Raw genomic sequence first — 57021 nt, 5'->3', positions numbered from 1 at the left:
GAGTACACGCCGGGTGAGAGCGAGAGGCCGTTCAGCTCGGTGAGACCGGTCTGGGTCGGGGAGAGCGACGCGGCGACGTTGTACGCGGTGGTGGTGTCGCGCTGGGCCTGTGCGGCCGCGGCGTCGGTCTGGTGCGTGGTGCCGTTGACGACGCCGTTCGGTGCGCCGCCGAAGCCGGTGATGGACGTGCCCGGCGACAACCCGAGGTCGCCGTTGATCACGGAGGGGCCGGTGTTCGTGACCGCGCTCGCGCCGAGGACGCCGTAGGTCGACGCCGTGCCGAGGTTGACCGGACCGTCGATGACCGTGGCGGCGGATGCTCCGCCCCCGGTCCCGAGGGTGATCAGTGCGGCGACGGCAGCCGCGGACACGACCAGGAGGGAACTGCGTCTGGGATGGCGAGCCTGCATGGTCCGACCGCTTCCTGCAAGGAGAGGCGGGGTGACGTCGGCGACGAGCGCGCATTCTCGGAGACTCGAAGTATGCGCTTCTCCACAGCCAGAACCTAGGAATGTCTGCACATCCGGTCAAAGCCTGGCAAACGGCCTGGCTCGTGAGCGGAACGGGGGCTGCAGGCGCATGCTCAGCACAGGTTGACCGGTCGCTCGCACCAGCGGTGGCCGGGAGGGAGTTCGGGTCTCCCGTCAGCCGGTGCGGCGTCTGTCCTCGGGTTGGCCAGACGTCCACCCCCGCACCACGGCGAAGGGCCCCGCGATCGAGATCGCGGGGCCCTTGCTGGTGCCGGGTGCTACTTGACGACGACCTTGACGGTCGGGCTGGTGCTCGTGGTGAGCTCCGAGGTCCCGGCGAAGACGGCGTGCAGGTTGTGCGTGCCCTTCTTCAGCGGGAGCTTCGAGGTGACCACGCCGTTCTCCACCGTGACGGTGGCGAGGCGCTTCGAGCCCTGGTAGATCCGGGCGGTGCCGTCGACGCTGAAGCCGGTGGCCTTCACCTGGACGGTCGCCTTGCCACCGCTGTACTTGATGGCGGTGCGCGACGGGGCCTTCTCGACGGTGACCGTCGTGGCCTTCGCCGTCTTCGAGTTCGTCCCCGAGTAGACCGGGTCCGCGTTGACGAAGGAGGCCGTGACCGCGTGCTTGCCGATGGCGAGCGTGCTCGGCAGCGTCATGCTGGCCGCGCCGTCCTTCACCGGGGCGGTGCCGAGGACCTTGCTGCCGTCCTTGAAGGTCACCGTGCCCTGCTGGGTACCGATGCCACCGGCGATGGTCGCGGTGACCTTGGCCGGCTTCGCGGTGCGGTAGGTCTGCTCGGTGGCCGACGCGGTGAGCGTGGTGGTGGTCGCCGGGAGCGTGGCGTGCAGGTCGAACGCGTCGACGTTCGAGCCGATCGGCGCCGGGTCGGCCGTGGCCGTCGGCTGGAGCGTCACGCCGCAGCTGTCGACCCTGCCGTGTTGGACCGCCGAGTTGAGCGTGGTGCAGTCACTGGCGCGGACGTTCGTCACAGCGAGGTTGCCGTCCGTGACCCCGACCTTCACGTACGTGCGGACGTGCTCCTGGTTCTCGACGGAGTTGGCGAAGTGACGCTGACCGGTGGGGTCGAGCGGGTCGGGCCCGTAGCCCTGGGAGGCATCCGGCGTCGTCAGGTCGTAGTACTTCGAGCCGGAGGCCGAGTTCGCGGTGACGTAGATCACGCCACCCGGACCGGCGAACACCTCGTCCGCACCGGGCTGCTCGTTGACGTTGGCCTTCTTGCCGTTCTTGATCGCGTAACTGCGGGTGTACGCGTGGTCGTGGCCCTGCAGGACGAGGTCGACACCCATGTCCGAGAACGAACGCGTGAAGTCGAACCGGCGCTGCTGGTTGTCACGGTCGTTCGCGTGCGCCGCCGGCGAGTAGATGGCGTGGTGGTAGACCAGCGCGGTCCACTTCGCGTCGTCGCCGTGGCGGGTGATGACGTCGCGCACGTAGTTCACGTGGGCCGCGTCCGAACCGGCGGTGTAGGCGTTCGAGTTGATGTCGATGAACAGGACGCCCTTGTACATGTACCAGTAGTCGCCACCCGAGTTCGCGGTGGAGTTGCCGCCCGGGTAGAAGTCCGGGACCTTGAGGGAGTTCGGCACCTGGTTGTGCTGCTCGTAGGCCTTGCCGCCCACGTCGTGGTTGCCGATGGTCGAGGCCCACGGGTAGCGCTTCAGCACGTCGCTGCTGTCGGCGAAGGACGCCCACTCGTACTCGTTGTTGGCGTGCTCGACCTGGTCGCCACCGGAGACCAGGAGCTCGGCGTCCTGTTCCTTCGTGGTCGCGTACTTCAGCGTGTCCGCCCAGCCCGCACCGTCGTCGTCGGTGAAGCCCGACGACCCGATCTGCGGGTCACCGAAGAACAGGAAGTCGAAGTCGCCGGAGAAGCTCTTCGTGGTGAATGTGTACGACGCGGACCAGGCCGAGCCGTCCGCCGCACCGACGTGGTACGTGTACGACGTGTTCGGCTCGAGGTCCGAGATCGTCGCGTGGGCGTTGATGTAACCCGACTCGGCGGCGATGCCCTCGATGTTCCGGGTGTTCGAGTCGGTCGTGCTCGTGTCGGCGGCGGTGTTCGCGGCCTTCGACGCGGCGATCGTCTGCTTGGCGTCCGTGAAGACGCCGTCGGTCATCGACGCGGTCTTCTGGATCTCGAGCGACTGCGCGACGTTCGTGGGGAAGTACCACGAGGCGATGCGCTGGCTCTCGGTCGCGCCGACGCCGAGCAGGATGTGGATCGGGCCACCGGTCGAGATGTTCGTGGTGGGGGTGTTCGTCGCCGCGGTGGCGGCGCTCGTGCCGACCATCGAGGCACCGGCGATGAGCGCGGCCCCGAGGACGGCTCCGCAGACGCGGAGGGTGGTGGTTCTGCGCCGGGTAGGGGCGCCGGACAGGAGACTCATGTGGGTCCGTTTCTCAGACGTGGGATGGTGCAGCACGGGAGACTCTGCATGCACTGCAAAACTTCTTGGTAAACGCTGAGTGACAACTCGTCGCTGTTCAGGAACGGACGCCGGATGTCAGCCGTCCCACGGGGATCGTCAGCCCGCGGCTATCCGCTCCACGAACCAGATCATCCCCATCACGAACACCCCGGCGGTCACCGCTCCCGTCACCCAGAGCGACACCCGGTGCGCCTTCCGCCGCAGCAGCGAGAGCGGCGGGAACACGATGACGATGATCGCGAGCTGCACGGCCTCGATGCCGACGTTGAAGATGAGCAGCGACACGAGCAGCTGCCACGAGAACGCCTCGTGGATACCGAGCGCCCCGGCGAACCCGAGCCCGTGGATGAGTCCGAAGGCGAAGACGACGGCCAGGCGGGTCCAACCGGCTTGGTCGAGCGAGAAGTGCCCGTGCTCGGCGACCACCAGCTCGTCAGCCCGCGACCGACGACGCCAGAGCCGCCACAGGTACCAGCCGGCGACCGCGGCGATCGACAGCGCGATGAGCGGCTCGACGACGATCGCCGGCGGGCTCACGACCCCGAGTGCGGCGAGGATGAACGTGATCGAGTGCGCGATCGTGAAGGCGGACGCGGTGTACACGACCTCGCGCAGGCGCCGGGACCCGGCGATGAGCGCGACGAGGAACAGGATGTGGTCGATCCCGAACAGCAGGTGCTCGGCGCCGAGGCGGAAGAACTCCCAGAAGCGCTCGCCCGCCGACTGCTCGGTGGAGAACGACCGCTGCGAGGCGTCGAGGGTGGCCGACCCCTCCCGGTCGTCGACGTCGTACGTGACGATCGTCTTCGTGTCGCGCACGAAGGTCTCGTCGTCGGGGAACAGCTCCGACGACACCACGTGTCCGGACTGCGTCTCCGACGGTTCCGGGCAGGTGAAGTCCGCGGTCACCTGGGCGTAGGGCACCTCGTCCTGCATGTCGACCGTGACGGTGTCGTCGAGCGTGCCCGTGCAGGCCTGTCCGCCGGCGCCGGTCACCCGGAACCGGTCGAAGACGTACTTCCCGATCGCGTCGGTGTGCGCTTCGGCAGCCGAGACCATGCCGGGGAAGTCCCCGTCGTCCCAGGCCTTCTGTCCCTGCTCGTGCAGCGCGTCGTCGTCCTCACTCGTCGCGACGGAGACGAGCATCAGGTCGTACTCGAGCCCGAGCTTCGCCTGCACGGTGGTCGGCTCGGTCGAGGTGACGTCCGCGTAGACGACCGAGCTGAAGCCGTGCGCGGACGCCGGCGACGCTCCCGCCAGCACGCCGATCACGACCACCGCGAGCAGCGCGAGGGCGGCGACGGCCCGTGCGACGAACGCGAACAGGAGGGAGGAGCGGGCAGGGCGGGCGCGCAGGAGCGCGGCGGTGGTTCCGGAGGGCACGCGCAGACGATCCGGCTCGCATGCGACCGGCAGGTGAACAACCGGTGACCGGCAACGGGACGGGTGTTGGACAGGTCCCCCGACCGGCCCGGAGCGGCCCTCGGGCGTGCTTGCATGGTCCCGATCGTCGCGGCAGTGTGCCGCACCCGCTCGCCCCAGGAGACCCCGTGACCCGCCTCGCAACCCGGACGACCGTCCTGTTGACCACCGTCGCCCTGGTCGGCGCCGGTGCGACCCTGCTGGCCGGGTGCTCCGCGGCGTCCGTCGGCACCACCGGCCCGACGGCGACCGCTTCGGCGCACGCCTCGGCCGGCGTCCTGGGCACCGGGTTCTCCGACCCGGACCAGCCGCCGGCGCCCGAGGCCACGATCCACCCGGAACCCGGTTCGTGGTCGGGCGTCCACGCCCCGTCGGACTACGAGGTCGTGCTCCTCTCCGACGCAGCCGACGCCGGGGATACCCCGACCCGGACCCTGCTCGAGGCCGTCGAGTCGTGGGCCGCGGACGAGGACGTCACCGTCACCCCGGTCTCGGCGAAGGACGCCGACGACCGGATCGCCGCGGTGCTCCGCGCCGTCGACGCCGAGCCCGACCTGGTCATCACCGTCGGCAACCACATGGTCGATCCGCTCGCGGCCGTCTCGCCGACCGCGCTCCACCAGCAGTTCCTGGTCGTCGGTGCCGAGATCGCGGAGCCGACGTCGAACGTCACGGCGGCGGACTGGACGGGCGGCGGGTTCCGCGGCGAGGGCCTCGGTCCGTCGAGCCACTACGACCCGGAGACCTTCACCGAGGACCGCGCGGCTCGCGGTCTGCGCGCCGGGCTCGCCGCCGTGCTCCACGACCTGCGCGGCATCGTCGTCTGGGTGCCCTGACCGGGCGCTCCCTCGCTACGCGGTCTCTGGCTCCAGGACGCGCGCCCGCACCTGCGCAGCGGCGCCGAGTGCCACGGCGTCGGACCCGAGCGTCGACTGCGCGAGCCGGATCGTCGCCCCGCTGACGGGCGGTTCCGCGTCGATGGCCGCCGTGATGGCGGGTTCGAGTAGGTCCCAGGACCGTGCGATCCCGCCGCCGATCAGGACGGTGGTGACGTCGAGGATCCCCGCGGTCAGCAGTGCGGCCCGCGCCAGGCCCCACCCCGCGGTGGCGAAGACGGCGGCCGCGTCGGCGTCCCCGCCGCGTGCGGCGACGGCGACGTCCCGTGCCGAGAGCATCCGCCCGGAGCGTTCGGCGTAGCGGTCGGCGATGCCGCGCGCGCCCGCGATGGTCTCCAGGTGTCCGGTCTGCCCGCAGGTGCACCGGGCGTCGCCGAAGCCGGGAACGTGGCCGATCTCGCCGGCGGCTCCGCGCGGGCCGGCGAAGAGCCGTCCGTCGAGCACGAGCGCGCCGCCGACGCCGGTGCCGAGGGTCATCCCGAGCACGTCGGACTCCCCCACGACCGCGCCGGTGGCGATCTCGCCGAGCAGGAACGCGTTCACGTCGTTGTCCAGGGTCGCGGGGACGCCGAGGGCGTCCGTCACCGCCCGGGTCACGCCGTAGCCGGCCCAACCGGTGAACGAGTTGCCGGTGACCAGGACGGTCCCCGTGGTCCGGTCGACGACGCCGGCCGCGCCCACCCCGACACCCGCCAAGGAGGCCCGGTGCGTCTCGAGCAGACCCGTCACGGCCCCGAGTGCGGCCGTCACGATCGCCGCCCCGCCCGCGTGGGCGGGCGTCGGCAGGTCGAGGCGGTCGATGACCTCGAGGTCGGGCGTCGTCAGGACGACCTTCGTGTTGGTGCCGCCGACGTCCACCCCGGCCAGGACCCGGGTCACGCGGTCACCGCCGCGAGTGAGGCGAGGCGCTCCGTCCGACGCTGCCGTTGCAGCACGGGGTCGGGCACCGGTACCGCGGCGAGCAGGCGACGGGTGTAGTCGGTGGTGGGGTGCAGCAGCGTCGTGCCGGTCGTGCCCTGCTCCTCGACGACGCCCTGGCGCATCACGACGACGCGCTCGGCGAAGTGCTGCACGACGGCCAGGTCGTGCGAGACGAACAGGCACGCGAAGCCGAGGTCGTCCTGCAGCTCGCCGAGGACCTCGAGCACGGTCTCCTGCACGCTGACGTCGAGCGCCGAGGTGGGTTCGTCGGCGACGAGCAACCGCGGTTCGAGCACCAGCGCCCGGGCGAGCGAGACCCGCTGGCGCTGCCCTCCGGACAGCTCGCGGGGGGCACGGGACGCCAGGGTCCGCGGCAGCCGGACGGCGTCGAGCACCTCGTCGATGCGACGACGACGATCGGCCGAGGACATCCCGCGACGGTGCACGGCGAGGGGCTCCGCGATGCACTCGGCCACCGACATCCGGGCGTCGAGGGACGCCACCGGGTCCTGCAGCACGACGCCGATGCCGGAGCGGAGTGCACGTCGGTCACGGCCCTTTGCGGTCCGCAGGTCCTGCCCGAACAGCGACACCGTGCCGGACGTCGGCTTGATGAGCCCGAGCGCCACCCGGGCCGCGGTCGACTTGCCGGAGCCGGACTCGCCGACCAGGCCGACGGTCTCACCGGCGTGCACCGCGATGTCGATGCCCGCGAGCGCGTGGACGGCGCGCGCCCCGCGCCCGAACGTCACCGAGACGTCCCGCAGGTCGACCACCGGGGCCGCACCGGGCCTCCCGGCCGTCTCGGTCTCCGTGTCGGCGACGGGAGCCGGCGGACGGTCACCGGCCACGTCGAGCCGCGGTACCGCGGCGAGCAGCCGCTTGGTGTACTCGTGCTCGGGGCGGAGCAGGACGTCCTCGACGCCCCCGGTCTCGACGATCTCGCCCTGCAGCATGACCGCCACCCGGTCGGCGAAGTCCGCGACGACGCCCATGTTGTGCGTGACGAGCAGCACGCCGGTGCCGGTCTCGACGGCGAGCGCACGGAGGAGCTCGAGGATCTCGGCCTGCACGGTCACGTCGAGGGCCGTGGTCGGCTCGTCCGCGATGAGCAGCTTCGGCGCGTTCGCGATCGCCATCGCGATGACCACGCGCTGGCGCTGCCCGCCCGACAGCTGGAACGGGAACGACCGGGTGCGCGACTCGGGGTCGGGGATGCCGACGCGACGGAGCAGGTCGACGGCCTCGGCCGCGGCGGCGGACGCGGAGACGTCACGGTGGTTCCGGATCACCTCGGCGATCTGGGCACCGACGCGGGTGAGCGGGTCGAGCGCGGTCGCGGGCTCCTGGAAGACCATCGAGACGGTCGAGCCGCGCAGGGCCCGCAGCGCGGGTTCGGGGGCGCCGACGATCTCGTGGCCGGCGACGACGGCGCTGCCCGAGGCCGTCGCGTTGCCGGAGAGCAGCCCCATCGCGGCGAGGGCGACGGTGGACTTGCCGGAGCCGGACTCGCCGACCAGGGCGAGGGTCTCGCCGGGGGCGACCGACAGGGACACCCCCCGCACGGCGTCGACGGTGCCGGACTCGGTGCTGAAGGAGACGCCGAGGTCGGTCGTCCGCAGGATCGGTTCGTTGGTCATCAGCGGCCCCGCACGTCGAAGGCGTCCCGCAGTCCGTCGCCCACCGCGTTGAACGCGCAGACGACCAGGATCACGGCCAGACCCGGCGGCACGATGAGCCACCAGCGTCCGGAGTAGGCGGCGGTGAGACCCGCCGAGAGCATGCCGCCCCAGTCCGTCGCGGGCGGCTGCACGCCGAGCCCGAGGTACGAGACGTAGGCGACCAGCAGGATCGCGTCGGCGACCTGGAACGTCGCCGCGACGACGATCGTCGACACCGAGTTCGGCAGCAGGTGCTTGCCGATGGCGCGGGCGTGCGAGCCGCCGATCGCGCGCAGGGTCAGGACGTAGTCGCGGTTCTTGAGCGTCAGGGTCTCGGCGCGGATCAGGCGGGACGGCACGAGCCACGACACCAGGCCGAGGATGACGATGAGCCCGCCGACGCCGGGGTTCGTGATCGCCGAGATGACGAGCAGGATGAACAGGGCCGGGATCGCGATGCCGGCGTCGACGACGCGCATCATCAGGGCGTCGACCCAGCCGCCGACGTACCCGGCGACGGAACCCCACAGGGTTCCGACGACGGTGGCCAGGACCCCGGCGGCGATGCCCACCATCAGGGAGACCTTGCCGCCGTACATCAGGCGGCCGAGGACGTCGTGGCCGACGGCGTCGGTGCCGAGCCAGTGCGCGGCGCTCGGGCCCTGGTTGGCCTGCTCGAGCAGCGTGTGGGTCTGGTCGGTCGGGTACACGAACGGGCCGACGAAGCAGAACAGCACGATGACGACGATCAGGGCGAGGCCGATCACGGCGAGGGTGTTGCTCCGGAACCGGCGGGCGGCGAGCCGGAACCCGGTGGCCGCGACGGTCACGGGGGCACCCGGGGCTTCGGGGGCCATCTGGACGGCGGTCATGCGCGGCTCGCCTTCACGTCATGGGTGGACGCAGTGTCGATGACGGACGTGGCGGTCATGCGCGGCTCGCCTTCACGTCATGGGTGGACGCAGTGTCGATGACTGACGTGGCGGTCATGCGCGGCTCGCCTTCACTCTGGGATCGATGAGGGACTGTGCGACGTCGGCGAGCAGGGTGCCGATGACGGTCGCGATGGAGATGACGAGCACGCAGCCGAGCAACGTCGGGTAGTCGGAGGACTGCGCGGCGTTCCAGAACAGCAGCCCCATGCCGGGGTAGTTGAACAGCTGCTCGGTCACCAGGGCGCCACCGAACAGCACCGGCAGGTAGTACCCGAGCATCGCGACGACCGGGGTCAGCGAGTTGCGGAACACGTGCCGCCGCAGGATCGTCGCGGTCGAGGCGCCGCCGGCACGGGCCGTGCGGACGTAGTCCTCCTGCAGGTTCTCGAGCGTCGAGGCGCGCATGTACCGACTGAACACCGCGATCATCGCGAGGGCTCCGGTCACCACGGGCAGCACGAGTCCGGCGGGGTCCTGGAACACCTCGGCCAGGGTGGTGCCGCTCGGCGCCTGGGACGGCAGCCACGGCAGCTGCTGACTGAAGACGATGATCAGGACGAGGCCGAGGAAGAACGCGGGCGTCGAGTAGAAGACGAACGCCAGGGCAGTCGCGGCGTAGTCGACCGCACCGTTGCGGCGGGCCGCCTGGAGCATGCCGACCGGGATCGCGACGACGAGTCCGAGCACCGCGGAGATGCCGGTGAGCACGAGGGTCTTCGGCAGGCGCTCGGCGATGAGCTGCGAGACCGGCTCGTTGAGCGTGTACGAGGTGCCGAGGTCGCCGGTGAGCAGACGACCGAGGAACCGCAGGTACTGGACGGGCAGCGGCTGGTCGAGCCCCTGCGCCTGGTTGAACTGGGCGATCTGCGTGGGGGTCGCGGAGACGCCGAGCACGCCGCGGGCGGGGCCGCCGGGCAGCGCGTGCAGCAGGCAGAACACCACGACGGTGACGATGAGGATCACCGCGAGCGCCTGCAGGACGCGCCTGGTGAGGTAGAGAGCTGTGGTCATGCGGGTTCCGATGGTCGGTTCTTGCGTGAGCCGGGGCGGAGGCGCGGTGCGGGTCGGGCCCGCACCGCGCCTCCAGGCCGTGGTCGCGTCAGCGACCTACTTGGTCCACTTCCACTGGGCCGGGTGGAAGTTGGCGAGCGAGTCCTGGTCGAACCCGGACAGGCCCTTCTTGACGACCGAGATCTGGTAGTCGGGGCTCGGCAGCCAGATCACCGGCAGGTCCTTCGCGACCGCGGCGCTGTAGTCCTGCACGGCGGTGGCGTCGGTCGAGGTGGTGGTCGCGTCGATCAGGGAGTCGACCTCCTTGTTCGAGTAGCTGCCGAAGTTCGCCGAACCGCCGGTCTGGAACAGCGACTCACCGGTCGGGTAGGCCGGGAAGTACCAGCTGCCCGCGGTGCCGAAGAACGACAGGTCCCAGTCGCAGCTGGCCTCGTCCGAGGTGCAGGTCGGGGTCTGCGACAGCACGCTCGACACCGGTGCGGTCTTGATGGTGAAGTCGATGCCGGTCTTCGCGAGCGAGGACTGGATCGCGCTCATCATGTTGTCGGTCACGGTCGAACCGGACTGCGACAGCACCTGCATCGAGAACTTCGTGCCCTCCTTGACACCCTCGCCGCACTGGCTGGCGGACGTGCCCGGGTCGGTGCAGACCATCGTGCCGCCCTGCTCCTCCCAGCCGTGGCTGGTCAGCAGGTCCTTGGCCTTCGAGGTGCTGAACGGGTACGGGTTCGACTTCTGCACGTCGGAGACGTAGTCGGACTCCTGTGCCTGCGGGATCGGACCGTAGGTCGAGGTGGCGGTGCCGTTGAAGACCACCTTCGACAGCGACGTCTGGTCGATCGACATCTGGACGGCCTGACGGGCGTACAGCTGCTTGAAGACCGCGCCCATGTCGGGGTTGTTGAAGTTGTACGGCATGTACGTGATCGCCCAGCCGGTCCACGGCTCGACCTCGTAGCCCTTCCCGGTGAAGGACGCCTTCTGGTCCATGTCGGTGGCGTTGATGTAGCCGTAGTCGACCTCGCCCGAGCGGACGGCGTTCACCTCGGCGTCGGCCGTGGTGAAGGGCAGCAGGTTCACCGTGGTGATCGACGGCTTCTCACCACCGTCGTACTTCTTGTTGGCCGTCAGGGTGACCTTGCCGGCCGTGGTGAAGGTCTTGACGCCGTACGGGCCGGAGAGGGTCTTCCACAGGTCGTCGGTGGCGTAGTCGGAGATCTTGCCGGCGGCGGTGTTGAGGTACTTCCACACCTGCTTCGCGCCGGCGGTGGTCTCGTCGGCGTCGGTCACCTTCGCGGTCGCGCTGGTCTTGTCCCAGGCGTGCTGGGGCAGCGGGATGATGTGGCTCAGCTGGTTGGCGAGCATCCAGTCCGAGTTGTAGGCCTTGTCGAACGTGATGGTGAAGTGCGTGTCGTCGACGGCCTTGAACGACGTCCAGTTGTCCGGCGCCTTGCCCTTGGAGTACGAACCCCACTGGTCCTTGTTCGCCTTGATCAGGTTGAACCAGAACCCGACGTCACGGCTCGTGATCGCCTCGCCGTCCGACCAGTGCCGGTCGCCGAGCGTCATGGTCACGCTCTTGCCGTCGTCGGCGAACTTCGCGTCGGTGGCGACGGAGCCGGCCTTGTTCCACGCGATCTTGCCGGTGGAGCCGTCGTAGGCGACGAGCGGCTCGTACAGCGACTGGGCGATGGAGCCGTTGTTCGTGTTGAGGTGCGCGGCGGTGCCGATCGGCAGGATCCAGTTCGGCGTGAAGTTGGCGGGGAGCGCGTAGTCGATCTCGTCGGTCGATCCCTGCGAGGCGTTGCCGCCTCCGGAACAGCCGGCGAGCAGCGCGCTCACGGCGATCGCAGCTCCGGTGAGGAGCGCCCAGCGACGGGGCTTGGACATGCGGTGTCTCCTTGTGCGAGGGACTTCGGGGAGGTGGAGCACGGGTGCCGAGCGGCACGAGGACAGTCAAGGACCAAAGCGATTGGAAAAACAAACATCTCGATGTAAAAACTGCGTTACTGCGGAACGGACGAAAGGGTGGACCGCTCGATCCGCCCCGTAGGCTCGCGGCAGAACGGACCACCGACCGGTGTTCCGCTCCCGTTCCGCCCGGATTGGAGAAAGTCGTGGCCGATCTCAGCGCCCGCGTCCTCGAGCTCGTCGCATCGGGGCAGGCCGCCAGCCGGACCGAGATCGCGAAGGTGCTCGGAGCCGCCCCGTCGACCGTCTCGCACGTCGTCGGCCAGCTCCTGGAGCACGGGATCCTCGCCGAGGAAGGTACGGACGTCTCGACCGGCGGTCGCCCCCGCAAGGTGCTCCGCATCGGCGGCGTCGACGAGTACGCGGTCGCCGCGGACGTCGGTGGCGGGCACGCGCGCATCGGCGTGGTCCTGCCTGGAGGCGCGCTCGAGTCGGTCGCGAACGTCCCGTTCGCGCTCTCCGACGGTCCGACCGCCGGGCTCCAGCGCCTGGCCGCGCTGCTCGAGCGGCTCGCCGACGACCGTGGTCGCGAAGGGCTGCGGGGCGTCGGGCTCAGCCTGCCCGGGCCCGTCGACGTCGTCGCCGGGGTCGTGGACCTGCCGAGCCGGATGCCGGGGTGGAACGGGTTCCCCGTGGCTGCGTGGCTGAGCGACCGGTTCGGCCTGCCGGCGATCGTCGACAACGACGCGAACTGCATGGCGGCGGGTGAGCAGACCGTCCAGGATCCCGCTCGACGCCAGACCATCACGATCAAGGCCGGCTCGGCGATCGGCGCGGGCATCGTCATCGACGGTCGGCTCTACCGGGGGTCGACCGGTGCGGCCGGGGACATCACGCACGTGCGGATCGACGCCGCCGGGGACACCCCGTGCTCGTGCGGCAACACCGGATGCCTGGAGACGGTGGCGTCCGGAGCCGCCCTGGTCCGGATCCTGTCGAACGCCGGGGTCGACGTCGCCTCGACCGCCGACGTCGTCCGGCTCGCCTCGGACGCGCACCCCGAGGCCACCCGTGCCGTGCGGATGGCGGGCAAGTACCTGGGCGAGGTGCTCGCCGCCAACGTGAACTTCTTCAACCCGGACGCCGTCTACCTGGGCGGCATCCTGTCGACCCTCGACCCGTTCATCGCCGCCGTGCGCAGCCAGCTCTACGAGAGCTGCCACCCGCTGATGACCCAGCACCTGGCCATCGAGCCGGTGTCGCTCGGTGCCGATGCCGGGCTCGTCGGCGCCGGGCAGTTCGCCCTGCAGCGGGGCCTCGCCGCCTCCCTCGAGGAGCTCTCCGCGCCCATCCCCCAGTCCACCACCAGGAACAGGAGCGTCCGTGTCTGAGACCGGTCCCGTCACCCCCGCCGTCCCCGCCAGCACCGCTGGTGCCCGTCGCCCGGTCATCGCCATCGCCGGGCTCGCCATCGAGACGTCGACGTTCACGCCGACCCGGACCCACGCCCCCGCGTTCCACCCGGACCGCGGCGACGAGGCCGTCGCCCGGTACCCGTTCCTGGCGACCATGGCCGACCGGGCGGACTTCCGCGGGGCGCTCATCGGGCACGCGCTGCCCGGCGGGATCGTCGACCGGGCGTCGTACGAAGCCCTGGCCGACGAGATCGTCGAGCGGCTGCGTGCGATGGGTGCGGTCGACGGGCTCTGGTACGACATCCACGGTGCGATGGTGGTCGAGGGGCTCGACGACGCCGAGACGGACCTGCTCGGTCGCATCCGCGCGGTCGTCGGCCCCCACGTCATCGTGTCCGCGTCGATGGACCTGCACGGCAACGTCACGCGCGAGCTCGCCCACCAGGTCGACCTCGTCACGTGCTACCGGATGGCCCCGCACGAGGACACCCTCGAGACGAAGGAGCGTGCCGTCCGGAACCTCGTCGACGTGCTCACCGAACGACCCGTCGGTGCGCAGCGACCCGTGAAGGCCTGGATCCCGATCCCCGTCCTGCTGCCCGGCGAGCAGACCTCGACCCGTCTCGAGCCGGCGAAGTCCCTGTACGCGCAGGTCCCGCTCGTCGAGCAGACCGAGGGCGTGCTCGACGCCGCGATCTGGGTCGGGTACGCCTGGGCCGACCAGCCCCGCGACCAGGCCGTCACCGTCGTCACCGGGTGGGACGAGGCCGCCGTCGCCGCCGGTGCCGAACGGCTCGCCCGCGCGTTCTGGGACGTCCGCGAGGACTTCGTCTTCGTCGCCCCCACCGGCACGTTCGAGGAGTGCCTCGACGCCGCGCTCGCCCCGGGCGCCGCGAAGCCGTACTTCGTCTCGGACTCCGGCGACAACCCCACGGCCGGCGGCTCCGGGGACATGACCTGGGGGCTGACGCAGGTGCTCGCCCGCCCGGAGTTCCAGGACCCGTCCGGCCCGACCGTCATCTACGCGAGCGTGCCCGGACCGGCCGCGGTCGCCGCGGCGGTGGACGCCGGCGTCGGTGCGACGATCACCGTGACCGCCGGTGCGTCGGTGGACCACGTGCATGCCGGCCCGATCACGATGACCGGGCGGGTGCACGCGATCAAGCACGGCGACCGAGACGCGGAGACCGAGGTCGTGCTGCAGGTCGGCAGCGTCTTCGCGATCCTGACGAAGCTGCGGAAGCCGTACCACCACGAGCACGACTTCACCGACCTCGACCTGGCGCCGCGGCAGGCGGACGTCGTCATCGTGAAGATCGGGTACCTCGAACCGGAGCTGTTCGACATGTCCGCCGACTGGATGCTCGCGCTCACCCCGGGCGGTGTCGACCAGGACCTGCTGCGCCTCGGGCACCACAGGATCGAGCGGCCGATGTTCCCCTACGATCGAGTGTTCCCGACGGCACCGGACCTCCGCGCCCGCATCGTCCCCGCCTCCAACGAACCGCTCGGAGCCCCTGCATGAGCACCACCGCCGCACTCGAGATCGCCGTGACCTCTCCGGCTGGTGCGATCACCGCGCGGGACGGCGGCGCCGACCGCGTCGAACTCTGCGTCGGGCTCGAGCTCGGCGGGCTCACCCCCTCGCAGGCCCTGGTCGAAACGACCCACGAGACCGGGATCCCGGCGCACGCGCTGGTCCGCTGCCGTCCGGGCGGGTTCGTGCACTCCCCCGACGAGGTCGAGCTCATGGTGCGCGAGGTCCGCACGGTCCTGCGGTCCGGGGCCGCCGGTGTCGTGGTCGGTGCCCTGCGCCCCGACCGGACCCTGGACGAGGACGCCCTCCGCCGCTTCGTGGACGCCGCCCGGTCGGTCAGCGCCACCGCCGAGGTCACCCTGCACCGCGCGATCGACCACGCGACCGACCCCGTCGCCGCCGCCGGGTCGCTCGCGGCGCTCGGGTTCACCCGCGTCCTGACCTCGGGCGCCGCCCCCACCGCGGTCGCCGGTGCCGAGACGATCGCCCGCATGGTCGAGGCCGCCGGGCCCGTGCAGGTGATGGCCGGCGCCGGGGTCACCCCCGCCGACGTCCGCGCACTGCTCGCCACCGGTGCCGCCGCCGTGCACCTGTCGGCCAAGCGTCCGGCCGCGGACAGCACGCACGCCGGAGTGCCGATGGGCGCCGGGGACGACGGCTCGGCGCACTTCGTCACCGACGCCGAGGTCGTCGCGGCCGCGCGGCGCGCGCTCGACGCCTGAGTCGTTCCAGACCCGCACCGAGTCCCGGACCCACACCGGGCTCCGGACCCGCACCGGGTCCGAGGTGCGGCGCGTAGCGGACGCACACCGCGCCTCCAGGCCAATCCGGGACCACCCGGAGGGACCCGCTCCTACGGTCGGCACCACCTGACCGAACGGAGAACCGTGTCCGCTCCCGTGACCGACAGCACCGAACCCGACACCCGTCGCGCCGAGGTCGCGCGGTTCCTCGAGGAGCACCGCGAACACCTGGTGCGGCAACTCAGCGAGTGGGTGCGGATCCCGTCCGTCGCATCGCAACCCGAGCGCGCGATCGACGTCGACCGGTCCGCGCACTGGCTGGCCGGAGCGATGCGCGAGCTCGGCCTCGAGACCGAGATCCTGCAGGCCGGTCCCGCACCGGCCATGTACGCCGAGCTGCTCGTCGACCCGGCGCTGCCGACCGTGCTCGTCTACAGCCACCACGACGTGCGGCACGCGAAGCCCGAGGAGTGGCACGAGACCTCGCCGTGGGAACCCGTGTTCCGTGACGGACGCCTGTACGGGCGCGGGGCGTCCGACGCGAAGGGGCAGGTGCTCGCCCACCTGTGGGGGCTGCGCGCGCACCTCGCCACCCGACCGGACGGCACCCCGGCCGTGAACCTCAAGTTCCTCGTCGAAGGAGAAGAGGAGCTCGGCTCCAGCCACTTCGCCGACCTGCTCGACGCCGAGCAGGAACGGCTGGCGTGCGACGTCGTCGTGTTCTCGGACACGCTGCAGTGGAAGGCCGGCAACCCCGCCGTCGTCACGTCGATGCGTGGCATGACGGGCGCGACCCTCACCGTCACCGGGCCAGCGCGCGACGTCCACAGCGGCGCCGTGTCCGGCCCCGCGCCGAACCCGGTGCACGCGCTCGTCACCGTGCTCGCGGCCCTGCACGACGACCAGGGCCGCATCACGATCCGCGGGTTCCTGGACGACGTCGACGCGCTCACGGACGAACGCCGTGCCGAGCTGCAGGCACTCGACTTCGACCCCGACGTCTGGGTCGAGCGAACCGAGACCCGGGCGATGACCGGCGAGGCGGGGTACTCGGTCGAGGAGCGGCTCTGGGCACGACCGTCGATCGAGGTGCTGACCCTGCTCGCAGGCGACCCCACCGGGTTCCCACGAGCCGTGGTCCCGCGTGAGGCAACGGCCGAGATCAGCATCCGGACCGTGCCGGGGCAGCGGGTGCAGGCCGTCGCCGAGCAGCTGCGCCGGTTCGTCCGGGACACGATGCCCGACGGAGTGACCTACGAGCTCACGATCCCCGAGGAGACCGGGCAGGACCCGTACGTGACCCCGTCGGGCCCCGAACTCGACGCGCTCGTGCGGGCGATGGAGCTCGGGCACGGCACCGAGACCGCCGGGCGGATGGGCAACGCCGGGGGCGGTCCCGCGGAGCTGCTCGGCCGGGTGTTCGACGCCCCCGTCCTGTTCGTCGGCACGGGGCTGCCGGAGGACCACTGGCACGCCAGCGACGAGAGCGTCGACCTGCGCACCCTGCTCGACGGTGCGGCGACGATCGCGCACCTGTGGAGCGGACTCGGCGAGGCCGGGAATGGATCGTCGCACTCCGGGGCTTGATGCCCCCATGACATCGTCAGCAGCGCGCCGCGGGTGGCTCAGCGTCACGTCCGTCGCACTCGGGTCGTTCGTGCTCGTCCTGTCCGAGTTCCTGCCCATCGGGCTGCTCCCCGCCATCGCCGACGACCTGGACGTCGGCATCGGCACCGCCGGCCTGATGGTCGTCGCCACCGGACTCGTCGGCGCCGTCGCGGCACCGGTCGTCACCGTCCTGACCTCGCGACTCGACCGCCGGGTGGTGCTCGTGTCCCTGACCGTGCTGCTCGTCGTCGCCGACGGCCTCGCCGCGATCGCGCCCTCGTTCTGGGTGCTGCTCATCGCACGGATGCTGCTCGGTGTCGGCATCGGTGGTTTCTGGGCCATCGGTGCCGGGATCGCCGGGCGACTCGTCCGGCCGGAGCTGACGATCCGCGCGACCTCGCTCATCACGGCCGGCGTCTCCGTCGCGACCGTCGTGAGCCTGCCGCTCGGCGCCCTGGTGTCATCGCTCGCCAGCTGGCGCCTCGGCTTCGTGATCGGTGGGGCGCTCGGTGTCGTCGCGCTCGTCCTGCAGCTGGCGATGCTGCCGCGGATCCCCGCGCAGCAGCGGGTGCGGTTCGCCACGCTCGGGTCGCTGCTCCGCGTCCCCCGTGCCCGGGTCGGGCTCATCGCCGCAGCCTTCGTCTTCGCGGCCCAGTTCGCCGCGTACACCTACATCGCGCCGTACCTGCAGCAGCTCGTCGGTGTCGGCCCGGACACCGTGACGATCGCGCTGCTGGTGTTCGGCGTCGCGGGCATCGTCGGCAACTTCGCCGCCGGCTTCACGCTCGACCGCAGTGTCCTCGGCACCATCGGGGCGTCGAAGTTCGTGCTCGCGGCGGCCGTCGTCCTGCTGCCGCTGCTCGCCCACTCCGTCGTGGGGGTCTTCGTGCTGCTCGTCGTGTGGGGCCTGGTGTGGGGCGCTCTGCCGCTCGGGATGCAGACGTGGATGTCGACGGCGTCGCCGGCCGGGTCCGAGACCGGGCTCGCGCTGTTCGTCACGACGATCCAGCTCGCGATCGCCGCCGGTTCGGTGCTCGGTGGGGCCGCGGTGTCGTCGTTCGGTCTGGCTGCCGACTTCTGGCTGGCGGGCGGGGTCGCGATCGTCGGTGCCGTGGTGCTCGTCGCGATGGGGCTGCGGAAGTCGAGCGCCGTGCCGGTGGTCGAGCCGGTCGCGGCCGACCCGACGCCGACCGGCCCGGTGGCCGTCGCCTGCCCCTGACCGCCGTTCCGGGGCCCGCGGAACACCGGTGTTCGGGCGCTGAACACGCGCAGACCGCGGTTCGACGGGTGAACACCGGTGTTTTGCGGAATCGGCCCGACGGACGCAGGGTCAGGTCAGGGTGACGATGCGGTCGGCTGCGGCGATCGCCGCCGGGTCGTGGGCCGCGTGCACCACCACGACACCGGCTGCGGCCTCGTCGGCGAGCGCCGCCACCACGAGCGCCGCGGACTCGGCATCCACGCCGGCGGTCGGTTCGTCGACCAGCAGCACCCCGGCCCGCTGGGCCAGCCCGAGCGCGACGAGCGTGCGCTGCCGCTGCCCGCCCGAGAGCTCCTCGATCGGCCGGTCGGCCAGGTCCGTGATCGCCATCCGCTCGAGCTGCGCGTCGACGATCGCCCGATCGGCGCGCCCGAGCGGCCGCCACCACGAACGGTGCCGCCACCGCCCCATCGTGACGGCCGCGCGGACGGTGAGCGGGAGCGTGGTCGGCGGCACGGACTGGGTCACGTAGGCGACGCCGTCGGACGGGAGGCCCGTCACCCGCCCGGCGGTCGGCCGCACGACGTCCGCGACCACGTCGAGCAGCGTCGACTTGCCGGATCCGTTCGGTCCGGTGAGCGCGGTGACGACCCCGGCGGGGAACGTCACGTCGAGCATGTCGAGGACGGTCCGGCCGCCGAGGACGGCCGTCACGCGGTCCAGGTGGACGGCGGATCGGGGCTCGGCGGGGTCGGTCGGCTCGGTCGCAGGCACCTGAGCACGCTATCAGTATCGATACTCGTTTTCATGTAGCGTCTCGGACTGTGACCTGGCTGACCGATCCGTTCTCCGTCGACTTCATGGTGCGCGCCCTGGTCGGCGGCTCCCTGGCGGCGGTCCTCTGCGCCGTGGTCGGCACGTGGGTACTGGTCCGGGGCATGGCGTTCCTGGGCGAGGCGCTCTCGCACGGCATGCTGCCCGGCGTCGCGATCGCCACCCTGACCGGAGTCCCGCCGGTGCTCGGTGCCGCGGTGAGCGCGGGCGTGATGGTGCTCGGCGTCGGGGCACTGCGTCGTCGTGCCCGACTGTCGTACGACACCTCGATCGGCCTGCTCTTCGTCGGGATGCTCGCACTCGGCGTGATCATCGTCTCGTCCTCGCGGTCGTTCGCCACCGACGTCACCGCGATCCTGTTCGGCGACGTCCTCGCCGTCACCCGGGCCGACGTCGGCGGCCTCGCGATCGCCGCAGCCGTGGCCCTGGCCGTCGCCGTCGCGTTCCACCGGCCCTTCACCGCACTGGCGTTCGACACCCGCAAGGCCACGACGCTCGGCCTGCACCCACGACTGGCCGAGGTCGTGCTCATCGGGCTCGTCACCCTGGCGGTCGTCGCCTCGTACCGGGCCGTCGGCACCCTGCTCGTCGTGGGCCTGCTGCTCGCGCCGGCGGCCGCCGCCCGCGCCTGGACCCGGCACGTGGCCTCGACGATGCTCCTCGGCGCCGGCATCGGTGCCGCCGCCGTCCTCGTCGGGCTGCTCGTCTCCTGGCACGCCGGCACCGCCGCCGGCGCGAGCATCGCCGCGGTCGCCGTCGCCAGCGTCGTGGTCTCACGCGCCCTGGCCGCCGTCGTCCTGCGGCGCACCCCGATCCTCACACCGGCGCGCGCGGCCGCGCCGGCAGCACCACGATCCGCCGCACCGTCTCGAGAGGGAGCATGAAGCACTCGACCACCAGCCGCGCCCCCGCGCGCCTCCTGTCCACCATCGGCCTCGCCACCGGCCTGGCCCTCACCGTCAGCGCCTGTTCCACGGGCACCCCGTCGGCCGACAGCTCGACCGGCACCGCCCGTCCCCACGGTTACGTGGCGGGCGCGAGCGAGTCCCAGGAACCCCAGGTGCGCCTCCTGGCCGTGTCGGCGACCGGCGCGACCGCGCTGCACGACCTGCTCACCGAGGAGACCACCGAACTCGACGACGTGGACGCACCGGAGCACTCGGCGACCGACGGACGGTTCCTCGTGACGAGCGATGCCGACCGCACGACGATCGTCGACGGCGGGTCCTGGACCGTCGACCACGGCGACCACACGCACTACTACGCAGCCGAGCCCCGGGTCGTCGGCACGATCGACGGCGGTGGCCGGCTCGAGGTGCACTCGTCCGAGACCATGACGACGATCACCTGGCCGGACCGCGCCGAGGCCGTCGTGCTCGACCGCGAGGCGCTGGGCCAGGGCAAGGTCGACGAGACCGCCCGGATCGACGCGCGCGTCCTGCTACCCATGGGCGAGCAGCTCGTGGCGGCCGACGGCGACACGGTCCGCGTGCTCGACGCGGACGGCGAAGCAACCGCCGCCGGCGCCGCCGAGCAAGCGTGCACCGACCCCGCCGGCGGGATCGTCACCCGCGCCGGTGCCGTCGTGGGCTGCGCCGACGGAGCGGTCGTGGTGGACGACGCCGGCGAGACCTCGTTCGTCGACCTGCCCGACGGCGCCGAGCGTCCGACGGCCTTCGCCGCCCGCGCCGGCCGGCCCACCGTCGCCGGACTGGCCGGCACCACCGGGTTCTGGCTGCTCGACGTGCGCGAGCGCTCCTGGCGGCTCGTACCGACCGAACGACCCCTGCGCGCCGTGGTCGCGGTGGACGACGAGGACGAGCACGTCGTCGGCGTCGACGACACCGGCCGGGTGGTCGTCGTGACCGCCTCGACGGGGAAGGTGGCCACGACGACGGCGCTCATCGACATCGGCGCAGACGACCCCGCGCCGATGCTGCAGCTCGACGCCCAGCGCGCCTACCTGGCCGATCCCGCGGACGGCACCGTGCACGAGATCGACTACGCCGACGGCGCCCGGGTCGCCCGCACGATCGAACTCCCCGTCGCCCCCGTCGCCTTCGCCGAGGTCGGACTGTGACCGGCACCAGGATCCTGACCGCGGGTCTCGTCGCCGCGATCGTCGCCCTCGTCGCCACGGGGTGCACCACCGCCGGCTCCGACCGACCCCTCGTCGCGGTGACGACGAACATCCTCGGCGACGTCGTCAGCGAAGTCGTCGGGGACCAGGCCGACGTCATGGTCCTCATGCCCCCGGGCGCCGACCCCCACTCGTTCGAGGTCTCCGCGCAGGAAGCCGCACGACTGCGGAGCGCCGACCTGGTGGTCGAGAACGGGCTCGGGCTCGAAGAGGGGGTCGCCCGTCACGTCGCGGCGGCGGCCGAGGACGGTGTGCCGGTCTCCACCGCCGGCGACGCGTTCGACCCGCTGGAGTGGACCACCGAGGACGACAGCGGCCCCGACCCGCACTTCTGGACCGACCCCGCCCGGATGGTCGACGTGGTCGAGGCCCTCGACCAGGACCTGCGCGACGCCGGCATCGAGCCGACCGGCACCGATGCCTACCTGGACGAGCTCCGCGACCTGGACGACACGATGACGACCGCGTTCCGGACCGTGCCCGAGGGACGCCGGGCGCTCGTCACGAACCACCACGTGTTCGGGTACCTGGCCGACCACTACGGGTTCCGGGTCGTCGGGGCGGTGATCCCGAGCGGGACCACGCTGGCCTCCCCGAGCGCCGCCGACCTGCGTGACCTGGCCGACGCCATCGACGAGGCGGGGGTCCGGACGATCTTCGCCGACGCCTCGCAGCCCGCGCGACTGGCCGAGGTACTCGCGGAGGAGGTCGACCTGCACGTCGAGATCCGACCGCTGGCGACGGAGTCCCTCACGGAGGACGGCGACGCCTCCACCTACCTCGGCATGATGCGCTCGAACACCGAGGCCATCGTCGACGGCCTGTCGACTGGTAATTGAGAATGAGAATCAATACAGTGAGCGACATGACGAACACGAAGACGCTCCGGGCCGCGTGGCCCGCCGCCCTGCTCGGCGCGGCCGCCCTGGCCCTGACCGGGTGCGCCACGAACACCGACGCCGGGTCCGACACCACTGCGACCCCGAAGGCCGACGGGACCCGCATCACCCTGACCTACGACGGCGGCCTGCTCGTCCTCGACCAGGACCTGCAGGTGGTGGCCGACGACGCGATCGACGGCTTCACCCGGGTCAACCCGGCCGGCGACGGACGCCACGTGCTCGTCACCGTACCCGAGGGCTTCCGGGTCCTCGACACCCAGGCCGAGCCGGCCCTGACCGACGCGGTGTTCCCCGCCGACACCGGTGGCCACGCGGTCGTCCACGGCGACCGCACCGCCCTGTTCGCCGACGGCACCGGGGACGTGACGACGTTCGACCACACCGAGCTCGACGGCGCCGACCTGCCCGAGGTCGAGACGACGAAGTCCGAGGCCGCCCACCACGGCGTCGCGATCGAGCTCGAGGACGGCACGCTCCTGACGACGATCGGCACCGAGGAGAGCCGTTCCGGCGTGCGCGCCCTGGACGCCGACGGCACGGAGATCACCCGGTCCGAGGAGTGCCCCGACGTGCACGGCGAGGGTGCGGTCAAGGGTGAGGTCGCGGTGTTCGGCTGCACCGACGGCGCCCTGGTCTACCAGGACGGCGCGTTCGAGAAGATCGACGCCCCGACCGAGTACGGCCGCACCGGCAACCTGTTCACCACCGAGGACTCGTCCGTCGCCGTCGGCGACTACAACGACGATCCCGACAGCGAGGGCTACCTGCTCGACCAGATCGCCCTGATCGACGCGGCCTCGGGGAAGTACACGGTCGCGGACATGCCCGACGGCGTCGGCTTCACGTTCCGCGACCTGGCCCGTGGCCCCGGCGACGAGGCCGTCGTGCTCGGCGACGACGGTGCCCTGCACACCTTCGACGAGACGACCGGCGAGCAGCTGGAGTCGTACCCGGTGATCGACGCGTGGGAGGGCCCGACCGAGTGGCAGGACGCCCACCCGGCTCTGAAGGTCGAGGGTGACATCGCCTACGTCACCGACCCCGCCGAGCAGAAGATCCACGCCGTCGACCTGACCACCGGCAAGGTCATCGCCTCGAGCGACGAGCTGCCGGGCGTGCCCAACGAGATCGCGGTCGCGTAGCGACGAGCGAGCGACGAGCGCGCTGCGAGCGCGCGGCGGGGTCCGGAACACGACCCCGAGACGGACAGGAGGCCCGTGGCGATCCCGCCACGGGCCTCCTGTCCGTCGTCAGCGCGTGGACCGCGCGACGTCAGCCACCGTCCGTCAGCCCTTGACCGGGATCGACTGCGCCTTGAGCGCCGCGATGGTCTTGGACTGCCCGGACTCGAGCGCCTCGCTCAGCGTGCCCGAGCCGGACGCCGCCTGCCCGAAGCCGTCGGACACGTCCGAGTAGGTCTGCGTCATCGTCGGACCCCAGGTGAAGGGCTGGATGTCCTTCGCCGCGGTGGCGAACTCCTCGTAGATCTTCTGGCCACCGTAGAAGTCGAGCCCCTCGGTCAGGGCCGGCAGGTCGGCGCCGGTGGTCGAGGCCGGGTACAGGTTGGCCTCCTTGTTCAGTGCGGAGAGCGCCTCGGTCGAGGTGTTCAGCCAGACCAGGAACTTCGACGCCTCTGCCGGGTGCTTGCTGCCCGCGAAGACGACGTTCGACGAACCGCCCCAGGCGGCCGACTTGGTCTCGCCGGACTTCCACTGCGGCATCGGGGCGACGGCCCACTTGCCCGAGGTCGACGGGGCACCGCTCGAGATGGTGTTCGCACCCCAGACCGCGGAGACCCAGGTCCAGTCCTTGCCGCTGTCGTAGGCGTTGTTCCACTGGTCGGTGAAGCTCGGCAGGGTGTTGACGAGCTTCTTGTCGATCAGGTCCTGCCAGTAGTCGGCGACCTTCTTCGACGCGGCGTCGTCCAGGTTGACCTTCCAGTCCTGGCCCGAGTTCTCGAACCACTGGCCACCGGCCTGCGAGACGAGCCCGGCGAACTGGTTGACGTCACCCTTGGCGAAGTTGGTGATGTTGCCGCCGAGCTTCTTGATCTTCACGGCGTCCTCGGCGTACTCCTCCCACGTCTTCGGGGCGTCGAGGCCGGCCTTCTCGAACAGGTCCTTGCGGTAGTACAGCGCCATCGGGCCGGAGTCCTGCGGCACGGCGTAGACCGACTTCGACTCACCGAAGGTGACCTGGTTCCACAGGCCGTCGGAGAAGTCCTTCTTCGCGTCGCTGATGCCGGCGCACGCGCCGATGTCCTCGAGGCCGCCCTGCACGCGGAACGCCGGCAGGGTGTCGTACTCGACCTGGCCGATGTCCGGCGCCTGCTTGGCCTTCAGCTGGTTGAAGAAGTTCTGGTAGGTGCCGCTGTTGCCGTTCGCGACGATCGAGACCTTGACCTGGATGTCCGGGTTGGCCTTGTTCCAGATCGCGACGACCTTGTCCATGTTCGGCACCCAGGTCGTGAAGTCGAGGGTGACCTTGCCGTCCGAGGGCTTGCAGCTGGCGGCCGCGGTGTCGGATCCACCGCCGCTGCTGCTGCCACCGGTGCTGCAGCCGGCGAGGGCCACGGTGGCGGCCACGGCGATCGCGGCGACGCTGAGGAACTTCGTTGTCTTCATGCTGTTTCCGTTCGGATGTGGTGTGGGGAGAGCTGGTGCGGGAAGGGGTGCGGGTCGAGGGGCTACTTCAGGCCGCCGGAGCCGAGGCCGGAGCGCCAGAAGCGCTGCAGGCTCAGGAAGGCGATGAGCAGCGGGATGATCGAGACGAACGACCCGATGAGCACGAGGGTGCGCAGGTCCGGGTACTGGTTCACGCTCGAGTTCCACGTGTAGAGGCCGAGGGTGACGGGGAACAGCGACGAGTCGCGGAGCATCACGAGCGGCAGGAAGAAGTTGTTCCACACGGCGACGAACTGGAACAGGAAGATCGTCACGAGTGCGGGCGACATGAGCCGGACCGCCACGGTGAAGAACGTGCGGACCTCGCCGGAACCGTCGATGCGGGCGGCCTCGATGATCTCGTCCGGCACGCTCGACGCCGCGAACAGCCGTGACAGGTAGACGCCGAACGGGCTGACGATGCTCGGCAGGAACACCGACCAGAACGTGTCGGTCAGGTCGACCTGGCTGAAGATGAGGAACAGCGGCAGGGCCAGGGCGGTCGCCGGCACGAGCACGCCGCCGAGGAACACGTTGAACAGGACCTCGCGGCCGCGGAACCGGTACTTGGCCAGGGCGTACCCGCACATCGCGGAGAGCACGGTGCCGAGCAGGCCGGCGACCCCGGCGTAGGCGATGCTGTTCAGCAGCCAGCGCAGGTAGATGCCGTCCTGTCGCGTGAACAGCTCGACGAGGTTGCCGAAGAAGTCCTGCACCGAGGTGGCACTGAACCACAGCGAGAACGTCGAGTTGAAGTTCGCCGCGGTCTTGGTGGACGAGACCAGCAGCCAGAAGATCGGCAGCAGGAAGTAGAGGGTGAAGACCCCCATCACGATCATCGCGGCGCTGCGCGAGATGACGCTCTCACGGGGACCGCGCGCTCCGCGCTGGTGCGGACGGGAGGCCCGGTTCGGCTCGAGCGGTCGGCCGACGTCGCGGACGAGGTCGCCTTGGGACGGGGCGTTGACGGTCATTCGGCGGCCTTCCGCTGGGTCAGTCGGAGGAACCCGATCGACAGGACGAACGTGGCGACGGCGAGGACGACCGAGAACGCCGCGGCGAGGTTGAAGTTCGGCACCGAGGACGTCGAGTAGACGAGCATGTTCGGCGTGAACGTCGACGAGATGGTCGAGGTGAACTGGCGGAACACGGTCGGCTCGGTCAGCAGCTGCAGGGTGCCGATGACGGAGAACACCGCGGTGAGGACGATGGCCGGCACCACGAGCGGGATCTTGATCGACAGGGCGATCCGGAGCTGGGACGCACCGTCGAGCTTCGCCGCCTCGTACACCTCGGCGGGGATCGCGAGGAGCGACGAGTAGATGATGAGCATGTTGTAGCCGACGTAGACCCAGGTCACGACGTTGGCGACGGCCCACAGCACGGTGCTGCCGCCGAGCAGGTCCACCCGCGAGGTCACCGCGGAGAACGGCGACAGGTCGGGGGCGTAGAGGTAGCCCCACATGATCGCGGCGATGACGCCGGGCACCGCGTACGGCGCGAAGAACGCCAGGCGGAAGAACCGCTTGCCGCGCAGCAGCGGGGAGTCGAGCAGCAGGGCGAACAGGAGCGCGAGCCCGAGCATCACCGGCACCTGCACGACACCGAACAGCAGCACGCGGAGCACGGAGCTCCAGAACTCGCCGTCCTGGAACACCAGGGCGTACTGGCTCAGACCGCCGAAGACCTGCGTCGGCGCGCCGAACGTGCCCTGCCGCTCGATCTTCTGCAGCGACTCCCACACGGCGTAGAGGATGGGGACCAGGTAGAACGCCGTGAACAGGACGGCGAACGGCAGGACGAAGATCGCGATGGCGCGGCGGTAGCGGAACCCGCCGCCCCGGCGTCGTCGGGTCGCGCTGGGCGACTGTGCGGTGGTGGTCATGAGCGGTTCCTGTCGGTGCGGATGATCTGGGTCCCGCCGGGGGCGATGGCGGTGGTCCCGGTGACGGGGCGGTCGGCGACGAGCTCGTGGCCGGCCTCGTGGTGCTCCACGGTGCGGTCGGAGTGGTTCAGCAGGAAGACCCACTCGTGGGTGTCGTCCCGGCGTCGCACGACCTCGAGTCCGAGGCGGACGGCGGGGTCGGCGCGCACCCCGGCCTCGTCGAGGACGCGGTGGACGAACCCGCCCAGCGCACCGGCGTCGAGCACCGTGGACGTGTACCAGGCGGTCCCGGCGCCGTGCTCGTTGCGGGTGACGGCCGGACGGCCGGCGAGCGAGCCCTCGGCGTAGTCGACGACGCTCGTCGCACCGCGCAGCTCGACCGGCTCCGACCAGACGCTGCCGGTCGTGCCGTCGGACAGCGCGATCGTGGCGTCGGCGGCGAGCGGGAGGAACTCGTCCACCCGCACGCCGAGCAGGTCGCGGAAGGCGCCGGGGTAGCCGCCGGTGCGGACGCGGTCGCGCTCGTCGACGATGCCGCTGAAGCAGCTGACGATCGCGTGCCCACCGCTGGCGACGTGGTCGACGATGACGGCCGCGTGCTCGTCGCGGACCAGGTACAGCTCGGGGACGACGACGAGCGCGTACCCGTCGAGCGGTGCCCCGGGGGCGACGACGTCGACGGTCACGCCGAGGTCCCAGAGCGCGGCGTGGAACGCGTGGACCTGCTCCAGGTAGCGGAGCGCGGTGCTGGGGTGGGCCTCCAGGTCGGCCGCCCACTGGTTCTCCCAGCTGAACACGAGCGCCACGTCGGCGACCACGCGTGAGCCGCGCAGCTCGCCGAGCCGCTCGACCAGGGCGCCGAGCGCGACCACGTCGCGCCAGGTCCCCGACTCGGTGCCGGCGTGCGGCAGCAGCGCGGAGTGGAACTTCTCGCTGCCCTGCACGGACGCGCGCCACTGGAAGAAGCAGACCCCGTCGGCCCCGCGGGCGATGTGCGCCGCGGTGTTCCGGAGCATCTCCCCCGGGGCCTTCGCGACGTTGTGCGGCTGCCAGTTGACGGCGCCCGTCGAGTGCTCCATGAGCAGCCAGGGGGCGCCGCCGGCCAGGCCACGGGTGGTGTCGGCGGCGAAGGCGAGCTCGACGTGCGGCCGGGGCAGACGGTGGTCCAGGTAGTGGTCGTTCGCGATGACGTCCATGTCGCCGGCCCACGACCAGTAGTCGAGCGCCGTGATGTGCGCGGCGACCATGAAGTTCGTCGTGACGGGCTTGTCGCTCAGCTCGCGCAGGACGGCGGCCTCGGCGCGGTGGTGGCCGAGGAGCTCGTCGGACGAGAACCGGTCGAAGTCGATGGTCTGCGCCGGGTTCGTGAACGACAGCGTCGCGCGGGGCGGCAGCACCTGCTCCCACGCCGAGTAGCGCTGGCTCCAGAACGAGGTGCCCCACGCGGCGTTGAGTGCGTCGACCGTGCCGTACCGGGCCTGCAGCCAGCCGCGGAAGGCCTGGGCGGAGACATCGCAGTAGCAGTGCGCGTTGTGGCAGCCGAGCTCGTTCGACACGTGCCAGAGCCGCACGGCGGGGTGGTCGCCGTAGCGCTCGGCGGTGGCGCGGACCAGGGCGAGGGCGTGCTCGCGGTAGATCGGCGAGCTCGGGCAGAACGCCTGGCGGCCACCGGGCCAGCGGGTGGTGCCGTCGGCGACGACGGGCAGGACCTCGGGGTACCGGGTGGTGAGCCACGGCGGGGTCGAGGCGGTGCCGGTGCCCAGGTCGACCCCGATGCCCGCGCCGTGCAGCAGCTCGATGACGGTGTCGAGCGCGGCGAAGTCGTACTCGCCCTGCTGCGGTTCGACGTGCGACCAGCCGAAGACGTTGATCGCGACGAGGTTCACGCCGGCCTCGCGCATGAGCCGGACGTCCTCGACCCACACCTCGGGGTCCCACTGCTCGGGGTTGTAGTCGCACCCGAACGCGAGGCCCGTCGAGCCGAGGCCGAGCGCGCCGGTGGCGGTCGTCGGCAGGGTGGTGGTCGTCACGGGGATCCTCGCTGATCGGGGCGACCCCGGCCGCCTCGGTCGCGTGCGACCCCTTCGACGGCGAAGGCCACCCAGTGTTCTGGGAGCGCTCCCAGTCCGCACCGGCCGATCGGGTCCGAATGTTTCTGGGAGCGCTCCCAGCTCAAACACCAGCGGCTGCACCCTGTCAACTGCGAGGCGTTCCGAGGGCTCCTCAGCGGCGGATATGGTTGCCCCATGTCCGAGGTCCGATCCGCTCGTCAGCGCGCCACGATCCAGGACGTCGCCGACGAAGCGGGGATGTCCCGCGGCACCGTCTCACGGGTGCTCAACGACGAGCCGTACGTGTCGCCGAAGGCGCGCGAGGCCGTGCAGGACGCCGTCCGACGCGTCGGCTACGTGCGCAGCGCCGCCGCCCGCAGCCTGGTCACCCGGCGTTCCGGGGCGATCGCGCTCATCGTCCACGAACCCTCGGTCGTGGTGCTCGACGACCCCAACATCGGCAACATCCTGATCGGCACGAACGCCGTGCTGTCCGATGCCGACCAGCAGCTCGTCACGATCATGGTCGACTCCGCCCGCGACAGCGAGCGCGTGGTCGAGTACCTGCGCGGTGGGTTCGTCGACGGCGCCATCGTGCTGTCCGCCCGTGACGGCGACCCGATCACCGGCGCGATCGAGGAGATCGGCATGCCCGCGTGCTTCGTCGGGCACCCGTCCGACGCCGCGAACATCTCGTACATCGGCATCGACAACCGCGCCGCCGCCGAGCAGATCACCCGGCGCCTGGTCGACACCGGTCGACGCCGGATCGGGATGCTCGCGTCCGGGCTCGACCGCGACTCCGGCCAGGACCGTCTGGCGGGGTTCACCGCGGCACTCGGTGAGCGCTTCGACCCCGACCTCGTCGCCCGGAACCCCCTGTTCAGCTACACCGCCGGCGCCGAGGGCATGCGCGAGCTGCTCGAGCGGGCCCCGGACATCGACGGCGTGTTCGCCGCGTCGGACGCGGTCGCCGCCGGTGCGATGGACGTCCTGCAGCGCAGCGGCCGGAGCGTGCCGGGTGACGTCGGCGTGGTCGGGTTCGACGACAGCGCCTGGGCACTGCGGTGCGACCCGCAGCTGTCGACGGTGCGGCAGCCGGCGCGCCTGCTCGGCGAGCAGGCGGCGCACCAGGTCCTCGAGCAGATCGGCGGCACCGACGACGGCCCACGCGGCCTGCTGTTGCCGACGGAGGTCGTCTGGCGCGGGTCCGCGTAGCCGGCCGCAGAGCGGACGGGAGGCCCGTGGCGGCGTCGCCACGGGCCTCCAGTCCGTCCGCGGGTGCGTCCCGCACCCGCTGGGTCAGCCCTGCGGCGGCGAGTAGAGCTGCAGGTCGTTGCCCTCGCTGTCCTTGAAGGGGATGATCTTGCCCCACGGGTGCTCGCTGATCTCGCCCTGGATGTCCGCGCCGCGCTCCTTGAGCGCGGCGACCTCGTCCTCGATGCTGCCGTCCGGCTGGAACGACACGACGGCGCCGCCGTCGCTCGCCTGGCTGGCGGACTCGCGCCCGTTCAGGCCGACCATCAGGCCGCCGGCGTCGATCTCACTCCAGTCGTCGGACTGGTCCTTGACGGTGAGACCGAGCGTGTCGCGGTAGAACGCGACGGCGCGCTCCATGTCGCTGACGGGGACCCAGACTGCTGCGACTCCACTTGCCATGGTGTTTCCTCTCGTCGTGGTGTGCCCTGGACGGTAGGCAGCGCTCGTGCACGGCGGTACAGGGTCGGTGTCCCCCGGCGTCGGGTCAGCCGACCGCCGGACGCCACATGCCGATCGGGGTCGCCGCTCGGAACCCCGCGATCGGAGCGCCGTCCGCGAACCCGTGCCGTCGGTACAGCCGACGGTTCACCGGGGTGGAGGACTCCAGGTACGCGCCGTCCGACGTCCGGTCCGCGCGCTCGAGTGCGTGGCCGAGCAGCAGTCCGCCGATGCCCCGACCACGCGCTGACGCCGACACCCCGATCTCGGCGAGGTACCAGTGCGGGGTGACCGGTCGGGCGCGCTCCATGCGGCGCAGGTGGGCCACCGCGCGGAGTGCCCCGCCGAGCCCCAGGGTCCGGAGGAACGCCGGCACCTGCCGCGCGAAGGCCCGGACGCTTCCGGACTGCCGACCGGGTGCCTGCCAGAAGGCGGCGCCGACCACGCGGTCACCGATCGTGGCGACGTCCACCCGCCGCGCGGGCATCGGCACCGACCGGATGAGCGCGGCGAACAGCCCGGCCAGCACGGCGGAGCGGTCCTCACCGGATCGCGGCGGCCGGAACTCGGCGAGCACCGGGTCGTCGGCGAAGGCCTCGGCGAGGACGGCCGCGGCCGCCTCGAGCTCGGCGGGTCCTGCTGCTCGGACGACGGTCTCCATGGTGACTCCTCGGATCGGAAGACTTGGCCACTTGGCCGACTTCATGTTGGCGGACGGTCCTCCAAGCGCCCCGTGCACTTCCCGTGATGATCGGGGGGATCCCGGGCGCCGACGGTGCGCGAATCGGCCACCACGATGCTGCGCAACTCGCACCTGCAAACCGACCGGGGAAGCGCTCCGAATGTCATGTGTGCCGCACACTGCGGCGCGCACGAGAAAAGAGGGCTGATCATGACCAGCAGCGCAGCAACCGCACGCACCGGCTCGGGATCGACGTGGACCCAGCGGGGTGCGTTCGTCTTCGGTGTCGTCTTCCTGATCGTCGGCATCGCCGGGTTCATCCCCGGACTCACCATGGACATGGGCTCGATGTCCATGGCCGGACACGGCTCGATGGCCCTCCTCCTGGGCCTGTTCCAGGTGTCCGTCCTGCACAACATCGTGCACCTGCTCTTCGGCATCGTCGGGCTCATCGCCGCCCGCCGTGCCGCCTCGGCACGCCTGTACCTCATCGCCGGTGGCATCGTCTACGCGGTGCTCTTCGTCTACGGCCTGTTCACCGCCGGCATGGCCGACCCCGCGAACTTCGTCCCGCTGAACAGCGCCGACAACGTCCTCCACGCCTTCCTGGCCGTCGCGATGATCGTGCTCGGCTTCGTCCTGCCGCGGATCGGGACGCGCACCGCGCGCTGAACCGCACCACATGACGGACGGGAGGCCCGTGGCGACACCGCCACGGGCCTCCCGTCCGTCGTCAGGGGCGCCCGTCGTCCGCGTCGACGACGCCCGGGGTCGGGGTGGTGCCGGTGAAGGCGTCGCGCATCGTGCCGACACCGCGCTGCGGGTGGGCGCGGTCGAGGTACTTCGCCCGCGACTCCTTGCGCGGTTCCGGATCGGTGCGCATCGCCTGGTTCCGGTCCTGCTGCAGCGCGCTGTCCACCTCGCCCTCGCGGTTGAACGACCACATGAGCATCGGATCACCGATCGGCAGGTCGTGTGCGGGCTGCGAGCCCATCGGGGTGCTGTGCCAGGTGTGCCAGGTCTTGCCGTACGAGTTCACCAGGTGCCCCATCAGCTCGGTCTCCACCGCGATCGGCAGGCCCGGAGCGACGAGTTCACCGGAGAACACCTCGTGGTTGTGCGGGTGCCACGACGCCTGCTCGGCCTCGGGCAGGGAGTCGAAGAGCCGCTCGGACACGATGTACTCGATGCCGATCAGGTTTGCATCGGCGGTGTTGCCGTCGAAGAGCACGCACTGCAGCATCTCGGCGTTCACCACCTTGCAGAAGTGGTGCGCCTCCATCTGCACGTCGGGCTCGCCCTTCACGCAGTGGAAACCGACGACGTAGACGTCGAAGCCCCGCAGCGGCGCCGAGGTCTGCAGCACGGCGGCACCGCGGTCGAGCAGGGCGAGCTCGAAGCCGCCGGCCGCTCCGGGCGGGGTGACACCGGTGTTCCGGTCGTGCACGGTGGGGTTCAGGGGCATGGGGGGCGTCCTTCCGTCCGTTCGAGGTGGGCGCCATGCAACCCGGCAGCCCCTCGGAACGCTGTGCGGTTGCGGCGTACTGTCCGCTGCATGCCCGCACTCATCGACACGTTCACCCTGTCCAACGGTCTGCACATCCCGAAGATCGGCTTCGGCACCTGGCAGATCCCGTCCGGCTCCGACGCGTACGACGCCACGAAGACCGCCCTCGACCTCGGCTACCGCCACATCGACACCGCCCTGGCCTACGGCAACGAGGCGAGCGTCGGCGAGGCCGTCCGCGACAGCGGCATCCCCCGCGACGAACTCTTCATCACCACGAAGCTGCCGGCCGAGATCAAGACGGCTTCGGGCGCCCACGACGCCTTCGAGGAGTCGAGCAACAACCTCGACCTCGGACACGTCGACCTGTACCTGATCCACGCGCCGTGGCCCTGGAGCGACATGGGCTCCGACCACCGCGACGGCAACGTCGAGGTCTGGAAGGTCTTCGAGGAGCTCTACGACGCCGGCCGCACCAAGAGCATCGGTGTCTCGAACTTCGCCGTCGCCGACCTCGAGGACCTGCTCGGCCGCACGGACGTCGTCCCGCACGCCAACCAGATCCGCTGGTTCATCGGCAACACCCAGGACGAGACGACCGCCTTCGACCGCGAGCACGACATCCTGACCGAGGGCTACTCCCCGCTCGCCACCGGTGGCCTGCTCGAGAACGAGCAGATCGCCGAGATCGCGGCGAAGTACGACAAGACCGTCGCCCAGGTCGCGATCCGCTACCTGCTCGAGAAGGACGTCCTGCCCCTGCCGAAGTCCACGACCCCGTCACGCATCGCCGAGAACGCCGACGTCGACTTCGTGCTCACTGCCGAGGACGTGGCCGCGCTCGACGCGCTCGAGGACACCGCGAACTGACGCGACCCCGCCCCGGCCTGGAGGCGCGGTGCCAGCTGGCACCGCGCCTCCGGTCGGTACACGCCGAGTCACGGGCGAGGCTCAGCCACCGTGCGGACGCACGGTGATCTCGGCTACGAAGTTCCGGTCCTCGTGCTCGAGGTTGTCGTCGGGGGCGTCCGTGACCATCGCGGCAACGCCTGGGTCGAGAAGGATGCTGGCGCGCGTTCCTTGGCTTTCGTCTGTGAGCAGCTTGGTTCCGTGTCGTCGTTTTCGCACCGCTCAGTGTCGCGATCGCATCCCGCAAGCCGATCGGCTACCGGAATGCTCCCGTCGCACATCGCAACCGGCCTTCGCGTCCGTGATCCGTCTCCGGTCAGGGGCGTGGCAGGGCGCCGAGAAGCGTCGACGTGATTGAGCCTTGAAGCGCTTGGCGCAGGTTGAGATTCAGCACGCTGAGCTCGGGTTCGTCCGCGTAGACGGCGAGAAGGCTCGCCGGGGGCGGGACGTAGGCCGCCAGCGCTCCTGCCGTGATGAGGGTCATGAAGCAGAAGAACTGCGCGTCCTCACCGAGCTCGGGAACACGGCGGGTCACGAGCTCCGTCATGGTCGCAAGCCGGCCCAAGGAGGACCGCTTGTACCGTCGGACGACTTCGGTCGAGACATTGTGCTCGAGGACTCCGCCCTGCGCGCCGAACAAGTCGAGCATTGTGGACTGGTCTGCGAGGGATCGGCTCAGGACGTCGGCCAGCTGGTGAGCTCGGGTCGGCAAATCCGCTCGCTCGTCGACGCCGGTCTGCAGCCGGTCGTCGAGCTCCGGCAGCCACTTGCCGAAGTAGTCGTCGAGCAACTGGAGCAGCACCGCCTCACGGGACTCGAAGTAGCGGAGGACGTTCGACTTCGCGAGGCCCACACGGCGGCTGATCTCGTTGAGGGAGACGTCCGCAACGGGCATCTCGCCGAGCATCGTCGTGGTGGTGTTCAGGATCACCGATCGGCGGATCTCCCGTTGCTCTTCACTGCGCGCACGCTGGAACGTCATACCGAGATGCTACTAAAGACCGGCTGTCTCTTGACGAGAGCATCGCCGGTCTCCTAACGTTGCCGATACCAAAAGACCAGCGGTATTTTAAAGGAGCATCATGAGCGACACCTGGAACGAGCAGAGTATTCCTGACCAGCACGGACGCGTGGCGATCGTCACTGGCGCCAATACTGGCCTCGGTTTCGAGACCGCCCGCATGCTCGCCGAGCACGGCGCCGAGGTCGTCCTCGCGGTCCGCGACGTCGAAAAGGGCGAGCAGGCCGCGGCCCGCATCGCCGGCAACGTCCGCGTACAGGCCCTTGATCTCACCTCGCTGGACTCGGTCCAGGCCGCGGCAGCAGACCTGCACGAGGCCTTTCCCCGCATCGATCTCCTCATCAACAACGCCGGCGTGATGTACACGCCGAAGCGGACAACCACTGATGGCTTCGAACTGCAGTTCGGCACGAACCACCTCGGCCACTTCGCCCTCACGGGGCTGCTGCTGGACCGTCTCTTGCCCGTCCTGGGATCCCGCATCGTCACGGTCAGCAGCACCGGGCACCGCATCCAAGCCGACATCCACTTCGACGACCTGCAGTGGGAACGTTCCTACCGCCGCGCGGCCGCCTACGGACAGGCCAAGCTCGCCAACCTCATGTTCACGTACGAGCTGCAGCGCCGCCTAGCCCCGCACGGCACCACCATCGCCGCTGCCGCCCACCCCGGCGTGTCCAACACGGAGCTCATGCGGAACGCTCCGACGGCGCTGCGCGTGCCCATCGGGTGGCTCGCGCCGATGCTCACGCAGGTGCCCGAGATGGGTGCCCTGCCCACCGTCCGTGCGGCCACGGACCCTGGTGTCCTGGGCGCCCAGTATTACGGTCCCAGCGGTCGCGGCGAGGCCCGCGGCTACCCGAGGCTCGTCGCGTCCAGCCCCGCGTCCCACGACTACGCGATCCAGCAGCGCCTCTGGACAGTGTCCGAGGAGCTCACCGGCGTGACGTTCCCCGTGGTCGCGGCTGTGAGTGCGACCCCGTCGCGCTGAGACGCCTCGCGGTTCCCGCCGCGAGCTCCGGACGAGCCCACTGCAAGCGTGGATCGCCGACGGGTGGCTGCTGCGATTGCCGGACTCCCTCGAACAGCTCGATGGGTTCTTGCTCACCGTCCCCTGAGGACCGCTCGCAGAGGCGAGAGGCGGATCCCCTGCCCGGTGAAGGATCGCTCATCGGGACGGGGCAATCGGAGGCAGTGTGACGCTGTCCCTTCGTGTTCGACTGGCGGGAGATCCCGAGACCTCGCCGTTTTTAAGGTGACGTAGGAGGGGAAACATGAGCGACGCGAAGACTGGCGGTCGGCTGCGCCGATGGTGGACGCGGGCCAACGCTGTACCTCAACCGCACGCAACGACGCCAGGCCGGGCGACTGCGCCGTACCCGCAGCTCGGACGCCGTGACCGGCACGACTTCGCCGAGTGCGAGCAGTACCTGCTCCGGGAGATCGTCGACGCCGCCGGCACAGCTCGGCGCATATCCGCCCGCAGTGACGTATCGTTCACCGTCCCATGGCTCGTCCAGCCGTGGTCGATCTACAGCACGCTCGTCGATGACCATCGAGGTAGCGGACCTAGCAGAGCTGACATGACCCGAGTCATCGAGTGGCTCGCGTGCGAGGGCGCCGTCCGCGCGCTCACTGTCGAGCAGCGGGAAGAGCTCGTTCGGTCTGGCGAAGCGGCCAGAGTGCGTTCCGGCCAACCCCTCGGAGAGCCCGGTGCATCACCCGAGTTTGTCGCCGCTGTTGGCGAGATGTACCGACTGTGGGACCGCGGCTCCTGGGAAGTCGTCCCGACCGAGATGCTGCGGGTGTACCCGCATCTCGCGGATGCGAACACAGACTGGCATTCGGTGCGAACCCGGTGACGGCGAGACGGTCGGGACTGCCCTCCGTAGGCAGCAGTCTCACGGCACCGCGATCAGCAAGTGTTCCGGGAGACGACCGCTGAACGATCGGCTATAGGGCACCGAGACCAGCGCTCCTGTGTCCGTCGACGACGCCATCCACCTCGCAGTCGACCTTGTCTCGAAACCGATCTGGAATGAACGCCATCAGGTCCTCGGGAGCGTGTGGCGGCGAGTTCGCTTGACGACGGTCATCGGATCGACAGATCGATCGCGACGACACCGAGCACGAAGATCAGGACGATGACCACGAGGCCGATCGTGGGTATCAGCACCTGTCGCCGCAGTGTGGGAGCGCCGGACGCCCCGATGACCCAGGTCGTGATCGCGACGATGAACGCGACCAGCGGCACGAGAAACTGCGCGGTTTCCCCGACGGCGTACGAACACTGCAACGTCACGTCGAAAGCGCAGGGCGTGTACTGCTCCAGTTGCGCGGCGACCATCCCCGGCAGCGAGCCGATCGCCGCGAACACCTCGAGGAACACGAGGAAACAGAACGCGAGTCCGAGCAGCCACCAGCCACGGGGACGGCGCCGGACTTCGTCGATGGATGACCGCTTCATGTGAGCCCGACCGTACCGCAGGGGCGACACGGAGCACGGACTCGTAGGGTCGAGTCGTACCGACCGCACACCCGGGTGGGTCCGCGTCCCACAGCGGACCTGACGACGGGAACAGATCGTCCCTGTTGCCGGTTGCACCACACGGTGTCGCAGCCAGTGACACGAGAGCCCAGGAGGCCACCATGACCACCACCGAGACCGCCATCCTCGCCGGCGGATGCTTCTGGGGAGCGCAGCAGCTCCTCCGTCGTCGTCCCGGCATCGTCAGCACCCGCGTCGGCTACTCCGGCGGCGACGTGCCGAACGCGACGTACCGTAACCACGGCGACCACGCCGAGTCGGTCGAGATCGTCTTCGACCCGTCCCAGATCTCGTACCGGGACCTGCTGGAGTTCTTCTTCCAGATCCACGACCCGTCGACGAAGGACCGCCAGGGCAACGACATCGGTCGCAGCTACCGTTCGGCGATCTTCTACACCTCAGACGAGCAGAAGCAGGTCGCGCTCGACACCATCGCGGACGTCGACGCGTCGGGCATCTGGCCCGGCAAGGTCGTCACCGAGGTCACCGCGGCCGGCCCGTTCTGGGAGGCCGAGGACGAGCACCAGGACTACCTCGAGAAGAACCCGCACGGCTACACCTGCCACTTCGTGCGTCCGGGCTGGAAGCTCCCGCACCGCGACGAGGCGACCGCGGCCGTCTGACCTGACGGCCGCCGCGGATCAGCGTGATCCGCCGAGCAGTTCCAACCAGTCCCCGGGAAGGCGATCCGCCGGCCCGGGGACTGCCTGCGTCACGGGGTGGCTGGTGGGTGCCGCGAGCTCGAGCCCCTCGGAGCGGGTGTCGTCGCGGTAGTCCCACGCCCAGGTCTCGCCGGGCTCGTAGCTCTGGATGACCGCGTGCCCGGTCTCCTCCCAGTGCCGCGTCGCGTGCGTGTTGAGGGAGTCGTCGCAGCAGCCGACGTGGCCGCACGCCGCGCAGCGGCGCAGGTGCACCCACCACGAGCCGGTCGCGTCGCACTCGACGCACCCGTCTCCGCTCGGTGCGATCTCGGGGTGGATCATCTCGGCCTGGTCCGTCATGGCCCCATCATGCCTGTGAAGGGCCACATGCGGTCGGGAGGCACGGGGCGGGCCCGCACCGCGCCTCCAGACCGTCATCAGGTCGCGTCCAGGGCGAGGCGTGGGGCGGTCGTGCGGGTGGCCGGGCCAGGATGGCCCTGGGGCCGACAGCCGATCGGCTCGCAGAGGGAGGACACCGTGGACACAGCGCCGTACTCGCAGCCGTTGCGGGAGTACATCGAACAGCTGCGGACCGAGGGGTACAGCGTCGCGGACGGTCAGACGGCCGACCCGGAGCTGATCGACCCGCACGGCAACCCGGTGCTCACCTGGCAGGACGACTACCCGTACTCGGAGCGCCTGCCGCGGGACGAGTACGAGTACCAGAAGTACCTGCTGCAGATCGAGCTGCTGAAGTGCCAGTACTGGCTCGAGGACACCGGGCAGAAGGTCGTCGTGCTCTTCGAGGGGCGTGACGCCGCGGGCAAGGGCGGCACGATCAAGCGGTTCACCGAGCACCTCAACCCCCGGACCTCGCGGGTCGTCGCGCTGAGCAAGCCGACCGAGCGCGAGCGCGGTGAGTGGTACTTCCAGCGGTACGTGCAGCACCTGCCGGCCGCGGGCGAGATGGTCCTGTTCGACCGCTCCTGGTACAACCGCGCCGGCGTCGAACGGGTGATGGGGTTCTGCAGCGACGACGAGTACGAGTCGTTCATGACCCAGGTGCCGCAGTTCGAGCGGATGCTGGTCGACTCCGGCATCCACCTGACGAAGTTCTGGTTCTCGGTGACCCGGCGCGAGCAGCGGACCCGGTTCGCGATGCGCCAGCTCGACCCGGTGCGGCGGTGGAAGCTGTCCGACATCGACCTGCTGTCGCTCGACCGGTGGGAGGACTACACCGAGGCGAAGACGGCGATGTTCACCCGGACGAGCAAGCGCTACGCGCCGTGGACGATCGTGCGGTCGAACGACAAGAAGCGCGCGCGGCTCAACGCGATGCGGTACTTCCTGACGCAGTTCGACTACCCGGACAAGGCCGCCGACGTCATCGGCAAGCCGGACCCGCTCATCGTCCGCCGCGGCAAGCGGGACGTCGACGTCGAGTGATCCCCTCGGTGATCCCCCGCCGCTGATCCCCCGCCGCTGATCCGCCCGCCGACTCGGAACGTTTACACGCCGGGGCCTGCCGTCACGCACTCGAAACAGACGGGCAACGGCGCCGACACAGGGCCGCAAGACACTTGTCGCACTACCTGTCACCCGACAGGTACTCCGCGAAAGGTCTGCAGTCATGCGTTCTCCGCAAGCACCGCTCCACGCACCGCGCGCCACGTCCGACGTCGACACCCAGGGGCTCGCCCGCCTCGGCTACGAGCAGGAACTCCACCGCGGAGTCGGCTCGTTCTCCTCCTTCGCGGCGGGCTTCTCCTTCGTCTCGATCCTCACCACGGTCTTCCAGCTGTTCGGACTCGGCTTCGGGCTGGGCGGTGCTGCGTTCTTCTGGGCGTGGCCGCTCGTCTTCGGCGGCCAGCTGCTCGTCGCGCTGAACTTCGCGCAGCTCGCGGCCCGCTGGCCCATCTCCGGCGCGATCTTCCAGTGGTCGAGCCGCCTGGCCGGAGCCCGGTTCGGGTGGTTCACCGGCTGGACGATGATCATCGGCCAGATCCTCACCGTCGCGGTGGCGGCCATCGCCGTGCAGGCCGTGCTCCCCGCGATCTGGGACGGGTTCCAGGTCGTCGGCGGTCCGGGCGCGGACCCGTCCGTCGCGTCGCCGACCGGTGCCGCGAACGCGGTGGTCCTCGGTCTGGTGATGCTCGCCGTGACGACGATCGTGAACATCACGAGCGTCCGGCTGATGGCCCGCGTGACGAGCTTCGGCGTGCTCATCGAGATCATCGGCGTGGTCGTGCTCATCGGCGCCCTGTTCCTGCTGCCGCACCGCAGCGCCTCCGTGGTGTTCACGACCACCGGGTCGACGAGCACCGAGCCCTACGTGTGGGCGTTCCTGGCGTCCTCGCTGATGGCCGCGTACGTGATGGTCGGCTTCGACTCGGCCGGTGAGCTCGCGGAAGAGACCCACAACCCGCGCCGGACCACCCCGAAGACGATCGTCCGGGCGCTCACGGTCTCCGGCCTCGGTGGCGGGCTGCTCATCATCGGTGCACTCGTCGCCGCCCCGAGCCTGACCGACGGCAAGCTCGCCACGCAGGGTCTCGCCTGGGTGATCACCTCGACCCTCGGCGACGTCTTCGGTCGGCTCCTGCTCTGCACCGTCGCCGTCGCCGTCTTCGCCTGCACCCTCGCCGTGCAGACCGCCGGTGCCCGGATGGTCTACTCGATGGCCCGCGAGAGGGCGCTGCCCTTCCACCGCACCCTGGCCCGCGTCTCGCCCCGCACCGGCACCCCGATCGCCGCGTCGATCGTCGTCGGGGTCGGCGCCGGGCTGGCCCTCGCCGTCAACATCGGGCAGTCCGCGATCTTCACCGCCCTGTCGAGCCTGTGCATCGCGATGCTCTACCTGGCCTACCTCGGGGTCACCGGGCCGCTGCTGGTCCAGCGGATCAAGCTCCGTCGTACCGGGCTGCCGACCGGGGTCGACGAGGACGGCAAGCCGCTGTTCACCCTCGGTCGCTGGGGCATCCCGCTCAACGCCCTGGCCGTGGCGTTCCAGATCGGGATGGCGATCAACCTCATCTGGCCCCGGCCGGAGATCTACGACCTGACCGGCACCTCGTGGTGGCTGCAATACAGCGCGCTGCTGTTCATCGGCGGCGTGCTGCTCGTCGGCTGGGCGTGGTCGAGCTGGCGGCACCGCACGCACGGGCCGATCACCCTGGCCGAGGTGCCCACCACCGCGGCGGTGCCCGTCCCCGCAGCCGCGGCGAGCCCGACCGCCGCCTCCGTCGAAGCCTGATCCGGAAGGAACCCCATGCGCGACCTCCACCAGACCGACAGCGTGCTCGCCTCCCGATCCGACGCACGCGCCCAGGCCGGATCGCAGTCCGAGTACATGCCGTACCTGCCGGCGTCGTCGTCACCGTTCGCCCCCGAGGGCGTCGACCCCGCACAGCTCGTCTGGGCCGAGACGGTGGCGCCGGGCGGGTACACGCACAAGGTGCTGGCCCGCGGGTCACGGCTGCGGTTCGACGACCCGACGGGTCAGGCCTGCGCCAACGTCCTGGTGTTCAACGCGCTCGAACCGTGGGAACGGCTCAACGTCGCCGACACCCAGAAGATCCCGTGGCAGGCGTACCTGGGCCAGGGTTCGCCGCTGCTGAGCGGGGACGGCCGGGCACTCGCGACCGTGCTCGAGGACACGTCGGGGCACCACGACGCGTTCTGCGGTACCTCGACCGACGCCTGGAACGAGCGGAAGTACGGCGACGCGGCACCCGAGGGTCGCACCCCGAGCGGTCGGTCGCTGTTCGCGAAGGCCGCCGCCAAGCACGGGCTCACCAAGCGGGACCTGCCGCCGAGCATCTCGTTCTTCCAGGGCGTGCGGATCGACGCCGAGGGGGCGATGACGTTCACTGGGTCGGCCGGCGCGGGCACCCACGTCACGCTCGTCGCCGAGCTGCCGCTGCTCGTGCTGGTCGCCAACGTCGCGCACCCGATCGACCCGCGGCCGGACTACTTGGTCGGACCACTGCGGGTGCACGCCTGGCGCGGCGCTCCGACGACCGCGGCCGACGAGCGGTTCACCGCGACGCCGGAGCTCACCCGCGCCTACCTGAACTCGATCGACCACGCGGAAGCCCGAGGCCTGTGATGACCGACACGACGACCCACACCCCCACCTCCACCGTCCCGGTCGGCGCCGTCCACGACCCGGACGTCGCCCTCGACTGGAGCGAGTCCCTGGTTCCGGGCGCCGTGGTCCGTGACGACCGGGTCGCCCCGCTGGCGCCGTGGTCCGCCGTGGTCCGCGCCGGCGAGGTGCTCACCATCGTCGACGTCGGCGGCAACCAGAGCGCCGACTGCCTGCTCTACGACGCCCACGACCCCGACGAGCGGTACAGCGTGCCGGACACCCTCGCCGCACAGGGCAACGCGTACGTCCGGACCGGCACCGTGCTGATGTCGAACGAGGGCCGCCCGCTGATGACCGTCGTCGCGAACGAGATCGACCGGCAGGACACCATCGGCGGCGCGTGCTCGAAGGAGTCGAACACCCTGCGGTACGGGCACCACACCCGGTACCAGCACGGCTGCCGCGAGAACTTCCTGGCCGAGGCCGGCCGCCACGGACTCGGTGCCCGCGACATCGTGTCGAACCTCAACTGGTTCATGAACGTGCCGGTCGAGGCCGACGGCGCCCTCGGGATCGTCGACGGCATGAGTGCCCCCGGCAAGCGGGTCGCGATCCGGGCCGAGCGGGACGTGCTCGTCGTCGTCTCGAACTGCCCGCAGATGAACAACCCCTGCAACGACTTCTCCTGCACACCGCTGCGCATGATCGTGGTCCAACCGTGACCGCCGCGCCCGACCCCACCGGGACCGCCACCGTGAACCAGACCCCCCTCAGCACCGACACCGTCCTCGTCGCGAACCGCGGCGAGATCGCCCGCCGCATCATCCGGTCCGCAAAGGCGCTCGGCATGCGCACCGTCGCCGTCTACTCCGACGCCGACCGCGCAGCACCCCACGTCCGCGAGGCCGACACCGCTGTCCGGCTCGGTCCCGCCCCCGCCCGCGACTCGTACCTGCGCATCGACGCGGTGGTGCAGGCCGCGAAGGACACCGGCGCCGGACTCGTGCACCCCGGCTACGGGTTCCTGTCCGAGAACACCGAGTTCGCCCGCGCCTGCGAGGACGCCGGCATCCGGTTCGTCGGGCCGACCGCCGACCAGATCGTCCGGTTCGGCGCGAAGCACACCGCCCGCGAGCTGGCCGCCGCCGCCGGGGTCCCCATGCTCGCCGGCACCGGGCTGCTCGCCAGTGTCGACGACGCCGTGGCCGAGGCCGAGCGCATCGGGCTGCCCGTCATGCTCAAGGCCACCGGAGGCGGCGGCGGGATCGGCATGCAGGCGTGCTCCACCCTCGACGAGGTCCGCGAGGCCTACACGAGCGTCGTCCGCCTGGCGACCGCGAACTTCGGGTCGGCCGGCATCTTCCTCGAGCGCCTGGTCCGGCCCGCCCGGCACGTCGAGGTCCAGCTCTTCGGCGACGGCGAAGGCCGCGTCGCGGTGATCGGCGACCGCGACTGCTCCCTGCAGCGCCGCAACCAGAAGGTCATCGAGGAGGCCCCGGCACCGGCGCTCCCCGAGCACGTCCGCGCCGAGCTGCACGCGTCCGCCCGCCGCCTGGCCGAGAGCGTCGGGTACCGCAGCGCCGGCACCGTCGAGTTCGTCTACGACCCGGTGCGCGAAGAGGCGTCGTTCCTCGAGGTGAACACCCGCCTGCAGGTCGAGCACCCCGTCACGGAAGAGGTCTTCGGTGTCGACCTCGTCGAGCTCATGCTCCGCCTGGCCCGCGACGGTGCCGCCGGCATCGACCCCGACGTGTTCGACCGCACCTGGGCCCCGAACGGCCACGCCGTCGAGGCCCGCGTCTACGCCGAGGACCCGGCGAAGGGCTCGCTGCCCTCGAGCGGCCTCGTCACCCAGGCCGTGTTCCCGAGCGCGACCACGGCATCCGGCGAGCGCACCGGCATCCGCGTCGACGGCTGGGTCGAGACCGGCTCCGAGGTGTCCGCGTTCTACGACCCGATGCTCGCCAAGGTGATCGCCACCGGGGAGACCCGCGACGACGCCCTCGAGCTGCTGCGCGACGGGCTCGCGGCCACCCGCATCGACGGCATCGTCACGAACGCCGGGCTGCTGCGTGCGCTGACCGACGACCTCGAGCTCCGCACCGCCACGCACTCCACCTCGACGCTCGACGCGACCGAGGACCCGGACCCGCGCATCGACGTCGTCGCCCCGGGCACCATGACGATGATCCAGGACCTGCCCGGCCGGGTCGGGTACTGGCAGGTGGGCGTCCCGCCGAGCGGCCCGTTCGACGCGGCGTCCTTCGCCGAGGCGAACCGCGCCGTGGGCAACCCGGACGGTGCCCCCGCGCTCGAGGTCACCGCCACCGGCCCGACGCTCCGCTTCTCGGCCGCCGCGGTGGTCGCGCTCGCGGGAGCGCCGGCGCCGGTCACCCTCGACGGTGAGCCCGTGGCGCTGTGGGAGCCGGTCGAGGTCGGCGCCGGCCAGACCCTGGCGATCGGCACGGCACCCGGTCCGGGCCTCCGCACCTACCTGGCGGTCCGCGGCGGCTTCGACGTGCCGACCTACCTCGGATCGACCGCGACCTTCACGCTCGGTGGCTTCGGCGGCCACGCCGGTCGGGCCCTGCTCGCCGGCGACGTCCTGCGCCCGGGCTCCCCGGACTCGGACGCCCCGCACCCGGCGTTCCCGTCCGGCACCCGTCTGGGCCTGGTGGGCGGTCCGACCCCGGCCGACCGCCGCACCGCGCTGACCGACGCGTGGGAGATCGCAGTCACCGAGGGGCCGCACGCCGCACCGGACTTCTTCACCCGGGCCGACCTCGACGTCTTCTACGCCACCGACTACGCCGTGCACCACAACTCGGCGCGCACCGGCATCCGGCTCATCGGGCCGCGGCCGGAGTGGGCGCGGACCGACGGCGGCGAGGCCGGCCTGCACCCGTCGAACATCCACGACACCCCGTACGCCGTCGGTGCGATCGACTTCACCGGGGACACCCCGATCATCCTCGGACCGGACGGGCCGTCGCTCGGCGGCTTCGTCTGCCCCGCCGTGGTCGCCAGCGGCGACCTGTGGAAGCTGGGCCAGCTCCGACCGGGTGACACGGTCCGGTTCGTCCCCGTCCGCGAAGCCGACGCCGCCGCGCTCGACGCGCACCGGGCCTCCAGGACGGTGCCGCGCACCGGAGGCGACGGCGACGACGGCGTGATCGCCCGCCTGGACGCGACCGACGTACGGCCGAGCGTCGCGTACCGACGCGACGGCGACGACAACGTGCTCGTCGAGTACGGCGACATGACGCTCGACATCGCGCTGCGGATGCGCGTGCACGCGCTCATGACGAAGCTGCAGGAGCACACGCCGAAGGGGATCCTCGACATCACGCCGGGCATCCGCTCGCTGCAGGTGCACACCGACGCGTCCGTGCTCAAGGCGCGGGACGTGGCGGGGCTGCTCCGCGAACTCGAGGACGAGATCCCGCCGACCGACCAGCTCGTCGTGCCGTCCCGCACCGTGAAGCTGCCGCTGTCGTGGGACGACCCGGCCACCCGCCTGGCGATCGAGCGGTACATGAACGGCGTCCGGAACGACGCCCCGTGGACGCCGTGGAACATCGAGTTCATCCGTCGCATCAACGGGCTCGAGAGCGTCGACGACGTCTTCCGCACCGTGTTCGACGCGAGCTACCTGGTGCTCGGCCTCGGCGACGTGTACCTCGGTGCCCCGGTCGCGACCCCGCTCGACCCCCGGCACCGCCTGGTCACGACGAAGTACAACCCGGCCCGCACCTGGACCGCCGAGAACTCCGTCGGCATCGGTGGCGCGTACCTGTGCATCTACGGCATGGAGGGTCCGGGCGGCTACCAGTTCGTCGGTCGCACCGTGCAGATCTGGAACCGGTTCCGCCGGGGCGGGCTGTTCCAGGAGAACCCGTGGGCGCTGCGGTTCTTCGACCGGATCGAGTGGTACCCGGTCGGTGCCGACGAGCTGCTCGAGCTGCGCGCGGAGACGGACGCCGGACGGGGCTCGTTCGAGACCGTCGAGGGCGAGTTCTCGATCGCGTCGTACAACCGGTTCCTGGCCGACAACGCCGGGTCCATCGCGGACTTCCGGGCGCAGCAGGCGCAGGCGTTCGGCGAGGAGAAGGAGCGGTGGCGGGCATCGGGCGAGTTCGACGTCCGCGACGAACCGGCCGCCGTGGTGGCCGACGCCGTGACCGTGCCCGAGGGGTCGACCGCGGTGTACGCCCCCTTCACCTCGACCGTGTGGCAGGTGGACGTCCGCCCGGGAGACCGCGTGGACGAGGGGCAGAAGCTGCTGGCCGTGGAGGCGATGAAGATGGAGTCGATGGTGCACGCACCGGTGCCGGGCCACGTGCTCGAGGTCTACATCAAGCCGGGCGACCAGGTCGCGCCGGGCCAGGTCCTCGCCGCGATCGGAGCGGCAGCGTGAGCGGGGCCGTCGCTGCCGCGGCCCGCGTCCGCGACGCCTTCGCCCGCATCGACGCCGTCGACCGCCCCGAGGTCTGGATCACGCTGCGCGACCGTGCCGGCGTGCTGGCCGAGGCCGAAGCCGTCGACCCGTCCCTGCCCCTGGCCGGCCTGCTGTTCGCCGTGAAGGACAACATCGACGTCGCCGGCCTGCCCACCACCGCAGCCGCCCGCTCCTACGCCCACGACCCCGCCGCCGACGCCACCGCCGTGGCCCGGCTCCGCGCCGCCGGCGCCGTCGTCGTCGGCAAGACGAACCTCGACCAGTTCGCCACCGGCCTGGTCGGCACCCGCTCGCCCTTCGGCGCGGTCCGGAACGCCTGGGACCCGACGCGGATCTCCGGCGGCTCGTCGAGCGGCTCCGCCACGGCGGTCGCCCTGGGCATCGTCGACTTCGCGCTCGGCACCGACACCGCCGGGTCCGGCCGGGTGCCCGCCGCGCTCGGCAACCTGGTCGGGGTGAAGCCGACGAAGGGACTCGTGCCGAACACGGGCGTCGTCCCCGCCTGTCGCTCGCAGGACTGCGTCACGGTGTTCGCCCGGTCGCTCGACCTGGCGCGCACGGCGGCCGAGCTGATGGCCGGTCCGGACGGCGTCGACCCGCTCGCGCGGCCCGACCTCGCCCTCGCCGACCTGCCCGCCGTCCCGCGCATCGCGGTGCCGCTGCCGTCGCAGCTCGAGGGGCTCGCGCCCGGATGGGCCGAGGCGTTCGCCGCGGCCGTCGACCGGTTCCGGGCGCTCGGACACCAGGTGGTCGAGGTCGACATCGCACCCCTGCTCGACGCCGCGTCGCTGCTCTACGACGGCGCGTTCGTCGCCGAGCGGTACGCAGCAGTGGGCGCCCACATCGAGGCCCACCGCGACGAGGTCGGTGCCGACCTCGACCCGTCGGTCGCCGCGATCGTGCTCGGTGGAGCACGACCGACCGCCGCAGAACTCTTCGCCGACCAGGAACGGCTCGACGCCTTCGGGGCAGCGGGTCGCGCTGCACTCGAGGGCACGACCGCCCTGCTCACCCCGACGACGACGTGGCACCCGACGCTCGAGCAGGTCGCGGCCGACCCGATCGGCGCGAACAGCCGGATGGGTCGGTACACGAACTTCGCGAACCTGCTCGACATGGCCTCGCTCGCCGTGCCCGCCGGGGTCGTCGACGGGCTGCCGTTCGGCGTGATGCTCACCGGCCCGGCGTTCAGCGACCGGCGCCTGGCGGCGTTGGCGGCAGCGTTCGCCGCCCCGGCCGTCGACCTGCTGGTCGTCGGGGCGCACCTGCGCGGCGGGCCCCTGAACGGCCAGCTGGTCGCGTCCGGCGGATCGTTCGTCCGGGAGGCCCGCACCGCGTCCGACTACCGGCTGTACGCCCTCGACACGGTGCCACCAAAGCCCGGGTTGGTCCGCGTGGGTCCGGTCGCGTCCGGTGCTGCTGCGCCGGGGCCGGGGTCGGGCTCGGGCTCGGGCTCGGGCTCGGGCTCGGGCATCGTCGGGGAGGTCTGGCGCCTGCCCGCCGCCGGCTTCGGCACCTTCGTCGCGGCTCTGCCGGCACCGATGGCGATCGGCACCGTGGCGCTCGACGACGGCACCGAGGTCACCGGGTTCCTGGTCGAGCCGTTCGCGGTCGAGGGCGCCGAGGACATCACCCACCACGGCGGCTGGCGCGCGTACCGGGAGCAGTCGTGACGGACTCCGGCTGTCAGGATGGGGGCATGTCCCCCGACGACCGGCCCGTGCGCCCCGGCCGACCGCGGGTCGTGCCGAACGCCGACTCCGCCCTGAGCCCGCGCGACCAGATCCTCGACGCCGCCGCCGCGCTGTTCGTCGAGAACGGCATCAGCGCGACCTCGACCCGGGCGATCGCCGAACGGGTCGGGATCCGGCAGGCCTCGCTGTACTACCACTTCGCCGGCAAGGACGACATGCTCGTCGAGCTGCTCACGACCTCGGTGCGCCCGAGCCTCGAGCTGGTCCGCGGGCTCGAGCAGCTCGTGCCGGAGTCGGCCTCGGCAGCCGGTGCCCTGGCCGCGCTGGTCGTCGCCGACGTGGACACCCTCGCCCGCACACCGCACAACATCGGCACGCTGTACCTGCTGCCCGAGGTGCAGGGCGAGCGCTACGACGGGTTCCGGGCCGAGCGCGTCGAACTGCAGGAGGCCTACGGGCGCCTCGGCTCGCGCGCTGCCAGCCCGGAGGTCGCCGCCGGTGTCTCGCCGTCGCGCCTCGGTGCGGTGCTCATCCAGATCACCGAGACCGTCATCCAGCTCCGCCGGTCCGGCCCCGTGCAGGACGCCGACCGCGACGCCCTCGTGGCGACCTGCCTGCGCGCCTGCGGCCTCGACACCGCCGCCGTGGCCGAGGCCCGACGCGACGCCGAGTCCCTGCTGGCCGCCGTCGCGGTCTGACCCTCCCTCTCCCCTCTGCAAGGAGTCACCATGACCACGATCACCCCCGCCGCACACCGTCCGCTCGCCGACGCACTGCTCCCCCGCACCGCCGTCGTCAGCACCGCCCTGGTCCTCGGCGGCGCATTGCTGACCGCCGGTGCCGCACAGCTGTCCGTGCCGATCTGGCCCGTCCCGATCACCGGGCAGACCCTGGCCGTGCTGCTCGTCGGCAGTGCGCTCGGTGCCCGTCGCGGTGCCCTGTCGATGCTCGTCTACGCACTGCTCGGCGTCGTCGGGCTGCCGGTCTTCGCGGACGGTTCGACCGGGGTCGGCGTACTCGTCGGTCCCTCCGGCGGGTACATCGTCGGCTTCGTCGCCGCCGCGGCCCTGGTCGGCTGGGTCGCCGAGCGCTTCGGCGACCGCCCGCTGCGGAACGCGCTGCTGTCCTTCGCCCTCGGCACCGTCGTCACCTTCGTCGCCGGGATGGCCTGGCTCGCGGTGGCACTCGGCCTCGACCTGCAGCAGACCCTGCAGTACGGGCTCTACCCGTTCGTCCTCGGTGGTGTGGTGAAGACCCTGATCGGCGCCGGCGTGATCTCGCTCGGGTGGACCGCGGCACTTCGCTCGGCCACCCGCCGGTGAGCGCTCCGTCAGGACTCCGCCGCCGGCCGTAGGGGTTCCGTCAGGAGGCCTTCCGCGCTGCTCGAGCGCGCGAGAGCGTGAGGTCGTGACACTGACTGCGATCATGCCGACGCTCCGCGCGTCGCTCCCCGATCCGATGGACCCGTTCCTCTGGCCGGCCCACACCGTCGCGACCACCGACGACCTGCTGGTCTCGGCGATCTCGATGGTCCGGCTCGCCGACCTCACCGGCACCCCGACCGTGCACACCGCCGAGCAGTCCCCGCCCCGGTACCGTCCGCGCGGGTGGGCGCCCCGCGACGTGAGCGTCGCCGTCGCGTCGGTCACCCGTGTGCGGCGACCGCGGACCGGGGTGGTGCTCCTGGAACTGGACGCGGTCCTGCCGACCTGCGCCGTGCTCGACCAGGTGCGCCTGATCGGACGCCGGAGCACCGCTCCCCTCTCCCCGATGTACGTCGTCACCCGCTGTGACGGTCAGGCCGACGGTCCGTTCCACCGCCTCCCGGCTCCGTTGCCCGCCGACGTCCGCGAAGGCGACCTGGTCTGCTTCCCGTGCCTGGCGACCGTCCGGCACCGCGACGTCGTCGAGCCGGTCCGGGCGGAACTCGCGCCGGTGCGCACCGAACTCGCGCCGGTGGGTCGATGACCGTCGCGCTGCCGGTCCGCACCCGGCTGCTCGACGGCACCCACCTGTGGGGCCGGTACACGATCCGCCCCGTCGGGCGGACGCTGTGGAGCTCGCGGACCCTCGTCGTGTTCCCGCCCGGCACGACCACCGGCGAGCGCCGGCTGCTGCGTGCCTGGCACGTCTGGCCGGCCGTCGGGGCGGTCGTCGCCCTCGCCGCCCTGGTGCTCGCCGTCTCGGTCCCCGCCGTCGGCACGACCACCGCGCTGCTCGTCTACGGCGGCGGCTTCGCGGTCCTCGCCCGCGCCACCCGCACGCTGCGACCGCGGGTGCGGTCCGTCACCGTGACGACGTTCCTGGGCGACGGACGCCGCGAGGTCCACGGCGACGAACGCCTGCTCACCGGCTCCCTGGACGCGCTGTCGATCCTGGAGCAGGCGCTCCGGGCCGACCGCATCCGCCCCGTCGACTTCGAGCTGATCTGGGGCGACGTGTGGAACGCCCTGGAGTCCCCGGACCCGGACCACCGCGTGCAGCGGTCATCCTGAAGCCGGTTCCCGCGCCGCGCGTTTGTATGGGTCCGGGAAGGAGTACGCGATGAAGCACATCCACTACGACGCCACCACGATCCTGGTCGGTGACGACGTCGCCGACGCCGTGATCGAGTACGCCGCGGCCCTCGCAGGCGGGGACCGAGCGGACACCGTCGACGTGCCCGCCGTCGCCGACGACGGGACGATGACCACCACGAAGATCCTCATCGGACCCTCGAGCGAGATCGTCATCGAGGACGCGGAAGAGGACGAACTCGAGATGGACAACGGGGAGTTCGTCGGGCGGCTGCGCGCCGCCGCGAAGACCTTCGGGCACAGCGAGCCGATCCACGCGAACACGCGGTCGGACCTGGCGGACGCGGCGGAGGCCGCCGAGGAGCACTGACGCCCGGGCGTCGCGCTTCCGCGACGAAACGGAGAGGGTCTCCTGTACTGTGGTGATTCCGGAGAGCCTCTCCGGTACTCGACGCCACAGCCTGGAGGCCCGCCATGCCCGAGCAGGCCGCTCCCGCCGGGCGCGCACCGCGCGCCGACGCGCTCCGCAACCGAGACCACATCCTGCGGGTCGCCGAGCGCGCGTTCACCGAGCACGGCGTGACCGGCTCGCTCGACGCGATCGCCAAGCAGGCCGGCGTCGGCGCCGGCACCCTGTACCGGCACTTCCCCACGCGCGAGGCCCTGCTCGCCGAACTCCTCGCCGCGCGCGACGAGCACCTGGTGGCCCGTCGCGAAGCACTGCGCGACGGCTCCGTGGACACCGGCGACGCCCTGCAGGGCTGGTTCGACGCGGTCACTGAGTGGGCGAGCACGTTCGACGGGCTGCCCGAACCGCTCCGCGCCGCCGCCTCGTCCGACTCGTCGCCGCTCGCCCTGACGTGCCAGGGGTTCATCACCACCACGGACGAGTTCCTCCGCGCCGCGCAGCGTGCCGGTCGTGCACGTGCCGACGTCCGCGCGCGGGACCTGTTCCTCGCCGCGTTGGCGACCAGCTGGGTCCGGGGTGCCGCGATGGCCGACGACTCGTCGTCCGCCGCGCTCTCCGCCCTGTCGAGGCGCGGCTGGGAAGCCCCTGCTCTCCCCTGACCTCCACCACTGTTGAAAGGGCACCACATGAACCGCATCGGCATCATCGGCAGCGGAGCCATCGGCACCGCGATCGCGCGCCTGGCCGTCGCCGCCGACCTCGACGTCCTCATCGCGAACTCGCGCGGCCCCGAGTCGCTGCAGGACCTCGTCGCCGAGCTCGGCCCGCACGCCCAGGCCGGCACCGTGCGACAGGCCGTCGAGTTCGGCGACGTGCCCGTCCTCGCGATCCCGCTCACCGCCTACCCGGCACTCGCCCCCGACCTCGACGCCTTCGCCGGGCGGACCGTGCTGTCGACGGGCAACTACTACCCCGTTCGCGACGGCCGGATCGAGCAGCTCGACACCCTCGCGACGACCACGGCGGAGTACGAGCAGACGCTCCTGCCCGGCACGCGGATCGTCAAGGCGTTCAACAACATCGTCGCGCACCACATCCCGATCCTCGCCGGCTCCACGCCCCGCACCGCACTGCCGATCGCGGGCGACGACGAGCAGGCCGAGGCCGTGGTCGCCGAGCTCGTGCAGCTGCTCGGGTTCGACACCGTGGACGCCGGGACCCTTGCCGAGTCGTGGCGCTTCGAGCCGGAGTCCGGGGCGTACACGGCGATCTACGCGGCGAGTGCCGAGGGGTTCGCGGCGGACTACCTGGCGGATCAGGGAGCACCGTTGCCCGCGGAGCGGCTGCGGGACATACTGGCGGTGTCGCACCGGGCGGATGTGGCGAACCGGCAGTTCTGACGATCGCGGCTCCAGGGGGACACTTGCGACGACGAAACCATCAGCTCCTCACTGCAGCAGCGGGCGTGGTCTGCATCGCAGTGGTCACCGGATTGTCCGCATGTGCCACGCCTGGGGCTGCCTCCGGGCCGGAGCCCGATGCGCTGAGCGCGGCGCGAGCGGAGACCATCCTCGACGCGAACGCCGATCAGGCATGGCAGCTGGTCGAGTCACGCCATCCGAGGCTCGAGCGGCCGGTGGTCGACCGCGTCCGGACCGTCTCGCACGCCGACTGGGCCCCGACGCAGGAACGCTGCATGAGCGCCGCGGGGTTCCCGCAGGCGAAGGCGATGCCCGACGCGAGCCTCGTCTCCGGACAGGTGCCGGCGGAACAGTCCGAGCGGTTCGCGGTCGCCGAGTACACGTGCGGTGTCGAGTACCCCATGGCCGCGAAGTACCAGACTGCCTTCAACGAGTCCCAGCTGGAGTGGCTCTACCGCTACTCCACGGGAGAGCTCACGAAGTGCCTGCAGGACCGCGGCATCTCGGTGGAGCGTGGCCCGAGCGAGCAGGAGTTCGTCGACAGCGACGGGGCGTGGTCGCCGTACCGGTCGGTCGATCTGCCGCAGTCCCAGTACTACGAGCTCGTCACCGCCTGCCCGGAGATCCCGGACTCGATCTACGGCTGAGCGGCTCGGGAGGAGTCTCCCGAGACACCGCTCGTCCGAGCTGCCCACCCAGGGAACCGAGGAGCGCGACGACGAAGCCGACGATCTGCAGCGGCGACAGCACCTGGCCGAGGACGACCCACCCGAGCACTGCAGCGGTCAACGGACTGAGGACGCCCAACAACGCGATCCGCGCCGACGGCAGCGCCCGTGCGCCTCGGAACCAGACGCTGTAGGCCAGGGCACCACCGACCAGCGTGAGCCAGGCGTACCCCGCGTACCCGGCGGTGGTCGGCTGCCACGGCCCGCTGTCGACGATCGGGATGAGCGGGGCGATCACCACGCCCCCGACGATGAGTTGCCACGCGGTCGAGGTCAGGGGGTGTGTGCCCTCCGGGGTGCCCCACCAACGAGTGAGCAGGAGCCCCAGTGCCATGGACACCGTCCCGAGCGCCGCCGCGCCGAGCCCGAGCACGTCGAACACGGCACCTCCGCTGAGGGAGACGAGCGCGACGCCCACCAGGGCCACGACTCCCCACACCACGTGGGTGATCGCGGGCCGTCCCCACCGCAGCGCCAGGGTGAGGGCCACGACGACGAGCGGCTGGAGCGCACCGACGATGGCCGCCAAGCCACCCGGCAGCCGGTCGGCCGCGACGAACAGCAGCGGGAAGAAGCACCCGATGTTGAGCATGCCGAGCACGAACGTCCGGAGGCGCCAGCCCCGCGGTGGGACTCCCGGCCGGAGCGCGAGCAGCAGCAGGCCGGCGGGGAGCGCACGGAGGACACTCGCCGTCATCGGGTGATCGGCGGGCAGGAGCTCGGTGGTGACCACGTAGGTCGACCCCCACACGATCGGCGCCACTGCCGCGCTGAGCGTGAGGCCGGCCGCCGCCGACGTGGACAGCGAGCGATCGGTCATCGGAGCCTCGTTTCCTTCATGCTGAACTTCTCAACGCTGAGACATTATGGCCCCGATAGGCTCGCGTCGAACAGTTCAGCGTGAAGGAGTGGTCCGATGGAGGATGCCGTCGATCGAGTCGTGGCCCAGTGGGGCCGGGAACGACCAGACCTCGACGTCCGCGCGATGGCCGTCATCGGGCGCATCGGGCGCGCCGAAGCGATCCTCGACCGGAGGGTCGGCGCCGTCCTCGCTGAGCACGACCTGCTGCCGGGTGAGTTCGACCTCCTCGCGACCCTCCGACGTTCGGGATCGCCACATCGGCTGGCCGTCGGACAGATGCTCGCCGCCACGATGGTGACCTCGGGCGCCGTCACGAACCGCTTGAACCGGCTCGTCGCGAAGGGCTACGTCACGCGGGAGACCGACCCCGCGAACCGGCGGAGCGTGCTGGTCACGTTGACCGATCACGGGCTGACGGTGGTGGACGCGGCGCTGGCCCGGCACGTCGAGAACGAACGGGCGCTCCTCAGCACGCTGAGCAGCGACGAGGAGCAGCAGCTGGCCGGGCTCCTCCGGAAGCTGCTGCTCGGCCTCGGTGACGGGGCGGCCTGAGCACAGCCCGTCGTGCCGGCCGCACTCGGGGCCGACCTGACGCGCTCCGCTTCAGGCGGCGCCGTGGCCCCGGCCGTGGCCGTGCTTCGTCGCGTTGGCGTTGACGAGGTGCAGTTCGTTGCCGTAGCGCTCCACCACGGGCTCGTACCCGGCGGGCAGGCCGGCGACGCGGACCCGGCTGAAACTCGAGCCCTTCGCGATCCGGTCCGCCGTGATCAGGACCACGTCGTTCGCCACGGCCGTGCCCTTGGCGACGTGCACCCGCAGCGTCCCACCGAACGACGCCGTGCCCTCGACGCGCAGGGCAGGACGGGGCCCGGAGACACTCAGCGACAGTGCGGCGTGCGAGCGCTGCGTCAGGTCGCGGCCGATGCGGATCACCCTCGTGCTGGCCTCGGCGAGCGTGCCGGAGACAGTGGTCACCGACCCCTTGCCCAGAGCAGCAGCGGAGTCCGCGATCAGCGTCCCACCGCGGACGACGGTGCCGCCGGTGTAGCGGTTCGAGCCAGCGAGGGTGAGGGTGCCTGTACCCCGCTTGGTCAGCGACCCCTTCCCGCCGATGTTGTTGCGCCAGGTGTCGGCGGCGTCCAGGCCCTTCTCTGCGGCGTCCATCGAGACCGTCACCGCGCTGTCGAACGCTCCGTAGCCGGACGCTGCCGAGAAGAGGTCGAGTCGCCCCCACCCTTCCGCGTCGTCCAGCAGGGGGTAGCCCGACGGCAGCGCGGTCGTCCGGAGCACCTCTCGGATCTGGGCGTCGCTGAGGTACGGCAGGCGGGTCCGCAGGAGCGCTTCAGCACCCTTCGGCACCGTGGCGGGGATCGTCTTCGTGCCGGTCCGCGTGAACCCGTACGTCAGACGCCCGCGGTAGTCCTTCTTGTCCGACGCGTAGTCCGCGTAGCGATCGACGGCGCTCGGGCTGGCGGCGGTGAGCACCTTCTCCGCCTGCTGGTGCGCCTGCTGCTCGAGCTGCGTGTTGGCCGGGTCGTCCAGGATGGCCGCCGCCAGCGCAGTCGCCAGCACTCGTCCTCCCATGACGTCGAGCGGTGAGTGCATCCCCGCGACGATCCGACTGTTGCCGATCTCCGAGCCGTTGGCGAGGAGCTCGGTGTACTTCTCCGGGTACGCGTACGCGAACGCCAGGGAGGCCAGGTAGCCGGCGTTGGTGTGTCCGCTCGGGAACCCGCCGTCGGTGGCGGGCGTCGGGGACTTCTCGGGGACGAGCTGCGGCAGGACCTGCACGTCCTGGCTCTGCCGGTACGGCCGCGCGTACTGGTAGTACTTCTTCGCGTTGCTGGCAGAGGAGTAGTCGCCACGCAGCGTGTTCACCAGCTGGACGACGTCGCCGAGCTCCGAATCGGTGTCCGCCCACAAGCCCTTCGCGTTGCCCTGGTCGACGTACTGCTTCGTCGTGGCATCCGCCGGGATCTCGTCGGGGATCGTGGTGCCGGCGTTCGTCGCGGTCCGCACCGCGTCGGACAGGTCACCGAACCCCGCGATGGCCGAGTAGCTCTGGTTCCGTCGGTCGATCAGGTACGCCTCGTGCCCCTGCGCCTCCGTGCGGGTCTGCGTGGTCCGCGCTGCCTGCGCGATGTTCGAGTCCAGGATCCACTGCGCTGCGGCACTGGTTGCGACCCCGTTGTCCCACGACGATCCCGGGCTCCACAGGGTGCCGAACTGCGACAGCACCCCGGTCGCGGCGTTCGTCTCCGGCGTCGTGGCGGCAGGGGTGTTCGTCTTGTAGGTGTCCACGAAGTACCCGTAGGCGCCCGGACGCGGCGCGGTCCGCTGTGTCGCCGCAGATGCTCCCGCCGGAGCGATCAAGGACACGGCGCACGCCACCGCCACGACCCCCAGCACCGTGCGGGCCCGACGTCTCGGAACAGCGATCTGGAACCGGCGCATGGCGTTCTCTCCACTCGAAGCGTGGTCACACGACTCGGTGACACAGAGCAGCAGCGTGGCGCAGGCCCGTGAACCGGAAGTGGCAGGTGCGTGAACCGATGCCGTACTCGATGCTGTTGCTCACCACGAAACCGCGCCGGGTCCAGCACTGAATCGCAGAAGAGCCCCAAACCCCAGTCTGGACGGGGATCTGGGGCTCTTCAGGATGGCGGGTTGATCGCGTAGCTCGCCGAGGCCGAAATTTCCGCGCCTTTCAGGCGATTGCGAACCTGGTGTTCCTCCGCGGGGTCTCAGAGTTTGCTCTCGCGTGAATTTGCCTGGCCAAAGGTGGACTGACCGCTGCGGCAGCAGCTTCGGAACGCACGAGCTTGACGCGATTGGAGCCTTCGGTTCAGACCAGCGCGCGCCAGAGCGCCAGCCACAACGGTGCGGGCGCGCCGTAGACGAGCGCCTGGCCCGCCTGGTCCAACTCATTGACCTTGGCACCCTGACCCTCGACCGTTAGCGGGGCGGTGAGACCGCGGAACTCGACGCTCGAGGTCCGCACCGGAGCGACGGCGGCGAATGGCACGACCTCGGGCTTGAAACGCGTTTCCGCTGCGACACTCGCCTGCACCGCACCCTCGTGCAGGAAGAGGCCGTTGCTGCGCAGCACGGCCCGAGCCGGCAAGGAGATGGACGCGCTGTCGGCGCCGACCGGCAGTACGAGGCGAACGTCCTCGC

The 57021-nt window shown here is 71.1% G+C and carries 53 protein-coding genes (2 of these 53 only partly in view); 31 read left to right on the top strand and 22 right to left on the bottom strand.

The annotated features are described in order from the left end of the window. The 3 genes from DEJ21_RS02220 to DEJ21_RS02210 form a co-directional block, all read right to left on the bottom strand. On the bottom strand, positions 1-371 hold the 5' end (the start) of the coding sequence (locus DEJ21_RS02220; protein WP_258374837.1) for an ice-binding family protein. Its footprint begins 844 nt before the window's first position; 371 of the gene's 1215 nt are visible here — the first part of the coding sequence; its start codon is at positions 369-371; its stop codon lies off the left edge, out of view. Between the two features lie 377 nt (positions 372-748). Beyond that, positions 749-2881 carry an Ig-like domain repeat protein gene (locus DEJ21_RS02215; protein ID WP_111223555.1) on the bottom strand — a complete coding sequence of 711 codons (2133 nt, stop codon included), beginning with the start codon at positions 2879-2881 and terminating at the stop codon, positions 749-751. A 138-nt stretch (positions 2882-3019) separates the two neighbouring features. Beyond that, the gene (locus tag DEJ21_RS02210) at positions 3020-4306 is read right to left on the bottom strand and encodes a HupE/UreJ family protein (protein ID WP_111223554.1); all 1287 of its coding nucleotides are present in this window, start codon (positions 4304-4306) and stop codon (positions 3020-3022) included. 167 nt (positions 4307-4473) lie between these two features. Here DEJ21_RS02210 and DEJ21_RS02205 point away from each other — a divergent pair, with 167 nt between their 5' ends. Beyond that, a complete protein-coding gene (locus DEJ21_RS02205) occupies positions 4474-5181 on the top strand; it encodes a hypothetical protein (RefSeq protein ID WP_111223553.1) in 708 nt (235 codons plus the stop codon). A gap of 15 nt (positions 5182-5196) precedes the next feature. Here the strand turns inward: DEJ21_RS02205 and DEJ21_RS02200 are convergent, their stop codons facing one another. The 5 genes from DEJ21_RS02200 to DEJ21_RS02180 all read right to left on the bottom strand — a co-directional run bounded on the left by DEJ21_RS02200 (position 5197) and on the right by DEJ21_RS02180 (position 11659). Beyond that, the gene (locus DEJ21_RS02200) at positions 5197-6120 is read right to left on the bottom strand and encodes an ROK family protein (RefSeq protein ID WP_111223552.1); all 924 of its coding nucleotides are present in this window, start codon (positions 6118-6120) and stop codon (positions 5197-5199) included. Beyond that, the gene (locus DEJ21_RS02195) at positions 6117-7802 is read right to left on the bottom strand and encodes an ABC transporter ATP-binding protein (RefSeq protein WP_111223551.1); all 1686 of its coding nucleotides are present in this window, start codon (positions 7800-7802) and stop codon (positions 6117-6119) included. Before DEJ21_RS02195 ends, DEJ21_RS02200 begins: the two co-directional genes overlap by 4 nt. After that, complete coding sequence (locus DEJ21_RS02190) at positions 7802-8695, bottom strand: ABC transporter permease (protein WP_111024068.1); 894 nt, start codon at positions 8693-8695, stop codon at positions 7802-7804. The genes DEJ21_RS02195 and DEJ21_RS02190 overlap by 1 nt, the downstream gene beginning before the upstream one ends. A 114-nt stretch (positions 8696-8809) precedes the next feature. Further along, on the bottom strand, positions 8810-9769 hold the full coding sequence (locus DEJ21_RS02185) for an ABC transporter permease (RefSeq protein WP_027467218.1): 960 nt from the start codon (positions 9767-9769) through the stop codon (positions 8810-8812). 96 nt (positions 9770-9865) lie between these two features. Then, positions 9866-11659: a peptide ABC transporter substrate-binding protein gene (locus tag DEJ21_RS02180; RefSeq protein ID WP_111223550.1), complete on the bottom strand. Its 1794-nt coding sequence runs from the start codon at positions 11657-11659 to the stop codon at positions 9866-9868. A 227-nt stretch (positions 11660-11886) separates the two neighbouring features. Here DEJ21_RS02180 and DEJ21_RS02175 point away from each other — a divergent pair, with 227 nt between their 5' ends. From DEJ21_RS02175 to DEJ21_RS02155, 5 genes are all read left to right on the top strand, one after another. Then, positions 11887-13071 (top strand): ROK family protein, encoded by a 1185-nt coding sequence (locus tag DEJ21_RS02175; protein WP_083404204.1) that lies wholly within the window; start codon positions 11887-11889, stop codon positions 13069-13071. After that, the gene (locus tag DEJ21_RS02170) at positions 13064-14620 is read left to right on the top strand and encodes a M81 family metallopeptidase (protein WP_111223549.1); all 1557 of its coding nucleotides are present in this window, start codon (positions 13064-13066) and stop codon (positions 14618-14620) included. Before DEJ21_RS02175 ends, DEJ21_RS02170 begins: the two co-directional genes overlap by 8 nt. Beyond that, positions 14617-15354 carry a copper homeostasis protein CutC gene (locus DEJ21_RS02165; protein WP_071245156.1) on the top strand — a complete coding sequence of 246 codons (738 nt, stop codon included), beginning with the start codon at positions 14617-14619 and terminating at the stop codon, positions 15352-15354. The genes DEJ21_RS02170 and DEJ21_RS02165 overlap by 4 nt, the downstream gene beginning before the upstream one ends. A 177-nt stretch (positions 15355-15531) precedes the next feature. Further along, positions 15532-16962 carry a M20/M25/M40 family metallo-hydrolase gene (locus DEJ21_RS02160; RefSeq protein ID WP_111223548.1) on the top strand — a complete coding sequence of 477 codons (1431 nt, stop codon included), beginning with the start codon at positions 15532-15534 and terminating at the stop codon, positions 16960-16962. A gap of 7 nt (positions 16963-16969) precedes the next feature. Next, complete coding sequence (locus tag DEJ21_RS02155) at positions 16970-18202, top strand: MFS transporter (protein WP_111223547.1); 1233 nt, start codon at positions 16970-16972, stop codon at positions 18200-18202. Positions 18203-18313: 111 nt separating this feature from the next. Here the strand turns inward: DEJ21_RS02155 and aztA are convergent, their stop codons facing one another. Next, positions 18314-18958: a zinc ABC transporter ATP-binding protein AztA gene (gene aztA, locus DEJ21_RS02150; RefSeq protein WP_258374835.1), complete on the bottom strand. Its 645-nt coding sequence runs from the start codon at positions 18956-18958 to the stop codon at positions 18314-18316. Between the two features lie 50 nt (positions 18959-19008). Between aztA and aztB the strand changes: the two genes are divergently transcribed. From aztB to DEJ21_RS02130, 4 genes are read left to right on the top strand one after another with little or no spacing between them, the layout of a single operon-like run. Then, entirely contained in the window at positions 19009-19902 is an 894-nt protein-coding gene (gene aztB, locus DEJ21_RS02145; RefSeq protein WP_111223546.1) for a zinc ABC transporter permease AztB, read from the top strand. Beyond that, on the top strand, positions 19899-21098 hold the full coding sequence (locus DEJ21_RS02140; RefSeq protein ID WP_111223545.1) for an ABC transporter: 1200 nt from the start codon (positions 19899-19901) through the stop codon (positions 21096-21098). Before aztB ends, DEJ21_RS02140 begins: the two co-directional genes overlap by 4 nt. Further along, on the top strand, positions 21095-21997 hold the full coding sequence (locus tag DEJ21_RS02135) for a metal ABC transporter substrate-binding protein (RefSeq protein WP_258374834.1): 903 nt from the start codon (positions 21095-21097) through the stop codon (positions 21995-21997). Before DEJ21_RS02140 ends, DEJ21_RS02135 begins: the two co-directional genes overlap by 4 nt. A 26-nt stretch (positions 21998-22023) precedes the next feature. Continuing rightward, positions 22024-23202, top strand: a complete 1179-nt coding sequence (locus DEJ21_RS02130) for a hypothetical protein (RefSeq protein ID WP_111223582.1) — start codon at positions 22024-22026, stop codon at positions 23200-23202. Between the two features lie 144 nt (positions 23203-23346). Here the strand turns inward: DEJ21_RS02130 and DEJ21_RS02125 are convergent, their stop codons facing one another. The 4 genes from DEJ21_RS02125 to DEJ21_RS02110 all read right to left on the bottom strand — a co-directional run bounded on the left by DEJ21_RS02125 (position 23347) and on the right by DEJ21_RS02110 (position 28638). Next, entirely contained in the window at positions 23347-24684 is a 1338-nt protein-coding gene (locus DEJ21_RS02125; RefSeq protein WP_111028690.1) for an ABC transporter substrate-binding protein, read from the bottom strand. 62 nt (positions 24685-24746) lie between these two features. Beyond that, the gene (locus tag DEJ21_RS02120) at positions 24747-25697 is read right to left on the bottom strand and encodes a carbohydrate ABC transporter permease (RefSeq protein WP_228516621.1); all 951 of its coding nucleotides are present in this window, start codon (positions 25695-25697) and stop codon (positions 24747-24749) included. After that, positions 25694-26608, bottom strand: coding sequence for a carbohydrate ABC transporter permease (locus DEJ21_RS02115; RefSeq protein WP_027467229.1), 915 nt, complete (start codon positions 26606-26608; stop codon positions 25694-25696). The genes DEJ21_RS02120 and DEJ21_RS02115 overlap by 4 nt, the downstream gene beginning before the upstream one ends. Continuing rightward, positions 26605-28638, bottom strand: a complete 2034-nt coding sequence (locus DEJ21_RS02110; RefSeq protein WP_111223544.1) for a beta-galactosidase — start codon at positions 28636-28638, stop codon at positions 26605-26607. Before DEJ21_RS02110 ends, DEJ21_RS02115 begins: the two co-directional genes overlap by 4 nt. 216 nt (positions 28639-28854) lie before the next feature. On the opposite strand from DEJ21_RS02110, the gene DEJ21_RS02105 reads away from it, so the two are divergent. Continuing rightward, complete coding sequence (locus DEJ21_RS02105) at positions 28855-29877, top strand: LacI family DNA-binding transcriptional regulator (RefSeq protein WP_071245173.1); 1023 nt, start codon at positions 28855-28857, stop codon at positions 29875-29877. A gap of 84 nt (positions 29878-29961) precedes the next feature. Here the strand turns inward: DEJ21_RS02105 and DEJ21_RS02100 are convergent, their stop codons facing one another. Continuing rightward, complete coding sequence (locus DEJ21_RS02100) at positions 29962-30318, bottom strand: VOC family protein (protein ID WP_111223543.1); 357 nt, start codon at positions 30316-30318, stop codon at positions 29962-29964. An 85-nt stretch (positions 30319-30403) separates the two neighbouring features. Beyond that, positions 30404-31018, bottom strand: coding sequence for a GNAT family N-acetyltransferase (locus tag DEJ21_RS02095; protein WP_111223542.1), 615 nt, complete (start codon positions 31016-31018; stop codon positions 30404-30406). A 231-nt stretch (positions 31019-31249) separates the two neighbouring features. On the opposite strand from DEJ21_RS02095, the gene DEJ21_RS02090 reads away from it, so the two are divergent. Continuing rightward, positions 31250-31711 (top strand): DUF4383 domain-containing protein, encoded by a 462-nt coding sequence (locus DEJ21_RS02090; protein WP_111223541.1) that lies wholly within the window; start codon positions 31250-31252, stop codon positions 31709-31711. A 61-nt stretch (positions 31712-31772) separates the two neighbouring features. On the opposite strand, the gene DEJ21_RS02085 is transcribed toward DEJ21_RS02090, so the two are convergent. Beyond that, positions 31773-32504, bottom strand: a complete 732-nt coding sequence (locus DEJ21_RS02085) for an OBAP family protein (protein ID WP_111223540.1) — start codon at positions 32502-32504, stop codon at positions 31773-31775. A 90-nt stretch (positions 32505-32594) separates the two neighbouring features. On the opposite strand from DEJ21_RS02085, the gene DEJ21_RS02080 reads away from it, so the two are divergent. Further along, positions 32595-33416 (top strand): aldo/keto reductase, encoded by an 822-nt coding sequence (locus DEJ21_RS02080; RefSeq protein WP_111223539.1) that lies wholly within the window; start codon positions 32595-32597, stop codon positions 33414-33416. 355 nt (positions 33417-33771) lie between these two features. Here the strand turns inward: DEJ21_RS02080 and DEJ21_RS02075 are convergent, their stop codons facing one another. Beyond that, positions 33772-34437 carry a TetR/AcrR family transcriptional regulator gene (locus tag DEJ21_RS02075; RefSeq protein WP_111223538.1) on the bottom strand — a complete coding sequence of 222 codons (666 nt, stop codon included), beginning with the start codon at positions 34435-34437 and terminating at the stop codon, positions 33772-33774. A gap of 100 nt (positions 34438-34537) precedes the next feature. Here DEJ21_RS02075 and DEJ21_RS02070 point away from each other — a divergent pair, with 100 nt between their 5' ends. Both DEJ21_RS02070 and DEJ21_RS17925 read left to right on the top strand, forming a co-directional pair. Then, on the top strand, positions 34538-35467 hold the full coding sequence (locus tag DEJ21_RS02070) for an SDR family NAD(P)-dependent oxidoreductase (protein WP_111223537.1): 930 nt from the start codon (positions 34538-34540) through the stop codon (positions 35465-35467). 283 nt (positions 35468-35750) lie between these two features. Next, positions 35751-36338: a hypothetical protein gene (locus DEJ21_RS17925; RefSeq protein WP_146247685.1), complete on the top strand. Its 588-nt coding sequence runs from the start codon at positions 35751-35753 to the stop codon at positions 36336-36338. A gap of 230 nt (positions 36339-36568) precedes the next feature. On the opposite strand, the gene DEJ21_RS02060 is transcribed toward DEJ21_RS17925, so the two are convergent. Continuing rightward, positions 36569-36865: a hypothetical protein gene (locus DEJ21_RS02060; RefSeq protein WP_146247684.1), complete on the bottom strand. Its 297-nt coding sequence runs from the start codon at positions 36863-36865 to the stop codon at positions 36569-36571. Between the two features lie 260 nt (positions 36866-37125). Here DEJ21_RS02060 and msrA point away from each other — a divergent pair, with 260 nt between their 5' ends. Continuing rightward, complete coding sequence (gene msrA / locus DEJ21_RS02055; RefSeq protein ID WP_071245202.1) at positions 37126-37647, top strand: peptide-methionine (S)-S-oxide reductase MsrA; 522 nt, start codon at positions 37126-37128, stop codon at positions 37645-37647. An 18-nt stretch (positions 37648-37665) separates the two neighbouring features. Here the strand turns inward: msrA and DEJ21_RS02050 are convergent, their stop codons facing one another. After that, complete coding sequence (locus DEJ21_RS02050; protein WP_071404761.1) at positions 37666-38025, bottom strand: UBP-type zinc finger domain-containing protein; 360 nt, start codon at positions 38023-38025, stop codon at positions 37666-37668. Positions 38026-38202: 177 nt separating this feature from the next. On the opposite strand from DEJ21_RS02050, the gene ppk2 reads away from it, so the two are divergent. The 14 genes from ppk2 to DEJ21_RS01980 all read left to right on the top strand — a co-directional run bounded on the left by ppk2 (position 38203) and on the right by DEJ21_RS01980 (position 52901). Further along, positions 38203-39111 (top strand): polyphosphate kinase 2, encoded by a 909-nt coding sequence (gene ppk2, locus DEJ21_RS02045; RefSeq protein ID WP_027467245.1) that lies wholly within the window; start codon positions 38203-38205, stop codon positions 39109-39111. 184 nt (positions 39112-39295) lie between these two features. Then, positions 39296-40918 carry an APC family permease gene (locus DEJ21_RS02040; protein WP_111223534.1) on the top strand — a complete coding sequence of 541 codons (1623 nt, stop codon included), beginning with the start codon at positions 39296-39298 and terminating at the stop codon, positions 40916-40918. Between the two features lie 15 nt (positions 40919-40933). Beyond that, a complete protein-coding gene (locus DEJ21_RS02035; protein ID WP_111032603.1) occupies positions 40934-41773 on the top strand; it encodes an urea amidolyase associated protein UAAP1 in 840 nt (279 codons plus the stop codon). Then, the gene (locus DEJ21_RS02030) at positions 41773-42477 is read left to right on the top strand and encodes an urea amidolyase associated protein UAAP2 (protein ID WP_111223533.1); all 705 of its coding nucleotides are present in this window, start codon (positions 41773-41775) and stop codon (positions 42475-42477) included. Before DEJ21_RS02035 ends, DEJ21_RS02030 begins: the two co-directional genes overlap by 1 nt. Continuing rightward, positions 42474-46172, top strand: coding sequence for an urea carboxylase (uca, locus tag DEJ21_RS02025; RefSeq protein ID WP_220036546.1), 3699 nt, complete (start codon positions 42474-42476; stop codon positions 46170-46172). Before DEJ21_RS02030 ends, uca begins: the two co-directional genes overlap by 4 nt. Further along, positions 46169-47887, top strand: a complete 1719-nt coding sequence (locus DEJ21_RS02020) for an allophanate hydrolase (RefSeq protein ID WP_111223532.1) — start codon at positions 46169-46171, stop codon at positions 47885-47887. The genes uca and DEJ21_RS02020 overlap by 4 nt, the downstream gene beginning before the upstream one ends. A gap of 26 nt (positions 47888-47913) precedes the next feature. Then, positions 47914-48606, top strand: coding sequence for a TetR/AcrR family transcriptional regulator (locus DEJ21_RS02015; protein WP_111028703.1), 693 nt, complete (start codon positions 47914-47916; stop codon positions 48604-48606). A gap of 30 nt (positions 48607-48636) precedes the next feature. After that, the gene (locus tag DEJ21_RS02010) at positions 48637-49230 is read left to right on the top strand and encodes a biotin transporter BioY (RefSeq protein ID WP_111223531.1); all 594 of its coding nucleotides are present in this window, start codon (positions 48637-48639) and stop codon (positions 49228-49230) included. Between the two features lie 85 nt (positions 49231-49315). Next, positions 49316-49876 (top strand): hypothetical protein, encoded by a 561-nt coding sequence (locus tag DEJ21_RS02005; protein WP_146247683.1) that lies wholly within the window; start codon positions 49316-49318, stop codon positions 49874-49876. Further along, complete coding sequence (locus tag DEJ21_RS02000; RefSeq protein ID WP_111223529.1) at positions 49873-50403, top strand: DUF6611 family protein; 531 nt, start codon at positions 49873-49875, stop codon at positions 50401-50403. Before DEJ21_RS02005 ends, DEJ21_RS02000 begins: the two co-directional genes overlap by 4 nt. Before the next feature lie 49 nt (positions 50404-50452). Further along, on the top strand, positions 50453-50794 hold the full coding sequence (locus tag DEJ21_RS01995; RefSeq protein ID WP_111110199.1) for a hypothetical protein: 342 nt from the start codon (positions 50453-50455) through the stop codon (positions 50792-50794). 104 nt (positions 50795-50898) lie between these two features. After that, positions 50899-51492, top strand: coding sequence for a TetR/AcrR family transcriptional regulator (locus tag DEJ21_RS01990; RefSeq protein ID WP_111223528.1), 594 nt, complete (start codon positions 50899-50901; stop codon positions 51490-51492). Between the two features lie 27 nt (positions 51493-51519). Beyond that, complete coding sequence (locus tag DEJ21_RS01985; protein WP_111223527.1) at positions 51520-52233, top strand: NADPH-dependent F420 reductase; 714 nt, start codon at positions 51520-51522, stop codon at positions 52231-52233. A gap of 296 nt (positions 52234-52529) precedes the next feature. Next, positions 52530-52901 (top strand): hypothetical protein, encoded by a 372-nt coding sequence (locus DEJ21_RS01980; RefSeq protein ID WP_146247682.1) that lies wholly within the window; start codon positions 52530-52532, stop codon positions 52899-52901. Here the strand turns inward: DEJ21_RS01980 and DEJ21_RS01975 are convergent. Further along, positions 52861-53802: an EamA family transporter gene (locus DEJ21_RS01975; RefSeq protein ID WP_111223525.1), complete on the bottom strand. Its 942-nt coding sequence runs from the start codon at positions 53800-53802 to the stop codon at positions 52861-52863. The two genes, DEJ21_RS01980 and DEJ21_RS01975, sit on opposite strands and share 41 nt — an antisense overlap. A 96-nt stretch (positions 53803-53898) precedes the next feature. Here DEJ21_RS01975 and DEJ21_RS01970 point away from each other — a divergent pair, with 96 nt between their 5' ends. Then, positions 53899-54396, top strand: coding sequence for a MarR family winged helix-turn-helix transcriptional regulator (locus DEJ21_RS01970; protein WP_111223524.1), 498 nt, complete (start codon positions 53899-53901; stop codon positions 54394-54396). A 51-nt stretch (positions 54397-54447) separates the two neighbouring features. Here the strand turns inward: DEJ21_RS01970 and DEJ21_RS01965 are convergent, their stop codons facing one another. Further along, positions 54448-56145, bottom strand: coding sequence for a phosphatase PAP2 family protein (locus DEJ21_RS01965; protein ID WP_111223523.1), 1698 nt, complete (start codon positions 56143-56145; stop codon positions 54448-54450). Positions 56146-56689: 544 nt separating this feature from the next. After that, positions 56690-57021, bottom strand: partial view of a daptide biosynthesis intramembrane metalloprotease gene (gene mpaP, locus DEJ21_RS01960; protein WP_111088282.1) — the end only. The gene runs 1291 nt beyond the window's last position; only the last 332 of its 1623 coding nucleotides appear in the window; the start codon falls outside the window, past its right edge; it ends in the stop codon at positions 56690-56692.

It is taken from the genome of Curtobacterium sp. MCSS17_006 (genome assembly GCF_003234215.1).
Lineage (GTDB): Bacteria > Actinomycetota > Actinomycetes > Actinomycetales > Microbacteriaceae > Curtobacterium > Curtobacterium flaccumfaciens.
Note: the sequence above shows the minus strand (reverse complement) of the source record. Positions and strands in the feature narration are given on the sequence as shown.

Bases quoted from the DNA above. Each gene is read 5' to 3' on its own strand.
- DEJ21_RS02215 (WP_111223555.1), bottom strand. From the start codon at position 2,881: ATGAGTCTCCTGTCCGGCGCCCCTACCCGGCGCAGAACCACCACCCTC.
- DEJ21_RS02195 (WP_111223551.1), bottom strand. From the start codon at position 7,802: ATGACCAACGAACCGATCCTGCGGACGACCGACCTCGGCGTCTCCTTC.
- DEJ21_RS02190 (WP_111024068.1), bottom strand. From the start codon at position 8,695: ATGACCGCCGTCCAGATGGCCCCCGAAGCCCCGGGTGCCCCCGTGACC.
- DEJ21_RS02185 (WP_027467218.1), bottom strand. From the start codon at position 9,769: ATGACCACAGCTCTCTACCTCACCAGGCGCGTCCTGCAGGCGCTCGCG.
- DEJ21_RS02180 (WP_111223550.1), bottom strand. From the start codon at position 11,659: ATGTCCAAGCCCCGTCGCTGGGCGCTCCTCACCGGAGCTGCGATCGCC.
- DEJ21_RS02165 (WP_071245156.1), top strand. From the start codon at position 14,617: ATGAGCACCACCGCCGCACTCGAGATCGCCGTGACCTCTCCGGCTGGT.
- DEJ21_RS02155 (WP_111223547.1), top strand. From the start codon at position 16,970: ATGACATCGTCAGCAGCGCGCCGCGGGTGGCTCAGCGTCACGTCCGTC.
- DEJ21_RS02140 (WP_111223545.1), top strand. From the start codon at position 19,899: ATGAAGCACTCGACCACCAGCCGCGCCCCCGCGCGCCTCCTGTCCACC.
- DEJ21_RS02130 (WP_111223582.1), top strand. From the start codon at position 22,024: ATGACGAACACGAAGACGCTCCGGGCCGCGTGGCCCGCCGCCCTGCTC.
- DEJ21_RS02125 (WP_111028690.1), bottom strand. From the start codon at position 24,684: ATGAAGACAACGAAGTTCCTCAGCGTCGCCGCGATCGCCGTGGCCGCC.
- DEJ21_RS02120 (WP_228516621.1), bottom strand. From the start codon at position 25,697: ATGACCGTCAACGCCCCGTCCCAAGGCGACCTCGTCCGCGACGTCGGC.
- DEJ21_RS02115 (WP_027467229.1), bottom strand. From the start codon at position 26,608: ATGACCACCACCGCACAGTCGCCCAGCGCGACCCGACGACGCCGGGGC.
- DEJ21_RS02105 (WP_071245173.1), top strand. From the start codon at position 28,855: ATGTCCGAGGTCCGATCCGCTCGTCAGCGCGCCACGATCCAGGACGTC.
- DEJ21_RS02100 (WP_111223543.1), bottom strand. From the start codon at position 30,318: ATGGCAAGTGGAGTCGCAGCAGTCTGGGTCCCCGTCAGCGACATGGAG.
- DEJ21_RS02095 (WP_111223542.1), bottom strand. From the start codon at position 31,018: ATGGAGACCGTCGTCCGAGCAGCAGGACCCGCCGAGCTCGAGGCGGCC.
- DEJ21_RS02090 (WP_111223541.1), top strand. From the start codon at position 31,250: ATGACCAGCAGCGCAGCAACCGCACGCACCGGCTCGGGATCGACGTGG.
- DEJ21_RS02085 (WP_111223540.1), bottom strand. From the start codon at position 32,504: ATGCCCCTGAACCCCACCGTGCACGACCGGAACACCGGTGTCACCCCG.
- DEJ21_RS02080 (WP_111223539.1), top strand. From the start codon at position 32,595: ATGCCCGCACTCATCGACACGTTCACCCTGTCCAACGGTCTGCACATC.
- DEJ21_RS02075 (WP_111223538.1), bottom strand. From the start codon at position 34,437: ATGACGTTCCAGCGTGCGCGCAGTGAAGAGCAACGGGAGATCCGCCGA.
- DEJ21_RS02070 (WP_111223537.1), top strand. From the start codon at position 34,538: ATGAGCGACACCTGGAACGAGCAGAGTATTCCTGACCAGCACGGACGC.
- DEJ21_RS17925 (WP_146247685.1), top strand. From the start codon at position 35,751: ATGAGCGACGCGAAGACTGGCGGTCGGCTGCGCCGATGGTGGACGCGG.
- msrA (WP_071245202.1), top strand. From the start codon at position 37,126: ATGACCACCACCGAGACCGCCATCCTCGCCGGCGGATGCTTCTGGGGA.
- DEJ21_RS02050 (WP_071404761.1), bottom strand. From the start codon at position 38,025: ATGACGGACCAGGCCGAGATGATCCACCCCGAGATCGCACCGAGCGGA.
- DEJ21_RS02040 (WP_111223534.1), top strand. From the start codon at position 39,296: ATGCGTTCTCCGCAAGCACCGCTCCACGCACCGCGCGCCACGTCCGAC.
- DEJ21_RS02035 (WP_111032603.1), top strand. From the start codon at position 40,934: ATGCGCGACCTCCACCAGACCGACAGCGTGCTCGCCTCCCGATCCGAC.
- DEJ21_RS02030 (WP_111223533.1), top strand. From the start codon at position 41,773: ATGACCGACACGACGACCCACACCCCCACCTCCACCGTCCCGGTCGGC.
- DEJ21_RS02015 (WP_111028703.1), top strand. From the start codon at position 47,914: ATGTCCCCCGACGACCGGCCCGTGCGCCCCGGCCGACCGCGGGTCGTG.
- DEJ21_RS02010 (WP_111223531.1), top strand. From the start codon at position 48,637: ATGACCACGATCACCCCCGCCGCACACCGTCCGCTCGCCGACGCACTG.
- DEJ21_RS02000 (WP_111223529.1), top strand. From the start codon at position 49,873: ATGACCGTCGCGCTGCCGGTCCGCACCCGGCTGCTCGACGGCACCCAC.
- DEJ21_RS01995 (WP_111110199.1), top strand. From the start codon at position 50,453: ATGAAGCACATCCACTACGACGCCACCACGATCCTGGTCGGTGACGAC.
- DEJ21_RS01990 (WP_111223528.1), top strand. From the start codon at position 50,899: ATGCCCGAGCAGGCCGCTCCCGCCGGGCGCGCACCGCGCGCCGACGCG.
- DEJ21_RS01985 (WP_111223527.1), top strand. From the start codon at position 51,520: ATGAACCGCATCGGCATCATCGGCAGCGGAGCCATCGGCACCGCGATC.
- DEJ21_RS01980 (WP_146247682.1), top strand. From the start codon at position 52,530: ATGAGCGCCGCGGGGTTCCCGCAGGCGAAGGCGATGCCCGACGCGAGC.
- DEJ21_RS01975 (WP_111223525.1), bottom strand. From the start codon at position 53,802: ATGACCGATCGCTCGCTGTCCACGTCGGCGGCGGCCGGCCTCACGCTC.
- DEJ21_RS01970 (WP_111223524.1), top strand. From the start codon at position 53,899: ATGGAGGATGCCGTCGATCGAGTCGTGGCCCAGTGGGGCCGGGAACGA.